At 39.1% G+C, this 42709-nt stretch carries 40 protein-coding genes, 1 tRNA gene, 2 rRNA genes, 1 other RNA gene and 1 other annotated feature; of the genes, 31 read left to right on the top strand and 13 right to left on the bottom strand.

The window, feature by feature from the left end:
• Positions 1–11: 11 nt before the first annotated feature.
• From rrf to asnB, 4 genes are all read left to right on the top strand, one after another.
• Positions 12–127, top strand: a 5S ribosomal RNA gene (rrf, locus tag B5473_RS02175).
• Between the two features lie 188 nt (positions 128–315).
• Positions 316–1782 carry an IMP dehydrogenase gene (gene guaB / locus B5473_RS02170; RefSeq protein WP_079523464.1) on the top strand — a complete coding sequence of 489 codons (1467 nt, stop codon included), beginning with the start codon at positions 316–318 and terminating at the stop codon, positions 1780–1782.
• 135 nt (positions 1783–1917) lie between these two features.
• Positions 1918–3255 carry a D-alanyl-D-alanine carboxypeptidase family protein gene (locus tag B5473_RS02165; protein WP_079523463.1) on the top strand — a complete coding sequence of 446 codons (1338 nt, stop codon included), beginning with the start codon at positions 1918–1920 and terminating at the stop codon, positions 3253–3255.
• Between the two features lie 127 nt (positions 3256–3382).
• Positions 3383–5209, top strand: coding sequence for an asparagine synthase (glutamine-hydrolyzing) (asnB, locus tag B5473_RS02160; RefSeq protein WP_079523462.1), 1827 nt, complete (start codon positions 3383–3385; stop codon positions 5207–5209).
• A gap of 44 nt (positions 5210–5253) precedes the next feature.
• Here the strand turns inward: asnB and B5473_RS02155 are convergent, their stop codons facing one another.
• Complete coding sequence (locus tag B5473_RS02155) at positions 5254–6657, bottom strand: MocR-like pyridoxine biosynthesis transcription factor PdxR (protein ID WP_176142000.1); 1404 nt, start codon at positions 6655–6657, stop codon at positions 5254–5256.
• 150 nt (positions 6658–6807) lie between these two features.
• Positions 6808–7021 (top strand) — a binding site (T-box leader).
• A gap of 100 nt (positions 7022–7121) precedes the next feature.
• Between B5473_RS02155 and serS the strand changes: the two genes are divergently transcribed.
• Positions 7122–8414, top strand: coding sequence for a serine--tRNA ligase (gene serS / locus B5473_RS02150; RefSeq protein ID WP_079523460.1), 1293 nt, complete (start codon positions 7122–7124; stop codon positions 8412–8414).
• A 169-nt stretch (positions 8415–8583) separates the two neighbouring features.
• On the opposite strand, the gene B5473_RS02145 is transcribed toward serS, so the two are convergent.
• On the bottom strand, positions 8584–9228 hold the full coding sequence (locus B5473_RS02145) for a GntR family transcriptional regulator (RefSeq protein WP_079523459.1): 645 nt from the start codon (positions 9226–9228) through the stop codon (positions 8584–8586).
• A gap of 84 nt (positions 9229–9312) precedes the next feature.
• On the opposite strand from B5473_RS02145, the gene B5473_RS02140 reads away from it, so the two are divergent.
• From B5473_RS02140 to B5473_RS02095, 10 genes are all read left to right on the top strand, one after another.
• Complete coding sequence (locus B5473_RS02140; protein ID WP_176141999.1) at positions 9313–9840, top strand: MaoC family dehydratase; 528 nt, start codon at positions 9313–9315, stop codon at positions 9838–9840.
• A gap of 4 nt (positions 9841–9844) precedes the next feature.
• On the top strand, positions 9845–10621 hold the full coding sequence (locus B5473_RS02135) for an enoyl-CoA hydratase/isomerase family protein (RefSeq protein ID WP_079523457.1): 777 nt from the start codon (positions 9845–9847) through the stop codon (positions 10619–10621).
• A gap of 11 nt (positions 10622–10632) precedes the next feature.
• Complete coding sequence (locus B5473_RS02130; protein WP_079523456.1) at positions 10633–11799, top strand: acyl-CoA dehydrogenase family protein; 1167 nt, start codon at positions 10633–10635, stop codon at positions 11797–11799.
• 10 nt (positions 11800–11809) lie between these two features.
• Positions 11810–12661: a hydroxymethylglutaryl-CoA lyase gene (locus tag B5473_RS02125; protein WP_079523455.1), complete on the top strand. Its 852-nt coding sequence runs from the start codon at positions 11810–11812 to the stop codon at positions 12659–12661.
• 12 nt (positions 12662–12673) lie between these two features.
• Positions 12674–13816: a CaiB/BaiF CoA transferase family protein gene (locus B5473_RS02120; RefSeq protein ID WP_079523454.1), complete on the top strand. Its 1143-nt coding sequence runs from the start codon at positions 12674–12676 to the stop codon at positions 13814–13816.
• Positions 13803–15167, top strand: coding sequence for an MmgE/PrpD family protein (locus B5473_RS02115; protein ID WP_079523453.1), 1365 nt, complete (start codon positions 13803–13805; stop codon positions 15165–15167). Before B5473_RS02120 ends, B5473_RS02115 begins: the two co-directional genes overlap by 14 nt.
• A 42-nt stretch (positions 15168–15209) precedes the next feature.
• On the top strand, positions 15210–16304 hold the full coding sequence (locus B5473_RS02110) for a zinc-binding dehydrogenase (protein ID WP_079523452.1): 1095 nt from the start codon (positions 15210–15212) through the stop codon (positions 16302–16304).
• A gap of 102 nt (positions 16305–16406) precedes the next feature.
• Entirely contained in the window at positions 16407–17240 is an 834-nt protein-coding gene (ahlS, locus tag B5473_RS02105; protein ID WP_079523451.1) for an AhlS family quorum-quenching N-acyl homoserine lactonase, read from the top strand.
• A 59-nt stretch (positions 17241–17299) separates the two neighbouring features.
• Complete coding sequence (locus tag B5473_RS02100) at positions 17300–18730, top strand: aldehyde dehydrogenase family protein (RefSeq protein ID WP_079523450.1); 1431 nt, start codon at positions 17300–17302, stop codon at positions 18728–18730.
• Positions 18731–18743: 13 nt separating this feature from the next.
• Complete coding sequence (locus tag B5473_RS02095; protein WP_079523449.1) at positions 18744–19871, top strand: zinc-dependent alcohol dehydrogenase family protein; 1128 nt, start codon at positions 18744–18746, stop codon at positions 19869–19871.
• A gap of 31 nt (positions 19872–19902) precedes the next feature.
• Here B5473_RS02095 and B5473_RS02090 read toward each other — a convergent pair whose 3' ends face one another.
• A complete protein-coding gene (locus tag B5473_RS02090; RefSeq protein WP_079523448.1) occupies positions 19903–20601 on the bottom strand; it encodes a TMEM164 family acyltransferase in 699 nt (232 codons plus the stop codon).
• Between the two features lie 10 nt (positions 20602–20611).
• Entirely contained in the window at positions 20612–21115 is a 504-nt protein-coding gene (gene tadA, locus B5473_RS02085) for a tRNA adenosine(34) deaminase TadA (RefSeq protein ID WP_079523447.1), read from the bottom strand.
• Between the two features lie 104 nt (positions 21116–21219).
• Here tadA and B5473_RS02080 point away from each other — a divergent pair, with 104 nt between their 5' ends.
• From B5473_RS02080 to B5473_RS02070, 3 genes are all read left to right on the top strand, one after another.
• On the top strand, positions 21220–22035 hold the full coding sequence (locus B5473_RS02080; RefSeq protein WP_079523446.1) for a hypothetical protein: 816 nt from the start codon (positions 21220–21222) through the stop codon (positions 22033–22035).
• A 109-nt stretch (positions 22036–22144) separates the two neighbouring features.
• Complete coding sequence (locus B5473_RS02075) at positions 22145–22783, top strand: deoxynucleoside kinase (RefSeq protein ID WP_079523445.1); 639 nt, start codon at positions 22145–22147, stop codon at positions 22781–22783.
• Positions 22780–23448, top strand: coding sequence for a deoxynucleoside kinase (locus B5473_RS02070; protein WP_079523444.1), 669 nt, complete (start codon positions 22780–22782; stop codon positions 23446–23448). Before B5473_RS02075 ends, B5473_RS02070 begins: the two co-directional genes overlap by 4 nt.
• 44 nt (positions 23449–23492) lie before the next feature.
• On the opposite strand, the gene B5473_RS02065 is transcribed toward B5473_RS02070, so the two are convergent.
• Positions 23493–23870, bottom strand: a complete 378-nt coding sequence (locus B5473_RS02065; RefSeq protein ID WP_079523443.1) for a sodium:proton antiporter — start codon at positions 23868–23870, stop codon at positions 23493–23495.
• Positions 23871–24027: 157 nt separating this feature from the next.
• Here B5473_RS02065 and B5473_RS02060 point away from each other — a divergent pair, with 157 nt between their 5' ends.
• Positions 24028–24648, top strand: a complete 621-nt coding sequence (locus tag B5473_RS02060; protein ID WP_079523442.1) for an RraA family protein — start codon at positions 24028–24030, stop codon at positions 24646–24648.
• Between the two features lie 45 nt (positions 24649–24693).
• On the opposite strand, the gene B5473_RS02055 is transcribed toward B5473_RS02060, so the two are convergent.
• From B5473_RS02055 to B5473_RS02020, 8 genes are all read right to left on the bottom strand, one after another.
• A complete protein-coding gene (locus B5473_RS02055; RefSeq protein ID WP_176142001.1) occupies positions 24694–25962 on the bottom strand; it encodes a cation:dicarboxylate symporter family transporter in 1269 nt (422 codons plus the stop codon).
• Positions 25963–26043: 81 nt separating this feature from the next.
• Positions 26044–26922 (bottom strand): response regulator, encoded by an 879-nt coding sequence (locus B5473_RS02050; RefSeq protein ID WP_079523440.1) that lies wholly within the window; start codon positions 26920–26922, stop codon positions 26044–26046.
• Positions 26922–28136: a sensor histidine kinase gene (locus B5473_RS02045; protein WP_254865220.1), complete on the bottom strand. Its 1215-nt coding sequence runs from the start codon at positions 28134–28136 to the stop codon at positions 26922–26924. Before B5473_RS02045 ends, B5473_RS02050 begins: the two co-directional genes overlap by 1 nt.
• A 213-nt stretch (positions 28137–28349) precedes the next feature.
• A tRNA-Ser gene (locus tag B5473_RS02040) sits at positions 28350–28442 on the bottom strand.
• 145 nt (positions 28443–28587) lie between these two features.
• Positions 28588–29439 carry an alpha/beta fold hydrolase gene (locus B5473_RS02035; protein ID WP_079523438.1) on the bottom strand — a complete coding sequence of 284 codons (852 nt, stop codon included), beginning with the start codon at positions 29437–29439 and terminating at the stop codon, positions 28588–28590.
• Between the two features lie 84 nt (positions 29440–29523).
• Positions 29524–30498: a catechol 2,3-dioxygenase gene (locus B5473_RS02030; RefSeq protein ID WP_008408626.1), complete on the bottom strand. Its 975-nt coding sequence runs from the start codon at positions 30496–30498 to the stop codon at positions 29524–29526.
• 60 nt (positions 30499–30558) lie between these two features.
• Positions 30559–31764 carry an acyl-CoA dehydrogenase family protein gene (locus B5473_RS02025; RefSeq protein ID WP_079523437.1) on the bottom strand — a complete coding sequence of 402 codons (1206 nt, stop codon included), beginning with the start codon at positions 31762–31764 and terminating at the stop codon, positions 30559–30561.
• Positions 31765–32062: 298 nt separating this feature from the next.
• Positions 32063–33889: a helix-turn-helix domain-containing protein gene (locus B5473_RS02020; RefSeq protein ID WP_079523436.1), complete on the bottom strand. Its 1827-nt coding sequence runs from the start codon at positions 33887–33889 to the stop codon at positions 32063–32065.
• A gap of 337 nt (positions 33890–34226) precedes the next feature.
• On the opposite strand from B5473_RS02020, the gene B5473_RS02015 reads away from it, so the two are divergent.
• From B5473_RS02015 to B5473_RS01960, 12 genes are all read left to right on the top strand, one after another.
• Positions 34227–35099 (top strand): acetaldehyde dehydrogenase (acetylating), encoded by an 873-nt coding sequence (locus tag B5473_RS02015; protein WP_079523435.1) that lies wholly within the window; start codon positions 34227–34229, stop codon positions 35097–35099.
• A 15-nt stretch (positions 35100–35114) separates the two neighbouring features.
• A complete protein-coding gene (dmpG, locus tag B5473_RS02010; RefSeq protein WP_079523434.1) occupies positions 35115–36116 on the top strand; it encodes a 4-hydroxy-2-oxovalerate aldolase in 1002 nt (333 codons plus the stop codon).
• Positions 36117–36176: 60 nt separating this feature from the next.
• On the top strand, positions 36177–36647 hold the full coding sequence (locus tag B5473_RS02005) for a flavin reductase family protein (RefSeq protein WP_008408636.1): 471 nt from the start codon (positions 36177–36179) through the stop codon (positions 36645–36647).
• A 43-nt stretch (positions 36648–36690) separates the two neighbouring features.
• Positions 36691–37503: an FAD synthetase family protein gene (locus tag B5473_RS02000; protein ID WP_079523433.1), complete on the top strand. Its 813-nt coding sequence runs from the start codon at positions 36691–36693 to the stop codon at positions 37501–37503.
• Positions 37504–37521: 18 nt separating this feature from the next.
• The gene (locus B5473_RS01995) at positions 37522–38310 is read left to right on the top strand and encodes a 2-keto-4-pentenoate hydratase (protein ID WP_008408638.1); all 789 of its coding nucleotides are present in this window, start codon (positions 37522–37524) and stop codon (positions 38308–38310) included.
• Between the two features lie 117 nt (positions 38311–38427).
• Positions 38428–38695, top strand: an RNA gene (gene ffs / locus B5473_RS01990) — signal recognition particle sRNA large type.
• 321 nt (positions 38696–39016) lie between these two features.
• Positions 39017–40768: a DNA polymerase III subunit gamma/tau gene (gene dnaX, locus B5473_RS01985; protein WP_079523432.1), complete on the top strand. Its 1752-nt coding sequence runs from the start codon at positions 39017–39019 to the stop codon at positions 40766–40768.
• A 25-nt stretch (positions 40769–40793) separates the two neighbouring features.
• Complete coding sequence (locus B5473_RS01980; RefSeq protein WP_008408640.1) at positions 40794–41108, top strand: YbaB/EbfC family nucleoid-associated protein; 315 nt, start codon at positions 40794–40796, stop codon at positions 41106–41108.
• Between the two features lie 70 nt (positions 41109–41178).
• Positions 41179–41775, top strand: coding sequence for a recombination mediator RecR (gene recR, locus B5473_RS01975; protein ID WP_079523431.1), 597 nt, complete (start codon positions 41179–41181; stop codon positions 41773–41775).
• Positions 41776–41791: 16 nt separating this feature from the next.
• Positions 41792–42007, top strand: a complete 216-nt coding sequence (locus B5473_RS01970) for a YaaL family protein (protein WP_079523430.1) — start codon at positions 41792–41794, stop codon at positions 42005–42007.
• 63 nt (positions 42008–42070) lie between these two features.
• Positions 42071–42340 (top strand): pro-sigmaK processing inhibitor BofA family protein, encoded by a 270-nt coding sequence (locus B5473_RS01965; RefSeq protein ID WP_079523429.1) that lies wholly within the window; start codon positions 42071–42073, stop codon positions 42338–42340.
• Between the two features lie 276 nt (positions 42341–42616).
• Positions 42617–42709: ribosomal RNA gene (locus B5473_RS01960) — 16S ribosomal RNA — on the top strand; the annotation flags it as partial.

The following is a 42709-nucleotide window of genomic DNA, read 5'->3' as shown; positions in this document are numbered from 1 at the left end:
GCCGATAATAGTGAAGTGATGATGGCAAAGAGGTCACACCCGTTCCCATACCGAACACGGAAGTTAAGCTCTTTAGCGCCGATGGTAGTTGGGGGCTTCCCCCTGTGAGAGTAGGACGTCGCTTCGCACATGTAAAACCCACTGAGAAATCAGTGGGTTTTTTGTTATAAAATACTTATTTTCCCACCTCAAGAAGAAAACTACAAATAATATAATATTCCGAATTATTTTATTTTTTAAAGAATCTTGACAGTGATGTCCCTCGGAGGTAACCTTACAATAATATTCTTTTATAAATAGGAGGCATTCTTAACAATGTGGGAAACAAAATTTGCTAAAGAAGGTTTAACATTTGATGATGTACTATTAGTACCAGGACACTCTGAGGTGTTACCGAAAGATGTTAATTTGTCTGTAAATCTAACTGACAGCATTAAGTTAAACATTCCGTTGATCTCTGCAGGTATGGATACTGTAACCGAATCGAAAATGGCAATTGCAATGGCTCGACAAGGTGGAATTGGTATTATTCATAAAAATATGAGTATTGATGAACAAGCAGAAGAAGTCGAGAAAGTAAAACGTTCTGAAAACGGCGTTATTACAAATCCTTTCTTCCTAACACCAGAACATCAAGTTTTCGATGCAGAGCATTTAATGGGCAAGTACCGCATTTCAGGTGTCCCTATTGTAAATAACATGGAAGATCAGAAGTTAGTTGGTATTATTACAAACCGTGATTTACGCTTCATTTCAGATTACTCATTAAAAATTGATGATGTAATGACAAAAGAGGATTTAATCATTGCTCCTGTAGGGACAACTTTAGAAGATGCTGAAAAAATCCTTCAGCAATATAAAATTGAAAAGTTACCGATTGTTGATGAAGCAGGAAAACTAACTGGCTTAATCACAATCAAAGATATCGAAAAAGTAATTGAGTTCCCAAATGCTGCAAAAGACAGCCACGGCCGTTTAGTAGTAGGAGCAGCGGTTGGTGTTTCTAAAGATACAATGATGCGTATTGCGAAGCTAGTGGAAGCGCAAGTGGACATCGTTGTAATTGATACAGCACATGGTCATTCTCAAGGCGTTTTAAATACAATTAAAGACATTCGTGCAGCTTACCCGAACTTGGATATTATTGCAGGGAATGTTGCAACAGCTGAAGGAACACGTGCATTATTCGAAGCTGGTGCCGATGTTGTAAAAGTAGGAATCGGTCCTGGTTCTATTTGTACAACTCGTGTTGTAGCTGGTGTTGGTGTACCACAAATTACAGCTGTTTACGATGCAGCATCAGTTGCCCGTGAATTAGGCAAAACAATTATCGCTGATGGCGGTATCAAGTATTCAGGAGATATCGTAAAAGCTTTAGCTGCAGGTGGACATACTGTAATGCTAGGTTCATTATTAGCAGGAACATCTGAATCTCCTGGTGAAACAGAAATTTTCCAAGGACGTCGCTTTAAAGTGTACCGTGGAATGGGTTCACTAGGTGCAATGGAAAAAGGCTCTAAAGACCGCTACTTCCAAGAAGATGCGAAAAAGCTAGTACCAGAAGGAATTGAAGGACGTTTACCATACAAAGGTCCTTTAGCAGATACAATTCACCAATTAGTTGGTGGTGTACGTGCCGGAATGGGTTACTGCGGTGCACCGGATTTAGAACATTTACGTGAAAAATCACAGTTCATTAAAATGTCGGGTGCAGGCTTACGTGAATCACATCCACATGATGTACAAATCACGAAAGAATCACCAAACTACTCTTTACAATAATTACTAGGAAACTTTCAAACGTTACTATCGTCAAATTGAAGATAGTAACGTTTTTTTATTAACAGAAGGTCACATACAACTACTTATGTATGATAAAATGACGTTAGACAAGAAAAAAAATTTGGAGGTAGCTTTGTGAAGAAGGTAAGAAAGCAAACGGTATTAAGCATTGTCTTAATCCCGATTTTAATACTTAGCATGCTGGCGATGACACCTGCTAAGACAAACGCAGCGACGGATTTAGGGTTAACGGTAGATGCAGCAATTTTAATTGACGCAGACACAGGAAAAATTTTGTATGAGCAAAACGCAGAGACAGCTTTAGGTATTGCAAGTATGACGAAAATGATGACAGAATATCTATTACTTGATGCAATCGAAGAAGGCTCAATTTCATGGGATCAACAATATAATGTATCAGAGTATACATATAAGGTTTCCCAAAACCGTTTATTGAGTAATGTACCGTTACGTGCTGATGGTACGTATACGATTAGAGAGTTGTATGAAGCAATGGCAATCTATTCTGCAAATGCTGCCACAATTGCAATTGCTGAAACAATTGCAGGTACAGAAAAAGAATTCCTGAAATTGATGGATAAAAAAGCAGAAGAACTTGGCTTGGAAAATTACAAGTTTGTAAACGTAACAGGTTTAAATAATGCTGATTTGCAAGGCATGCATCCAGAAGGTACTGGAGAAAAGGATGAAAACGTTATGCCTGCTCGTTCTGTAGCAAAATTAGCGTACAACTTATTAAAAGATCATCCTGACATGTTAGAAACAGCAAAAATACCTAAGAAAGTATTCCGTGAAGGAACTTCGGATGCAATTAGTATGTCCAACTGGAACTTCATGCTACCAGGCCTTGTATATGAATATGAAGGCGTAGACGGTTTAAAAACAGGTACAACTGATTTTGCTGGTCATACGTTTACAGGTACAGCTAAACGCGGTGATACACGTTTAATAGCTGTTGTTATGAAGGCAGTGGATTCAAATGGTGTAGGCTCTTATAAAGCGCGTTTTGATGCGACAGCGAAACTATTCGATTATGGATTTGGTCAATTTTCAAAAGTAGAACTTCTTCCAGGTAACTATGTATTTAAAGAGCAAAAAACAATTCCTGTTACTAAAGGGAAAGAGGACTCTGTCAAAATCGGTGTGAAAGAGCCGGTTTCTGTAATGGTTAAGACAAGCGAAAAAGACTCATACGTTCCGACATTGACATTGGACAAGAAAGAAATTGAAGCAGGAATCGAGAAAGACCAAGTAGTAGGACAGGCAGTACTTGCTCCTACAGAAGGTGTAGATTTCGGCTATATTGATGGCAATCCTATTGTAGCAGATGTTGTAACGACAGAATCGGTAGAACGTGCAGGGAAAATATCATTAATGTTCCAAGGTATCGGAAGCTTTTTCGGTAATTTATGGAATGGTGTGTTTGGATTTGCAAGTAATTTAATTAAATAATGAAGGGGTCATTCTATAAGTAAACACTTGTAGAATGGCTTTTTTTTCGTCTAAAGGAATTTTTTCGAATGGGACAATTTGTCGATAAACCATGCAAAACATACATTGATACATGGAGGGATTAATCATGTGTGGAATATCAGGTTGGATCGATTACTCGACTCACTTAGTAAATGAAGAATCAATGATAAAGAAAATGACGAGGACGCTTTTACACCGAGGTCCGGATAGTGAAGGATACTTTATAAGCAAACATGCTTTATTAGGCCATAAACGGCTTGCAATTATTGATTTAGTGACAGGTAATCAGCCGATGACTCGCGGGGAATTGACAATTGTATATAATGGGGAAGTTTACAATGCAAACGAGCTTCGTGAACAGCTTAAAAATTTGGGCCATTCCTTTTATACAACATCCGATACAGAAGTTATTTTAATGGCCTATGTTGAATGGAAAGAGCGCTGTATGGAGTACTTAAATGGAATATTTGCTTTTGCTGTATGGAATGAACAGGAGCAATCATTATTTTTATGTCGGGACCGGCTAGGGGTAAAGCCGCTGTTTTACTATGAGCTTCCGGATGGGCTATTGTTCAGTTCTGAAATAAAAGGGATACTGGCACATCCTGCTGTGAAGGCAGAAGTTGATGCGGAAGGGCTTGCTGCATTATTCAGTCTTGGCCCATCCCGTATTGTAGGGCATGCCATATTTAAAGGGATTAAGGAAGTTAAGCCCGCATACGCCATGATAGTGGGGAGCGGTTTCAGGAAAAGCTGGCAGTACTGGGACATTGAAAGTAAACAACATGAGCATTCAGAGGCAGAAACGATTGAAAATGTCCGTGAACTCGTAACAAATGCGATTATTCGTCAACTAATAAGCGATGTGCCGCTAAGTACAATGCTATCAGGCGGACTCGATTCAAGTATCATAACGGCAGTTGCTGCCCAACAACTCGCAAAAGAACAGAAAACATTGGCGACGTATTCCGTAGCATTTGAAGAAAATGACTTTCACTTCACAAAAAACTCGTTTCAAACGTCACAGGATGAATACTGGATCGGAAAAATGCAACAGGCGTTTCAGACAAAGCACCGACAAGTGACGCTGACTCAACAGGAATTAGTAGATGGTTTAGAACAGGCAATGCGTTTAAAAGACATGCCGAGTATGGCGGATATTGATAGCTCATTTTATTTATTCTGTAAAGAAATGAAAAAAGAACATACTGTGGCGCTATCAGGTGAATGTGCTGACGAAGTCTTTGGTGGTTATCCATGGTTTTATGAAGGAAAAAAAGAAACGCTTTTCCCGTGGCTTCGTTCTACAAAGGAACGTGAACAGTTATTTAAATCAGATTGGCAAAAACGCCTGCAGTTACCGCAGTTTATGCAAAGTACTTATGAAGAGGCAGTAAAGGGGATGCCGTCATTTATAGGGACAAAAGAAGAGCAGGAACGCCAGCAGCTGTTTTATTTAAATAACCAGTTCTTTATGCAGACGTTATTGGAAAGAAATGACCGGATGACGATGGGTGCAAGTATGGAAGTCCGTGTACCGTTTGCCGATCATACAATAATTGAATATGTCTGGAATATTCCTTGGGAAATGAAAAACAGCGGCGGAATGGAAAAGGGAATTTTACGAAAGGCATTTCAGGATATTTTACCGAAGGAAGTTGTGGAACGTAAGAAAAACCCTTATCCGAAAACGTATCATCCTAAATATACAGAACTCGTTCACAATCGGTTGGAGCAAATTTTACGGGAGAAGCACTCGGTTCTTCATGAATTGTTTGAGAAGGAGCAGTTAGAACGACTGCTTGCTACAAACGGTCAATCGTTTCAAATACCTTGGTTTGGTCAGTTAATGGCGGGACCACAACTCATCGCGTATTTTATACAATTACATGATTGGGTCGAACAATATCGCATCAATATTATTTCAACATAAAGAGGCGTTCCTATACGGAACGTCTCTTTAAAATTCCCTTTATATTAACTTTTTGAAATCCCCCAAATTGCCATTAGCTGATGGATATTCGGTTCAATATCTTGAAGTTGCAAATTACCAAACCCTAATAGAAATGTTCTTTTTGAGTAATGCTGCTCAGTTAAATAATAATTAGATAACGGTAAAATATGAATCCCATGCTTGCGCGCGAGCTGTTGTAGTTCCCGTTCAGATTTCTCATGACGGAATGCAACAAGAATGTTTGTACCGGCAGCATCTCCGGATATTGTTATTTGAGAGTAATGATTTGATAGCACTTCAATACATTTATCGTGTTTTTTACGGTAAATTTTACGCATCCGATTTAAATGTTTAGCAAAGTGTCCATCCTTCATAAAATTCGCTAAAATATGCTGTTCAAACCGAGGAACAGTAGAAGAGTAATAATTAAAGTGCTCCTGATAGCGTTGAACGAGTGTTGGCGGCAGGACGAAAAAAGCAACACGCAATGATGGCATCAATGATTTAGTAAAGGTGCTTAAATAAATGACCCGGTCATTTACATCAAGGCCTCTAAGTGCCGGAATTGGTTTTCCAATATAGCGAAATTCACTGTCATAATCATCTTCAATTATAAAACGATCCGGTGTTTTAGCTGCCCAATTTAATAATTGTGTCCGTCGATTAGCTGAAAGAACCGCACCAGTCGGGAATTGATGAGAAGGTGTTATGTAAACGACATTTGCATTGGATTTCTGTAATTGCTCCACCACAATTCCATCTGTATCAACAGAAATAGGAATTGCGAGCTGGTCTAACTGATGACGGGGAATAGGTGAATAACCCGGATTTTCAAAAGCTAGCTTTGAATCAGCATCTAAAATTTTTAAAATCATAGGCAGTAATTGCTCAGTACCGGAGCCAATGACGATTTGCTCTGGCTGGCATTCGATTCCGCGTGATTGATGTAAATAGTTCGCAATTTCAATACGCAATGCAAGCTCACCTTGGCGTTCCCCTGTCTGAAGTAAATGTTTGAATGGCTTATCAAGCACGTCTTTGGCGTATTTTCTCCAAATTGTAAAAGGAAAAGCTTCTTCATCAATTTTTGCAGAAGAGAAATCAATTTTATATTCCGTCGTTTCCGCTGTTTTTTTAATTTCATTGTTCGATATATCACTTTGGCGGTAAGGTAATGAATCGATCTCTTCAACAAAATAACCGACACGCGGTTTTGACATAATATAGCCTTCCGCCAGCAGTTGCGAATACGCAAGCTCGACGGTTGTTTGACTTATATTGAAAAATTCGGCAAGTTCTCTTTTGGAAGGTAGACGTACACCAACAGCCAGCTGGTTGTTAGTAATTGCATTTTTTATGCCGATATAAAGTTGTTCATATAGCGGAATTGTATGGTCCTTATGAAGTTGAAAGAAAAGCATCGTCATTTCCTCCTTATGTAACCTTAATGAAATTTCAATTTTATCTAATATTAATAGCGTCAGAAAAGTATAGCATGATGTAGAAAATTAGTGAATGTTTTCATCGGAACTTGCAAATGTATATGGTTTTATAGTACAGTATGGTTAAATTTATAAATGAATTCGATGATAGGAAGTAGTAGCAAGCACGTTTTTTTTAGAGAGTCAGCGGTCGGTGGAAGCTGATAAAAACACTTGTGAATCCGTCCTTGAGATGCTTTTTCCGAAATAACAGTAGGTGGAAGCCGGCTTACCAAAGTCGTTAATTGTTAAGAGGAATAGATTTTTCTATTCAATTAGGGTGGCAACGCGGGTAGCTCTCGTCCCTTTCATAGGGATTGAGGGCTTTTTTGTATTTACTCCGCTAATACATTAACGCGTTAAAGTGCTCAGGATCATCATTTCATAAATTTGAGGAGGAAAAATAAATTATGTTAGATATTAAACGCGTCCGTGATAATTTTGAAGAAGTAAAACGTATGCTTCTTACACGTAATGAGGATTTAGGAAATCTGGATAACTTTGAAAACTTAGATACAAAACGTCGTGAGTTAATCGCAAAAACAGAAGTATTGAAAGCAGAGCGCAATAAAGTGTCTGAACAAATTTCTGTAATGAAGCGCAACAAAGAAGATGCAACAGAAGTGATTGCACGTATGCGTGAAGTAGGCGATGAAATTAAAGCATTGGATGCTGAGTTAAACGCAATTGAAGATGAATTTAAAAATATGATGATGCGTTTGCCGAATATCCCGCATGAATCAGTACCTGTTGGCACAGAAGAAGATGACAACGTGGAAGAATACACTTGGGGCGATGTGCCGGCATTTGATTTTGAAACGAAGGCACACTGGGATATTGCAAAAGATTTAGATATCGTGGACTTTGAGCGCGGAGCTAAAGTTACGGGAAGCCGTTTCTTATTCTATAAAGGTTTAGGTGCACGTTTAGAGCGTGCTTTACTGAACTTCATGATGGATCTTCATTCAGATCAGCATGGCTATACAGAAATGCTGCCACCGCAAATCGTTAACCGCGATTCACTGACAGGTACAGGCCAATTACCGAAGTTTGAAGAAGATGTATTTAAATTAGTTCGTGAAGAAGATGAAATGGATTATTACTTGATTCCAACTGCGGAAGTTCCGGTAACAAACTACTACCGTGATGAAATTTTATCAGCAGATATGCTTCCTCAAGCTTTCTCTGCATTCAGCGCTAATTTCCGTTCAGAAGCAGGATCTGCTGGTCGTGATACACGTGGACTGATCCGTCAGCACCAGTTCAATAAAGTAGAATTAGTGCGCTTCGTTAAACCGGAAGAATCTTATGAGCAACTTGAAATTTTAACTGGTCATGCTGAAAAGGTATTACAGCTTTTAGGTTTACCATACCGTAAATTAAAAATGTGTACAGCAGATTTAGGATTCACAGCTGCGAAGAAGTACGATTTAGAAGTATGGATTCCTGCTCAAAACATGTACCGCGAAATTTCTTCATGTTCAAACTTCGAAGATTTCCAAGCGCGTCGTGCCAATATCCGTTTCCGTCGTGAAGCAGGTGCAAAACCGGAATTCGTTCACACGTTAAACGGTTCAGGTCTAGCAATTGGTCGTACAGTGGCAGCAATTCTGGAAAATTACCAACAAGAAGATGGTTCTGTTGTTATTCCGGAAGTGTTACGTCCATATATGGGTGGCCTAGAAGTCATTACTGTAAAATAATTAAATATAAATTAAAAAGTGTGTTGAATCAATAATTCCAACACACTTTTTTTCTTTTCTGCGCAAAAAACATTTCAGAAAATTTAGTAATTTGTTTTACAAAACGAGAATATTTTGTTATATTCGAGAAAATAGGATATTGGATACAATATTTTAAGATTAATAGAATTTATTGAATAAAGTTTTTAAGAACATCATATTTTGCACGTGTAATATGTTGTTCGAGCAATTGGCATGTAAGCTCAATATTATTGTTAGCCAAAGCTTCCACCATTAAATCGTGTTCATTAATGGAAGTGGCAATCTGGTTAGGTAAAAGATGTGGTGTTTGCTGAGGGAAACCGGTCCACAAATTTTCAATAATGCTATTTAATTTCCCCCAAGGACAATCTTTTATTAACAGATGATGAAATTGAATATTAAGTTGGACATATTCATCTGTATCATCCGTTTTCTTCATTTTCTCGTTTAGCTCACGCAATTGTATTACTAGTTGTGGTGACATTAATTTCAAACTTTCAGCAGCCGCCATCGGTTCAAATTTTGCTCGTAAAAAATAAATCTCTTCCAGTTCGTGTATTGTAAATTGTTTAACGACAGCCCCTTTATGCGGCTCAACTGTAACATAGCCTTCAGCAGCCAATTGTTTTATAGCTTCTCGGATTGGCATTCTGCTAACGTTTAATGTCTTCGCCAATTCATCCTGTACTAGGCGTTCACCTGGCTGCAGCTGACCTTTTATAATCGCTTCGCGCAGGATCCGGTAAATTTTCGAGGGCAATGTTTCGGCAGTTAAATCATGATCAAATTTCATAAAAACACCTCATTATGTGTTGTATTTTGGATCCAATATACAATATACAGAAAGACTATGCAAATTTTAAAGGGGGAAGTTGTCATGGAACAACAAATTCAAATTGGATGGCATGGACGGTTTTATGAAGACTTTGAAGTAGGCGATAAAATTGCACATGCGTTAGGCAGGACAGTTTCACAGACTGATAATAGCTGGTTTACTCAACTGACGCAAAATACAAATCCAATTCATTTTGATCATCATTATGCAAAGCAGACAGAGTTCCAAAAGCCGATTGTGAATTCCGCATTTACAATTGCTCTCGTAACTGGGCAATCTGTTTCAGATATTTCACAGAATGTAATGGCCAATCTTGGGTGGGATGAAGTACGGCTCCCGCACCCGGTTTTCGAAGGGGATACCATTTACTCCTATACAGAAATTTTATCGAAAAGAGAAAGTGCTAAACGAAATAATGTAGGAATTATCGAAGTGAAAACGACCGGCTACAATCAGAACGGGCAAATTGTCATTCACTTTAAGCGCACGATGATGATTTATAAAAAGGACTTTGCACCAAACATTATGAAGCCTTTGATCGACCAAGTAATCTCACAGAAAGGGAAGTGAACGAATGGAATATATTCAAGTTTCATATGAATATGAAGAGAAAATTGCGATTGTTACATTAAACCGACCGGAAATGCGACATGCATTTAACACGGAAATGGCAAAGCAGCTGTTAACTGTATTTCAGTCTTTCAATGAGCAGCCGGTACGCGTCGTTATTTTAACTTCCTCTACTGAAGATGCCTTTTGTTCAGGCGCGGATTTAAAAGAGCGTAAAGGAATGAGTGAGACCGAATGGACGGAACAGCATCATTTATTTGAACAAATGTTCCAGGCAGTAGCCAATTGCAGGCAACCTACCATAGCTGCGATCAATGGCTATACGCTTGCAGGAGGGTTTGAACTTGCTTTGAATACGGACTTAATCGTTGCCGGTAAAAATGCAAAAGTAGGGCTGACCGAGGTCACTCGAGGTATTATGCCGGGCGGAGGAGGAGCACGGTTACTGCCAAAACGTGTACCGCTCCATATTGCAAAGGAATGGCTGTTTACAGGGCGGATTGTTTCTGCAGAAGAAGCTCAGAACGCAGGGTTATTTAATCGAGTTGTCGAATCAGAAGAAGTAATGAGTACCACAATTGAGTTAGCCAAAAAGATTGCAGGCAATGCACCTTTAGGAGTTCAGGGCGTAAAAAAAGTAGCAGAAATCAGTTCATTGGAAGCATCTGAAGCATTCCGGATTGAAATAGAAACGTACAACGAGGTTATCGCTTCTGAGGATCGAATGGAAGGTATTTTAGCCTTCAACGAAAAAAGAAAACCTAATTTTATCGGACGGTAGGAGGATCTCATATGATGTTAACAGAGAATCTGGCATTTTTAGAAGAACTTCGTGAAGGTGTAAGAGCAGTTTGCAAACGTTTTGATGGTGATTATTGGCGGAAGCTTGATGAGATTGACGGATACCCGACCGAATTTGTGGAGGCTATTACTCAGGCAGGCTTTTTAGGGGCTTTAATTCCTGAACAGTATGGTGGTTCCGGTTTAGGAATACTGGAAGCATCCGTCATTTTAGAGGAGATTAACCGTTCAGGCGGGAACGCGGGTGCATGTCATGCACAAATGTATACGATGGGAACGATTTTACGGCATGGTTCTCCGGCACAAAAGGAAAAATATTTGCCGAAGATTGCGGATGGATCGCTTCGTTTACAAGCATTTGGGGTGACCGAACCTAATACTGGTACGGATACGACAAACTTAAAAACGTTTGCGAAACGTGAAGGCGACCATTATATCGTGAATGGTCAAAAGGTATTCATTTCCCGTGCAGAACATTCGGATTTAATGATTTTACTCGTGCGTACAACACCGAAGGACCAATGTGTTAAAAAGAGTGACGGCCTGTCCGTGCTAATTGTTGATTTGAATGAAGCAGTTGGAAATGGATTAGAAATACGACCAATTAAAACAATGATGAACCATGCGACAACGGAATTGTTTATCGACAATTTAAAGGTGCCTGTAGAAAATTTGATCGGTGAGGAAGGAATAGGATTCCGCTATATTTTAGACGGAATGAATGCCGAGCGGATTTTAATTGCTGCGGAATGTATCGGTGATGGCCGCTGGTTTATTGAACGGGCAACGAATTATGCAAAAGAACGTGTTGTTTTTGATCGTCCAATCGGTCAAAACCAAGGAATACAATTTCCGATTGCCCAGGCGCATATTCATATTGAAGCGGCAGACTTAATGCGCATAAAAGCTGCGGAACTTTATGATTGTCAGCAAGCATGCGGGGCAGAGGCCAATATGGCGAAGTTACTTGCAGCAGATGCATCATGGGAGGCAGCCAATGTAGCGATGCAAACATATGGTGGCTTTGGCTTTGCGGCAGAATATGATATTGAACGGAAATTTAAAGAGACACGTCTTTATCAAGTAGCTCCAATTTCAACGAACTTGATTTTATCATACGTCGGAGAACATATATTAAAACTTCCAAAATCTTATTGAGGTGAAAATCATGCACTTTCCAAAGCAAGTTGAAATTATTGAAGTAGGTCCACGCGACGGTTTACAAAATGAATCGCGCTTTGTACCAACAGAGGAAAAGAAACAGTTAATCAAGCAACTATATGAAGCGGGTTTTCAGCGTATTGAAACGGCTTCATTTGTCCATCCGAAAATTGTCCCGCAAATGGCTGATGCTCAGGAAATTACAGCATTTTGCAATGAATTGGGGATTGATTATATCGCTTTAACCCCAAATATGAAGGCGCTGGAACGTGCAATTGAAGCAGGTGTACCGCAGATTGCGGTATTCGTCGGGGCAAGCGAGACATTCAACCAAAAAAATATTAAGCGTTCCATTGAGGAATCTTTAGCGGAATGCAGCGAAATGTTCCGGCATGCAAAAGCTCAGCAAAAATTTATTCGCGGCTATGTGTCGATGTGTTTTAGTTGTCCGTATGAAGGGACCATTTCCTATGAGCAAGTAAAGCGGGTCGTAGCGCAATTTGTAAATGACGGAGCTGACGAGATTTCAATTGGTGATACGAATGGACAGGCAAATCCGCGCATCGTGTATGAACGGTTCAGCGCATTGAAAAGAGATTTCCCGGATACGACATTTGTGGCTCATTTCCATGATACAAACGGTTTTGCCTATGCAAATATAATGGCCGCATTAAATGCGGCAATTGAAAAGTTTGATAGTTCGATTGCTGGACTTGGCGGTTGTCCGTTTTCACCTGGAGCTACAGGTAATGTAGCAACAGAAAAAGTGGTGGAGTTGTTTGAAGCGATGGAAGTTAAAACAAATATCCTTCAGGAAAAATTAAAGGATGTGGCAAATTTCGCTTACAGCTTAGTTTAAGGAGGGCTGAAATTGAAACCATTGCAAGGGATACGTGTTCTTGATATGACAACAAATATTTCAGGACCGACATTAACAATGATTTTAGCCGATTTAGGAGCAGAAGTGATCAAAGTAGAAAAGCTGAGCGGTGACGAGGCCAGAAAGATGGAGCCAAAACTTCAGGAAGACGGCGTGTATTTTTTGAATATTAACAGGCAAAAAAAATCGGTCACCCTCAACATGAAAGAGGATTCAGACTGCGAAAAGTTAATGGAACTTATAAAAACAGCAGATGTCTTCGTGGAAAATTACCGGTTAGGTGTAGCACAAAAACTAGGGATTGATTATGAAGCGGTAAAGAAAATTAATCCCAAACTAATCTATTGTTCGCTCTCTGCATATGGCCAAAACGGTCCAAAGAAATCGTATCCGGGCTATGATGCCATTATGCAAGCGGAAACAGGCATTATGAGTATTACAGGAAGTACCGATTTAGCAAGGGTTCCAGTGTCTTTAATTGATCAGGGAAGCGCTATGTGGGGGGCAATTGGTGTTGTATCTGCCATTTTACAGCGCCACAAAACAGATGTGGGCAGCCTTGTTTCGACCTCTTTGTATGAGACAGGGGTATTTTGGGCGAACTATCATTTGCTTTCGACTAAGCTAACAGGTGAAAATCCCGAAAAACTCGGTTCCAATCATGGGGCATTTGCACCTTATGGGGCATTTCAAACTGCAGATGGTGCCATCATGATTGGCATATCGAACAATAAATTATTCGAAAAGCTTTGCGAAGTATTGCAAAAACGTGAATGGATTGAAGATGCCAGCTACCGTACAAATGAAGAACGTGTTAAAAACCGTTTGCAGCTTAGTAAGGAAATTGAACAAATTACAAAGGCAGAAAAAAGTGAGGCACTCATTCAAGCACTGGAAGCTGGAGGGGTACCAGTAGCCCAAGTGAAAACAATGAAAGATGTACTTGTAGATCCGCAGCAAATAGAAAATAAACTAATTGTGCGTCTGCCACATATACGCGATAAGGAAATGTACGCAACAAGAATTCCGCTAACGATTTCAAACTGTGATTTAACACCTACCGCCCCTGCACCATTGTTGGGAGAGCATAATGAAGAACTGTTAGGGAGGGATTATGTTCATGACATTAAGTGAGCAGTTGGCACAATATATTGTGGATGTGCGTTTTGACGATATACCGCAGGATGTTGTGCAGTTTACAAAGCTATGTATCGTCGACTATTATTCGTCTTTACTAAAAGGTCAGGAAGCTGAACCGGTTCGTATGATGGAACAAGTAGCACAGGTACTTGGCGGAGAAAAGCAGGCAACAGCAGTAACAGGATTGAAAACGAGCATAACAAATGCGGCGTTCATTAATGGTGGTGCAAGTCATGTCATAGAGCTCGATGATATTCATAAAGCATCCATTGTGCATGCGGCAACTGTTATTATGCCGGCAGCCATCGCAATAGCTGAATGGAAAAATTTATCCGGTAAACAATTGATTGAGGCTATTATTGTTGGTTATGAAGTGGCATTTCGCGTTGGAGAAACGGTGACGCCTTCCCATTATTACTACTTTCATAATACGGCAACTTGCGGTACATTCGGCGCGGCAGCAGCAGTGGCAAAGTTATTAGGATTATCCAAAGAACAAATTGTCCAAGCATTTGGTTCTGCCGGTACCCAAGCTGCGGGATTGTGGGAATTTATCGAGGATGGTGCCATGAGCAAGCAATTGCATCCTGGTAAAGCAGCGATGAATGGTATTTTAAGTGCCATGTTAGCACAGCAAGGTTTTACTGGAGCAAGCGCCATTTTGGAAGGACGCAGAGGTTTTTTTGAAGCGATGAGTGAGCAGTACGATGTAACACGTATGACCGAAAAATTAGGTCAGCAATATAAAATTACCGAAAATGCCTTCAAAGTCCATGCGTCTTGCCGTCATACACATGCCGCTATGGACTTGGCGGTTGAACTGCATAAAAAAGTAGAGAAGAATGGCATCGAATTTATAAAGTCAGTCGAAGTGGGAGCATATCAGGTGGCGCTGGATATTACCGATGCAAAAAATCCACAAACAATTTATGCTGCGAAATTCAGTATGCAGTTTTGCGTTGCTTTGGCATTATTGACCGGAGAAGGCGGATTTGATGCCTTTAATGCAGATACATTGCAGGATCCGGGTATTCGAAAGCTGATGGAAAAGCTGGTCGTGTCTGTAGATGAAGAGATTAACAGTCAATACCCGCAAGAATGGGGTGCAAAAATCCAAATTCATTGGCAGGATGGTTCAAGTGACGTTGTGCAAAGCAGATTTCCTAAAGGAGATCCGGAAAATGCATTAACCGAGCAAGACTTTATTAATAAGTTCAACAGTTTAGTGCCTTTAGAAGAGGCGCATAAAGAAAAAATTATCCATGATTTATTGCATTTAGAAACGATTCAAGTACAACAGTTAATCCGTACATTACATCCCGTACAGCATATTTCGATTGTGTAGCCAGCAATTCAATTTTCAGAAAAATGAAGGGTGAGTGAGCGCATGTGTGAGACGAAGGGAAAAGTTGCCGAAATGACATCCCCGCTGGAACTCGTTTTTAAGGAGTATCCATTGGTGGAGCCGGCACCAGGAGCGGTAATTGTAAAAATCATTCAAACGAATATATGCGGTTCCGAACTGCATATATGGAAAGGGCATCATCCGGTCATTCGCAGCGGTGCTTTAGGGCATGAAATGATCGGCGAAATCCATGCGTTAGGTGAAGGGGTCGAAACGGATTTCGCGGGTACTCCTGTAAAAGTCGGGGATCGAATTGTAAGTGCTTACTTTTTGACTTGCCGAAAATGCTCGCCTTGTCAGCATGGACAATTTAACTTATGTGAAAATGCCTATAAGTATTGGCGTTTACCGACAGAGGAAGCACCGCATTTCCATGGGACATTCGGTACGCATTATTATATTCATTCCGATCAGTATTTTTATAAAGTACCAGATAATATATCAAACAGTGTAGCAGCAAGTGCCAACTGTGCTTTATCCCAAGTGTATTTTGGACTGGAGCAAGGAAATGTTGTCTCTGGTGAAACGATTCTCATTCAAGGTGCTGGCGGACTTGGTTTAAATGCGATTGCTATCGCAAAAGAAAAACAGTTGAAGGTTATCGTCGTAGATGGTGTTGAAAGCCGTTTAGATCAGGCAAAGGCATTTGGAGCAGATGAAGTGATATTAATGTCGGATTTTCCTACTGTTGAACAACGCGTTGCCCAAATTATGCATCTTACGGGAAATCGCGGTGTGGATGTTGCCCTTGAAGTAGCAGGGGTTCCTCAGGCTTTTGCTGAAGGTGTGGAGTATATTCGTGCAGGCGGCCGTTACATTGTAATCGGCAATATTTCACCTGGACAAACGGTCGCATTTGATCCTGGTTATTTAACGCGGAAAGCAATTCAAATTATTCCGGTACTGCGCTATAACCCGTGGTATCTAAAAAAGGCTCTCGACTTCCTGGAGCGCAATATTGACCGTTACCCGTTTGAAACATTACTGGATGCTAGCTTTAGTTTTGAAGAGATTAAAAAAGCGTTGGATGAATCCGCAAAACGTACGGTTACACGTGCCACAATTATTCCGACTTAAAAATATAAACCTTTGAAAGGTGGTGACGGTGGATTTTCGCTTGCAATGCTGTAAGTAGTAGAAGTCTTGTAAAAAAATAAAAACATTATGGGAGGAATTACGATGTGTAATAAAAAAGTATACGTGCTTGATACAGGGACAATGAAAATGGATAAGAACTATATGATTGCCATGCACAATCCAGCAAGCATCAATAATCCGAATCCGCCAGCCGAGTTTGTCGAGTTTCCCGTTTATGCAGTACTGATTGACCACCCAGAAGGAAAAATTTTATTTGATACAGGCTGTAACCCGGAAGGAATGGGAGATGATGGGCGCTGGCCGGAAGGGGTTCAGCAGCTTTTCCCTGCTTTCCAAAGTGAAGAATGTTATTTGATCAACCGTCTTGAACAGTTAAAGGTTCGTCCGGAAGACATCAAATATGTCATTGCCTCACACTTGCATTTAGACCATGCAGGCTGCCTGGAATTATTCACAAATGCAGAAATCATTGTTCATGACACGGAATTGTCGAATGTAATGAAAACATTTGCGATGACGCGAAATATGGGCGCCTATATATGGGGCGATGTCATGGCCTGGATTCAAAAAGAACTGCGCTGGCGTACGATTAAACCACATGAGAAAGAAGTGCCTCTAGTAGAGGGCATTAAAATTTTGAACTTTGGTCCAGGGCATGCTTACGGTATGCTTGGCTTGCACATTGAACTTCCGGGTTACGGAAATGTTTTACTTGCTTCAGATGCACTATACACAGCAGAGAGCTACGGTCCACCAGTTAAACCACCAGGAATTTTGTATGATTCAGTAGGCTATAACTCTACTGTTGAAAGAATTCGAGAGTTTGCTACACGTAATGATTCGGAAATTTGGTTCGGACATGATTCCAATCAATTTAAATCCTTTATCAAATCGACAGAAGGCTATTACGAATAATAAATTGCACCCTAAGTAAGCCTTACTTAGGGTGTCATTGTCATAACGGAGGGAAGAATATGCAAAAAATAGGATCTGTACTCAATGGAGAGCACCGTCTTCAAGAAGAAAAGACTATGGATGTTTTGAATCCTTATAATCAGGAGACTATCGCAACAATTGCTTGTGCATCAATTGAAGATGTACATGAAGCAATCGAAGTCGCTCAGCATACATTTAACACAACGATGCGCAAAATGCCTGCACATGAACGCAGCCGCATCTTACGGAAAGCGTCATTGTTACTTGAAGAGCGGAGCGAGCAGTTTGCGAAAACGATTTCTTTGGAAGCGGGTAAACCGATAAATGAAGCACGAGGTGAAGTAGCACGAGCTATTCAAGTGCTGCTGTTTGCAAGTGAAGAAGCAAAGCGGTTGGCAGGAGATCAAATTCCAATGGACAGTGCAATTGGCGGGGAGCATCAAATTGGTATCGCAAAACGTGTCCCTTTAGGAGTTATTGCTGCCATTACACCATTTAATTTTCCGTTAAACTTAGCTTTGCATAAAATTGCTCCAGCCATTGCGGTTGGAAATACAGTCATTTTGAAACCGGCAGAGAAAACACCGCTGTCTTCCATTTTGCTGTATGAGTTATTGCAGGATGCGGGATTGCCAAAGGGAGTACTAAATATACTTCAAGGCCCTGGCACGGAATTAGTAGAACCATTGGTGAAGCATCCTTACGTTAAAAAGGTAACCTTTACAGGGAGCGGAAAAGTAGGCTGGCATATTCATGAACTTGCCGGGAAAAAGCCGGTAACGCTTGAGCTCGGTTCCAATGCACCGAACATTATTTTTGCGGATGCAAATTTAGAATACGCGGCTTCTACTATTACGATGTCTGGTTTTACATTTGCCGGTCAGGCATGTGTTTCCGCTCAGCGTATATATGTTGAGCAATCTGTTTATGACCAGTTTGCCCAATTGCTGCAGGAAAAAGTGGAAGCGCTAGTAATAGGAGATCCTGCTGAAGAACAAACACAGCTCGGACCTATGATTACAGAAGAAGCGGCAATCCGCGCAGCAAGCTGGATTGAAGAAGCTGTATCGCAAGGGGCAACAATTCGTACGGGTGGAAAGAGAATCGGTACATTGCTCGAGCCAACAATTTTGGAAAATGTCACAAAGTCGATGCAGGTCGTTTGTATGGAAGTGTTTGCCCCGATGGTTGCGCTCATACCGTTTACTGAGGAGGATGAAGTGCTGGCCGCTGCAAATGATTCGGAGTACGGATTACAGGCGGGTGTATTTACTTCGGATATTAATCGTGCACTTAAGTTCGCCGATGAGCTGGAAACTGGAGGCGTATGGATTAATGAATCTTCGGTACGACGCTTTGACCATATGCCATATGGCGGGATAAAAGAGAGCGGTACTGGAAAGGAAGGAATACGTTACGCAATTGAAGGGATGTCAGATTTAAAATTTATTGGTATTAAGCTAATTTAAGGAGGACATCATCATGAAAATTCGTTCTGCCATATTACGCTCATCCGGTGTAACAAAACCTTATGCGGAAAGTAAGCCAATTCATATTGAAGAAATAGAATTGGATGCACCCCAAGAAGGCGAAGTATTGATTCAGATTAAAGCGGCAAGTCTTTGCCATTCGGATCTATCTGTTATTAACGGTAGCCGTCCACGACCTTTACCAATGGCATTAGGTCATGAAGCAGCCGGTATCGTGAAGGAAGTAGGGCCTGGCGTTGTGAACTTTAAGCAAGGAGATAAAGTAATCTGCGTATTTGTGCCAAGTTGCGGGCATTGCGTACCTTGTGCAGAGGGTCGTCCGGCATTATGCGAACCGGGGGCAAAGGCAAATGGCGACGGAACTTTAATTGGAGGCGGAGTTCGTATACATGCAGGAACTGAAAAGATCGGTCATCACGTTGGGGTATCTGCCTTTTCTGAGTATGCAGTCGTATCGCAAAATTCCCTCGTAAAAGTGGAAGAGGATTTGCCGTTTGAAAAACTGGCGCTCTTTGGTTGCGCTGTTATTACAGGCGTAGGGGCTGTCGTAAATACAGCAAAAGTCCAGCTTGGGAAAACAGTAGCAGTCGTCGGTTTAGGTGGAATTGGTTTAAGTGCACTGCTCGGGGCTATCGCAGCAGGTGCCAGAGAAGTAATCGCCATCGATATTAATGAGAAGAAACTGCAGCAGGCAAAGGAATTGGGGGCAACAGCCGTCTTTAATTCAAAAGACGCAGATATAGTCGAACAAGTGAAGGCCTACACAAATGGCGGCGTTGATTATGCCTTTGAAACAGCGGGTGTTGTTCCTGCGATGGAAGTGGCATATGCCATTACAAAACGTGGTGGTACGACAACGACAACAGGCCTGCCACATCCGGAACATCAATTTTCGTTCCCTTATGTAACGTTAACAGCAGAAGAAAAAACGTTAAAAGGTTCTTACATTGGAAGCTGCGTGCCTTTAAGAGATATTCCGCATTATTTGCATATGATGAAATCAGGAAAATTACCGGTTGATCAGCTTTTATCAAATATTATTCCGCTTGATGAAATTAATGAAGGCTTTGATTTATTGGCAACAGGCGATAATTCCCGAATTATTATTAAAATGGATTAATGGAAAAAAACATAATAAAACGACGGCACATTTATTCGGTAATGTGTCGTCGTTTTTGTATGGCAAGAAGTACATAAAGCACGATCCAAATACTAACGATAACTCCTGCTAAATTGGCTAAATATCCAGTTGCCCCAAATGCATCATATAACCATTGAAGAGGCGTCCCTTTTACAGGGCGGTTTAGAAACATAAAATTTGTATGGAAATGGGCATTGTATATATAAACAGGCGGAACTGTGACTAGTAGAAATAATACAGAACGCCAAATATCCGTAAAAGCAGTCACCAGCTGCTTTTCAAAAATCAAAGCTGCCACAACTACAACGAGCAATGCATGAAAGATAAAGCTGTGAAAATGCAAAAAGCCGCCAACCGGATCAATTGTCCATCCGGGGAATAAAAGTGCAATCGCAGCTCCGGGCAATGTAAGCGTGTATAGTAATGTAGCTGTTGTCCGAGTTGGGAAATAGGCATGCCAGCCAATAATGAAAATGCCAAAACCGCATAAATGGAGCGGGGGACTCCAATATGAATATTGGTTTGTTACAAGTAAATAAAGCTGTTTTGCTACTTCTAAAAACAGCAACAGCCAGAAAACCGATTTTTGGAAAAGATGTTGCTTTTCATTAGAAGAATAATGATAAAAATATAATGAGATAGCTAAAAAAACGGCAATAAAAATAAGCCACATTATATGAATCGAATCAAAAATGGAAAATCCGTTCATTGCCCACACATTACTTTTCGAATTGTTGTTTTCTCGCTAATTTCTCTGCTTTTTTACGGTCGCGAAGCGCTTTGAAAAAGTCCGTTAAAATTTGTCCGCACTCTTCCGCCATAACCCCTTCCGTTACAGTACATTCATGATTAAAACGCGGATCATTGAGCAGGCGGTATAATGAGTCGACACATCCCGCCTTTATATCGCGGGCCCCATATACAACCCGTGGTACGCGCGACTGTAAAATAGCTCCTGCACACATCGGGCAAGGTTCAAGCGTGACGTACAAAGTAGTCTCTTCCAAACGCCAGCTGCCTATTTTGCTGCAAGCTTCTTGAATGGCCATGCTTTCTGCGTGTGTCAGTGCATTTTGGGTTGTTTCACGTAAATTATGTGCACGTGCAATAATTTCATCTTTATATACAATAACCGCGCCGATCGGTACTTCTCCAAGGGCAGCAGCTTTTTTCGCTTCTTCCAATGCTTCCTGCATATATTGGTGATCTTTATTTTCGAGCATTCATCTATCACTCCTTAAATCCTAGTTTAGCATGCTAATGAATAGTTGGGCGACTATAGAATAATTCATGCTATGATGAAAGAAAAGTTTGAAGGAGTACAGCGATGAAGTCATTTCAGACCGTGGAAGAAGTAAATGAGTATTTTGAAAAAGCATTGGCTGATCTGGATAAAGAGTATGAACAGAAATTGCTGACGATTGAGAAAAATGGACAACAAGTAACTATGACTTTGCAAAAGCAGTATGAACAGCAAAAATCAGCCATTGCACAGCAGCATGAACATGAAGAAAATAAACTTAATCAAAATCGCGAGCAAGCAATCGAAAAAATTGAAATGTTATTCGCCAATAAGGGGAAAGTTATATTGGAAAACTATAAAATCGCTCATGAAGAGGAAAAGAAAACCTATCAAGTCAATAAGATGGAACTTCTTGAGCAAAAACAAGCGGAAGAACGCAGGAAGTTTCAATTTTTCCATGAACAGCAGAAAGCGCTATTAACACAGATTGAACAAGCATCAGATCTGACAGAGGAAATGGAAGTGGCAGTTGATAATTTCCATCAGGAGCTAACAGACATCTTGATTAAATATAATCAGCAATTCGATGAAGCGGAACAGCTGTTTGAAGAAAGTTGTCACGGGCTGGAACAAAAGCGTGATGAGGCAATCGAAAATCTCATTGATAATGAAGCAGCATCACAAAGCCAGCTAGACGATCAGTTATTCGAAGCATTACAGGATCTGTCCGAAAAAACAGAGCAACACTATGAACAAATCGAACAAAGCTTTATGGAAAAAGAACAATCTCTTCAGGAAATGGTATTTGCCCAGCAAGAAAAAATAAATGATGATTATGATGAACAGCGTGAAAAGTTGTTTAAATTACAGGAGCAAGCGCTGGCACAATTTGATTACTAGAAATTGGCTATGCATGAATTCGTTAAAATAGAATTGTTTGCTTTGTTGTCTAAAGAACGTTGTGATAAAATTAAAAGCATTGACTATAAAAAGAGAAGGAGCACTTCTAATGTCTGTGCCATTTATAACAGTAGAAGGTCCGATTGGTGTTGGGAAGACCTCATTATCTAAGGCCGTATCACAAACGTTTGACTATCATTTATTAAAAGAGATTGTAGATGAAAATCCATTTCTCGGTAAGTTCTATGAAGATATTAGTGAGTGGAGCTTCCAAACGGAAATGTTTTTCCTGTGCAATCGCTATAAACAATTATCTGATATCCATGAAATTATTGAAGCACAAGGGCCAGTTGTGGCTGATTATCATATATTTAAAAATTTGATCTTTGCAAAGCGTACTTTAAAGCCTACCGAGTATGAAAAGTACGAGTCGATCTACCGAATTTTAACTGCTGATATGCCAAAGCCAAATATGGTCATTTATTTACATGCAAGCTTAGATACATTAATGAAACGAATCGCAATGCGCGGTCGTGAAATGGAAAAGAATATTTCCCGTGATTATATGGAACAACTTTCAAGCGATTATCATCAATTTATCGGACATTTTGAAAAGATGCATCCAGAAATTCCTGTCATCTCATTAAATGGAGATGAGCTTGATTTTGTGAAAAATGAAGAAGATTTAAAATACGTACTACGACTAGTAGAAGAAAAGTTACAACAAAGGAGTTTGCATCAGAAATGAACTTAAGAGAGAAGTACAATATTCCTGCTAATGCAGTGATTACAATTGCAGGAACAGTCGGTGTCGGAAAGTCAACAATGACAAAAGCTTTATCACATAGCTTAAACTTCCGTACATCCTATGAAAAGGTTGATACAAACCCTTATTTAGATAAATTCTATGATGATTTTGAAAAGTGGAGCTTCCATTTGCAAGTATATTTTCTTGCAGAACGTTTTAAAGAACAGAAGCGTATTTTTGAATATGGCGGGGGCTTTATACAGGACCGTTCTATTTACGAAGATACGGGTATTTTTGCGAAGATGCATTTTGACAAAGGTACAATGACACCAACAGATTATGAAACATATACAAATCTGTTTGATGCAATGGTTATGACACCGTATTTCCCGCATCCTGATTTGCTTGTATATTTGGAAGGTCCGATTGATGATGTAATTGGGCGTATACAGGAACGTGGACGCGAGATGGAGCAGCAAACGCCTCATTCGTACTGGGAAGAAATGCATGGACGCTATGAAGACTGGATTAACAACTTCAATGCATGTCCGGTACTGCGTATTGATATTAACGATTACGATTTAATGAAGAACCCTGCACAAGTAGAGGATGTCGTAGCACGTATCGGTTATATGCTAGAACAAACAAGCCATTTAAGAAAATAAAAAAGAGGACTGATTTTTCGTAGGATAGCGGAAATCAGTCTTTTTTATTTCATCCAAACGATAAGAAAAATAGGTGCCATGATGAGCAAAAAGACGAAGAAGCTCCATACTACTTGTTTACTTGTCGTCATATTTTTAGGTTTCATACTGATGGATTCGTAAAGCTCGTTCACTGCGCCCTGTTCTCTTTCATAAAGCATCCTCTGAAAAGAAGCGTAGTTATCTATATATGATGCCGGGTTTTCAAAATGAAAGCGAATCGCACGTATATCATCCGTAACATCTTTATCTTGATACATATACGTGATTGTAGGGGCAAGACCGCCTGTCAGCCGGGCAGTAACTTGTATATCGAAGGTCTTCATCTTATACGTTGTCTTCCCACTTTCATCTATTACCGTTTCAATGAGCGGGTTGTTCAATATAGTTCCCTCCTTTCCTGTAGTAGTAGTATTCCCAATATAAGTATATTTGTAACGATTTTAAAAAATATTGCAAAGAAAAAGTTGTATCGTTTATGCTTAAAGTAATTACAAATTTTTACGATTTGTAACATTATAGCGAAAAGGGGATGGGAATATGACTTTATCGGTGGTAGATCGCTTACGGGCATTGCCAACGACAGCGATTTCCGATGCAACAGGGGGACATACGAATGTAGCATCGGCAATTAAACCGCTTGCCGAACACTTTAAGATTGCCGGACAAGCGAGGACGGTACGCCTGCCGGACGGGGAAAATGGTGCGGTACTTGAAGCAATAAGCCAGGCTGAAAAAGGGGAAATTTTAGTCATCGATGCTAAAGGCAATACGAATCGTGCTGTAGCTGGGGATTTTGTTATGCAGCTTGCGCAAGGTGTCGGTGTTCAAGGTTTTGTCGTGGATGGGGTTATTCGCGATATAGCAGCTGCAAAAGAAATTGATTTTCCGGTATTTGCATTAGGTACAACAGTAGCAGCAGGTAATAAACATGGTGGCGGGACAGTAGGCATAGCCGTATCTGTAGGAAATGTGGCTGTTCAAACAGGTGATTATGTAGTTGGCGATAGTGATGGGGTTGTTATTATGCCTCAGAAGGATGTTGAACAGATTATTGAGGCTGCAGAAGCAAAGGTAGCAAAAGATGAAGAGCGGGCACATGAGGCATTACATAACGGGGAAGCATCAATCCGCGCTTATTTAGCAAAAGTAGTGAAATAAAAAATGGCGTAGTGAAGTTATCGTTCACTACGCCATTTTCTAATTTTATTTTAAGTTCGCAGCTTGGTATTCAGCAAATTGCTTCTCGTCGAAACGTTTTTCCCATTTCGCCATAACAAGTGCTGCCAATGTGTTACCTACTACGTTTACAGCTGTACGAGCCATATCTAAAATACGGTCAATACCTGCAATGAATGCTAAACCTTCCAGTGGAATACCTACAGAACCTAATGTTGCAAGAAGTACTACGAAAGATACCCCTGGAACACCCGCAATACCTTTAGATGTTACCATTAATACAAGCATTAATGTAATCTGTTCTATAATTGAAAGATCAATACCGTACATTTGCGCAATGAAGATTGCTGCAATCGCCTGGTAAAGAGTAGAACCGTCTAAGTTGAATGAATAACCTGTTGGGATTACGAATGATACGATATCTTTCGGTGCACCCATTTTTTCTGTTTTTAACATAATACGAGGTAATACTGTCTCTGATGAAGAAGTAGTGTAAGCCAGTAATAGCTCGTCTTTAATCATACGAATTAATTTAAAGATATTAATACCGAAAATACGGGCAGTAAGACCTAAAACAACAATTACGAAGAAAATCATTGTTGCATATACTAAAATCGCCAGTTTTCCTAATGGTATAAGGGACTCTACACCAAATTTGGAAACGGTTACACCTATAAGTGCAAATACCCCAATTGGTGCGAATTTCATTACTAAGTTTGTGACCCAGAACATGGCGTCTGCAGTACCTTGGAAGAATGCGAGCACTGGTTTTCCGCGATCACCAATTGCTGCTACACCTAAACCGAAAATTACAGAGAAGAAAATAATTGCTAGCATATCGCCTTCTGCCATTGCATTTACAATGTTTTTAGGAACGATGTCTACAATAATTTGGATTTTGCTTTTGTCTTCTTCAGCTTCCGTTGTTTCTACATAAGAAGAAATATCAGATTTCTCTAATGCATTCATATCAATACCAGCACCTGGTTGGAATAGGTTAGCTGCTAATAAACCAACAACAATCGCAACTGTTGTAATAACTTCGAAGTAAATAAGTGTTTTACCGCCAAGACGACCTAATTGTTTCATATCACCAGTTCCGGCAACACCAACAATCAGTGTCGAAATAATAATCGGTACTACGATCATCTTAATTAGGTTTAAGAAAATATCGCCAAGTGGCTGTAAGTAAGATTGTGCTGTTTCGTTACCAAAGAACACAGCTCCTACGATAACACCGAGTACAAGACCGATTAAAATTTGCGCGGCTAAACTAATTTTAAACTTTTTCAAAATATAGTTCCTCCTAAAAAATCAGATTCAGGACTAGCCTAAAACTAATTTTATTAGATACATACAAAATCCGACAAAATCCGACTAATCAACTTTACTAATAATTTCTGAATATAAAACTTGGATGAATTTTTTTATGTTTACTTTTGCTTTACGTTGCTCATTTTTCTCTATTTGATTCATTAAGTAGCGAATATCTGTCAAGTCAAAATAGCGTGGGGTATAATACTCAAATTCCGAGTTTGTATAATCAACAATGCCTAAATTCGCCAGGTTAATCATTGCAGCTAATATAGTTCGGCGTACACGTTGTTCAATTGCTTTACTTTCTTTTACAATTTCATCCGGCGTATTTTTCGTCAACATAGCAACACGTTCATACACTTCCTTTAATGGGGGAAGCGGTGCAATTTTATGCTTTTCGATTAATAGCTGTTCTATAATTTTGATGATATCTTCACTGCCGACTTCAGCAACAATTCCCATATCGTTTAAGATGGATTGGATATGTTCTCGTGCTGTCTTTTTTGTATGCGTCACATCTGTAATATCAAAGTTTGTCAGGGACTGACGAATAACTTGCAAAGAATTTCTTAATAAGTATTGCTCAGTTGTCTTTTTTAATACCATTTGTACTTCAACTTTGTTAATAGGCTTATGAATGAAAAATTCAATACCCTTTGAATAGCCTTCAGCGACCATTTCTTTATTAACAACTTGTGATATCATAACAAACTGTCCTTTAAATCCATTTTGTTGAAGGCGCTCAATTGTTTCAATTCCATCTAACTTCGGCATCAGTAAATCAATTAATACAAACTCCGGCTGCATCATTAAAATTTGGGGAATGGCATCCAGACCGTTTTTTGCTTCACCAATAACAGCTCCGAGTTCACAGTCATTAATAATATTACTGAGCATTACTCGGCTTGCCCGATCATCATCTACTATAAAATAGCGCATTAGTAATTCTCCTTTTGAATATTTTTTGTAGGAATTTGCACAACAAAACAAGTCGACGTATTACTTGTTACGTGAATATTTCCTTCAAGATTTTCAACGATTGTTTTTGTATGGGAAAGACCGATTCCTGTAGAACCTTGGCCCTGTTCATTAAATTTGGATGTATAGCCTGGATCAAAAATGATCGGTATAAGTTCCGAATCAATACCAACCCCATTATCTTCTACAATAAAAGAAGTCGTATCCTGCTCGACTACAACATTCAATGTAATAAATCCGCTTTCTTCAATTGCCTCCACAGCGTTAGCCATTAAATTATTTAAAATCGCAAATAGCGCAATATGATTCTTTGTTTGAAAATTATCCGGGCAAATCAGTGTAAAGGAAATCGATTTATTTAGATAGGCGGCATAATTTTCATTTGCTTCCACAATAAAACTTAGTAAATCAGACAATGGAAAGTCTGACGGGTAATTTCTCGTCGTAATTTTGGAAAGCCCGGCATGAATACGTTCATTATCCTTTTTAACTTCATGAATTTCCTGGGCAATATGTAAAGCATCAGAAGCTAGCTGCGCTTCATTTGTTTTTAGCTTTTTGTAAAGCTGGTAACTGTTTGCTGTAAGCTGCTCGATTTGGGTCATCGTTTTTTGAAGATACAACGCTTCTACATATAGCTCCGAGTGAATCGTCATGAGCTGTTTTAGCTGTTTCTTCTGTTCCGACATCGTAATCATGCTGTAAATGCCTACAACAAAATAGCTGCGTAATAATCCCACGAGGATGAACAGTAAAAAAGAAGTAAACGTTTCCTGATCGGAAACAAGAAGAATGTCCGTTAATACATGTTCGATCGTGTTCGATAATACTTCAAATGCTGTTGCCAATAAACCTAGCGTAAGCGGTTGTTTTTTTAACTCGTCCAGCGGGATTAGTTTGAAACATAGTGCAAAGACTATATAAAAAGCGCCTGCCGGCAAATGTTCAATAATTTGAGTAATGAAGCTTTGACCATAAATAAAAATATCAAGGATTGAACGACCGACAATAACGATTAGTGCAGTCAATAACCCAGTAGAGAAAATCGGTAATGGACGAATCAGTAAAGCGAAAAAGAAAATAATGCTTCCTAAACCGAACCGAAAAGGTCCTTCTTCAAAAGGAATTATTTTAATTTCGCCACCAATAGCCGTCAATAAGCCGACGAGTAGCATAAATAAGAAAAGTTTAGTTTTTTTTATATTTGACTGAGTCGATTCCAATTTTGATATACCGTCCTTTACAAACGTGACATAGTACTTAATTGTACAAGAAAGTTATCTATAAATACAAAAAAGTACTATTTCTAACGAATAGAAATAGTACTTTAAAGTGAATTTACATATAAAAAAACCGCTCAACTAATGTAGCGGATGAAAGTTCAAAAATGGAGGAGGTAGAGGGATTCGAACCCCCGCGCGGTGTTACCCGCCTGTCGGTTTTCAAGACCGATCCCTTCAGCCAGACTTGGGTATACCTCCAAAATATAAGATGTCTTTTCGACAAAGATTAATTTACCATGGAATGAGATTTACGTCAATAATTTTTTCGGGAAAATTATAAGCTGATTAAATAGAGAAAACGAGATATCCAAATTTATAGAGGATGTCTCGTTTTACTATTGATTTATTTTTTTGAGGCATAAACTTTATTCGATGAATTTTTTAAAAAGCTTAAAATATTTTCAATGAATGGTTCTGTTTTTTCGATTTGAGTCCAGTGCCCACATTCATTAAATACATGTAGTTGTGCGTGGGGGAGTAATTGAATTAATCGATAGCTTGTATCTTCGATTGGAATCACTTGGTCATTCAGGCCATGGAAAATTAATGTTTCAATCTCAATTTGCTTAATCTGCTCATCTTCTAAAGCCATTTCATCTAACATTTTTTGACGCGGTTCCGGGAACATTGCCGAGAACGCATCTCTTACATCAGGGCGCATGCTCGCTTCATAGCGCATGCGAACAAGTTCTTCATTATTTGCAGCTGCTTGATCGTACGAGAACAATTTAATAAGCTCTTTCATTGTTTCTAAACTTGGTTCATAGCCCCACACACGGTCTAGACCATCAGAAATTGGATGCTTTGTGCCAACACTACCCATTAAGATTAATTTTTTTACTAAATCTGGTCTGCGATATGCGATATGAAGAGACAATGCACCACCAAATGAATTACCAACTAAATAAACGGGTTCATCAGCAACCTTTTCAATAAAGCCAATTAAGTGCTCCACCCATAGCTCAATATTGTAATTATGGTCTGCTAATTTATCTGTTTCACCAAAACCGATAACATCCGGCGCTAAAACTCTATACGATTCACTAAGACGTGGGATAACTAAACGCCAGTTTGCAAGTGCAGACACACCAGGTCCTGATCCATGTATTAAAATGATTGTTTCTCTTCCAGTACCTTCTTCATGATAGTGTGTGTTAACACCATTGATATTTAAATAGTTTGAACTAATGTTCAATTCAGCCACTCCTTTTTTGTTAATTGTATTGAAAATTAATTAGAAAGAAGAAAACAAGTTCCATCTTTCTAATAAGTTATATTTCTAAGGTTTAACAAGTTCTCCAGATTTAATAGGAGTACCATATTGGAAGAATTCCTGCGGTAAGGTAGAACCATGCCAAATAATAGATTTTTCTAAATCTTTACCTTTCCATTCCACAGTTCTCCAAGAAGGATCAAAAATTTGATAGCCTGGGTCACCGAATAATTCTACACGGTTTCCACCTGGTTCCATTACATACAAGAATGCAGCTTGAGTTACGCCATGCTTACCTGGACCAGCTTCAATATTATAGCCAGCTTCAATTAATAGGTCTGCAACATCTGATAAATGCTGAGGGAATCCGTACCAATAGCAAATATGGTGCAGGCGACCTGATTCACCTAATGCATCGCCCATAATTGCAATGTCATGTACTAAATTACTTACACTTAACCATGCAGCTATGGAAGAATCGTCGTCCGCTACGATGCGTTCACGTAAGTTAAAACCAAGCACCTCTTTTAAGAACTCAACGTTTTTGTCAGTATCGCTTGCTAATAAGTTGATATGGTCTAAGCGACGAACCGGCACACCGCGATTTGGACGTTTTTGCGGGCGATTTAATAATGGTGTTTTTTGGTCTTCAGGGGCTTCATAATACTCAACATCCCATAGAAGCTCAATTTTATGACCGTCTGGAGTTGTAAATTGGTATGCACGACCGTGACCGACATCTCCTTCAATCCAACCAATCCCATATCCAGTTTTTTCGATTTCAGCTACACGGCGCTCTAATGCTTGAGCAGAAGTAGCTCTTAAAGCAATATGACCTAAACCAGCTTCATCATTTTCTGTAATGATTAACGTGTTATGGTAATGATCCTCGTAAGCACGCATATAAACTGAGTTACCTCGACGACCTACTTCATCCATACCAAGAATATTTTTGAAGAATTCTACTGATTCCTCTAATTTAGGGCTGTAAATTTCAAAGTGTGCAAGTTGTGCAACGTCAAACATAGGCTCTTTTGTCATATTAAAATCCTCCACTTTTCATAAGTTTATTTTTTTATAGTAAAATTCATAGTTTTGAATTTACCAAGTCGGATGTCCTTTGAATCCAAGAATTGCGCTTCCGTATCCGGCCATTGCATCTTCGTATTGATGTGTTGGGTGAGCAGCAACGGTAAGAATATCTCGAACAAATCTTTCTGTTCCATCACTCTTGTAGACTGAGTTACCACCAAGCGTGATTAAAATACGAGTGGCCATTTCTGCAGAAGTTTTTGCAATATAGCCGCGAATTGCAAATAACTGTTCACGTTCTTCCTCATCTAAAACGCGGATACCTTCATCCTGGTAACGGTGTAAGCGATCTGCATAATCTTTTGCTAAAGCTTTTAAAGCAGTTAGTTGTATATTTAATTCTGCAAGTGTCCGCTGTGCCGTACCTGCATTTTTTTCATTTGTATTATTGTTGAAAATACGAACACGATGTTCTGTTTTTTCTTTAAAGTTTCGTATTAAGCGTTCCACACCACCAATTGCTACATGTGAGAAACCAGCTAAGAAGAATGCAAGATAGGGAACATTGAAAATTTGGTAATCCGGTTCGTAATTACCGTCCGGTGCAGTTGCCCCATTCACTACTCGAGTTACCGGAAAAACATAATTTGCTGGAACGTAGACATTATCTAACTTTACAGCGTTACTGCCTGTTCCCCGTAAACCTAGGGAATCCCAGTTTTCAACAATTTCAAAATCTTTTTTATGGACAATAAACAGGCCAAATTCTGGTTCTGTCCCATCGTGCAATTGATGAATAGCGCCTAGTGCAACCCAGTCGCAGTAAGGAATGCCGCTGCAGAAGTTCCATGTTCCTGATATACGATATCCTTCACCATCATTTATGACCTTACCAATCGGAGCAAAAACATCGGCCATTAATTCCCCAGTGCCGAATAGCTCTTCCCGACCTTGTTTGTCTAAAAAAGCTGGCCAAGTTTCATGAATAATAGCAAAGTATGTTAACCATGCTGCTGAAACATTATAGTTCGCTACAGTTCGGATAATATCCCCAAATGTATAGTAGTCTAAATCTTGCCCACCATATGCTTTTGGTCTAAGTAACTTGTGGAAGCCGGCTTCTTTTACCTTTTCCATGACTTCATCCGGTAATTTTCTATCAAAATCAGTTTGATCTGCATATTTCTCTGCTAACTCACCTACTTCTTTTGCCTTTTGGAGTAGTTCTTCACGATTCAATGTCTTTTCAAGAAGTGCCAAAGAATTAATTGTCATATAAATCCTCCTTTTTGATTTGTAAGCGTTATCACAGCATCTTGTCGTACTGGTTATCTATTATTATAATTATCTGAATTTATTGAGATAGCTATTTAAAATACGGAAAAACGCCTTTTTTTAGAATATTTTGACTAAATACGTTTTATTGAGGTTGGGGGGATGAGTAATAATAGTTATTTAACGCTCTATTCATGCTGTTAATATTCTTTACTGATTTTTAAAACAAAGCCTTAGAAAGTAAAAAATGCTACTTTCTAAGGCTTTAAGAACTTTTAAATTAATGGTAAGGGGGACTTTAAAATATAATTTGGTTTTTAACTTTTAATACTTTTAATGCCATATAGACAGAGAAAAGGCGCTTTGTATCATCTAAGCCAATATTTAAAATTTCGCTGATTTTAGATAAGCGGTACCTTAATCCACTAATAGACATGGAAAGAGCTTTCGCGGTTTTATTGATATTAATGCCATTCTCAATATAGGTATAAATCGTTTTTGTTAAATCGTAATCTTTGTCTATCTCCAATAATTTACCTAATTGTTGCATTACAAAGCGATCGATTAGAACCTCGTCTTTAATTTGGAAAAGTACGCCTTCAATTTCCAGATCTTCATAGAAACAAATATGCTTTTCTGGGTTTTTTGCCTTTAACGCTGCCAATGTCTCGTTATATAAAATATTGATTTGGCTCAAATCTTCTATAACCGTACTTGCTCCTATATAAAATTCGTAACTTTTAAAACGACGTAAGCAGTATTTTAGTAACTGGTTTATAAATGTGTGGGGCACTGTATTTAACCTTTTAAATGTTGGATATTCAATTAAGATAATGAGTTTATCGGTCTTTTGCGAGACAAGGGCATTAATATTTCTTTCATTTAAAAATAGGATAATTTGTCTGATCAACTCTTCGTTTACTTCTATTTCATCACTAATATTAGAATGATTTAATGTTCTTTCTAATGTAAGCAACCAATACGATTCAGTAGGCGGAAAATTGAGGTAATGAGCAATTTTATAAATTTCATCTTGCTCTAATTTACCATCCAATACATCGCTTAAAAAACTTCGCTTTATATTCTGTTCCGTACCAATTTTAATATTTTCATTTAGTAAAATGACAGATGCTGTTAAAGCAGTTTTGTCGATAATCATGTATTCTAATTCCGTTGGTTTTTTCCCCGTCTGATATATAAATGAACAATAACCTTTAATTTGCTCTTCAAAATAAATAGGGGTTCTAAGTATTCCTAGTTCAGGTGTAATAGTTATAAATTCAGTAGTATCAATATCAATTTTTTCCAAATCAAAATCGATCATGACATCTGCTGATTTTATAATCACTTCATTCGTCTCGTTTTCAATGAATATTGGTAAACCGGTTGATTCATTTAATAGATTGACGATTTTTTGGAGCCCTTGCTTTGATAAAAGTGCATGGGTTAATTTTCGTTGAACTTCATTTGCTTGTTTTAAATAATCACGCTCTATTTTCAGTTTTGCTGTTATTTCGTCTAGCTCTTGAATTATGCTAGTTGACTGGTAATAGCTGTATTCGTGTTCTTGATGACCCCATTCTTCGAGAGGCATGCAAATTACTTTACATTGCTCATACCCCATTGCACGACACTCCACCTCTTTTACAAGAATGGTCTTTTCTAATACCGTGGATAAATAGCCACTTGCATAACCACATAGTGTATGGCAAATTGGACGATCACTTAAGTCCCCATCTGCCAAAAACTCATCGGCCTCAAAAGAATTCTCCCAAATAACGTCTATTTTTTTCAAATAATTCTTCTCATCATAATGAATGTCAGATACGCTTACTCGATCAACATAGCCGTGCAACATATGAAATTTTGTACCGCCTAAAATCAGTTCCAGCTCATCCTTGTAGTGGTATAACTTTGCTTTTCTAGCATCGCTAACACCACAATGCCAACCATATCGAACAAAAACGCCTTTCGAGCGATCTTCTCCTATAATTGAAAGTAGTTCTTTTTTTAATGCTGTTCTTGCAGTAGTTGGAATTGTTATCATTCGATCATAAAATGCTGTTAAAGCCTCATCTTTAGGTAAATGAAATACGTCATTTAAATTTTTTTGCTTTAAATTCATAATGATCCCCCTGGCTTAATTAAGTTTTTTAAACGATTTACGCTAAAAAAAATCAGAATTAGCTATTTAATGTGTGGATATTCTTTCTTTTCACTATGCTATCATTTATTTGTGAAGTTCTAAACGTTGAGTTTTTTGACCTAGGGGATTTATGAATTGAAAGTTTTAACCTGTAAAGTGTGGAAACTAATTTTCCAGAATTGTTTCCGTTTCAAATTTTTGAATATTTAAAATAATATCATCTATTAAAAGACAGGTAAATGCTACTTTCAACTTAAATTTGAGAGCGTTTACAAATGAAATGTCTTACTAGTTTTGACAAAAGGAGGATTAATGAATGTCAAATTTAAAAGTTGCTATTTTAGGCTCAGGCAATATCGGTACGGATTTAATGAAAAAAATAATGCGTTCATCCAACTTAGAATTAGTAGCAGTAATTGGTATTGATCCAGAATCAGATGGTTTACGCAAAGCGCATGAAGCTGGATTTCAAACCTTTCACACAGGGCTAGATGGATTTTTGGATGCCGGTGTGAAAGTTGATGCTGTATTCGATGCGACAAGCGCCTATACACATATAAAGCATGCTGAACAATTACGGGCACGTAACATCCGTGCCATTGACTTAACTCCTGCAGCAATTGGTCCGCTAATTGTTCCTACTGTTAACCTTCATGCTCATCCAAATGCAGACAATGTAAATATGGTGACATGTGGAGGGCAAGCGACAATACCGATTATTCATGCAGTTTCCAAATTATATAATGTCGAGTATGCCGAAATCGTGGCAACTATTGCAAGTAAAAGTGCGGGTCCTGCAACTCGTGCAAACATCGATGAATTTATAGCGACAACTTCGCGGGCAATCGAGCTTGTAGGTGGTGCTAAGAAAGGAAGAACCGTTCTGATTTTAAACCCTGCGGAACCGCCGATTATGATGAATGACACCATTCATTTATTAGTGGATCGACCTGTAGAGGAAGATACTCTTTATGAAGCGCTAGTTCAAGCGGAACAAGCCGTTCAGCAGTATGTTCCCGGCTATCGTCTTAAGTCTCGACCATTTGTGGAGGGGAATCGAATTTCAGTATTTTTAGAAGTTGCGGGTGCTGCAGACTACCTACCTGCTTTTGCTGGAAACTTAGATATTATTACAGCGGCATCGATTAAAATTGCCGAGGAATGGGCGAAGTCAAAAGCATTATTATAACGGGAGGGATTACTGATGAAACGAGATGTCATACTAACAGAGGTCGCTTTACGAGATGGCAGTCATGCGATGCGTCACCAATTCACAGAAGCCCAGGTGCGTGCTGCAGTTGCTGGTTTAGATGCAGCAAATATACCTTATATCGAAGTTGCACATGGTGATGGATTAGGTGGCTCAACGATTCAATATGGCCGCTCTTTAAAAGATGAATTCAAATTAATTGAAGCGGCAGTAGAAACAGCAAAGCATGCAAAAATTGCGGTGTTATCATTACCTGGTATTGCAACGAAGCCGGATATTAAGCGAGCAGCCGATTTAGGTGTTTCGATGGTACGTGTAGCAACACATGTCACAGAGGCGGATGTATCTTTAAAACATCTTGCTTATGCGAAAGAGTTAGGCTTGGAAACAGTGGGGTTTTTAATGATGTCGCATATGGCAGAGTCAAGGGAAATTGTAGAACAGGCAAAAATTATGGTAAATGGCGGAGCAGATGTCATATATATTGTAGATTCTGCGGGTGCTTTATTACCAAATCAAGTAATGGATCGCGTACAGGCGTTAAAACAGGAAATTGCTGTCCCGATAGGATTCCACGCGCATAATAATTTATCTTTAGCTGTTGCAAATTCATTGGCAGCAATTGAAGCCGGTGCTGAACGTATAGATGGTAGCATTCGTTGCTTAGGTGCGGGTGCCGGTAATACGCAAACAGAAGTTTTTGTTAGCGTACTAGATAAAATGGCCATTCAAACTGGGGTGGATCTTTATAAAATAATGGATGTTGCAGAGGAAATCATTGCGCCTATTTTACCGCAACCACAAGAGATTACGAGAGGCAGTCTTGTACTTGGTTATGCTGGAGTGTATTCAAGTTTCTTATTACATGCCCAAAAAGCAGCTGAAAAGTTCGGTGTTGATTCACGGGATATTTTAATGGAAATCGGTAGACGGAAAGCTGTAGGTGGACAGGAAGATATGATTTTGGAAGTTGCAGCAGAGTTACAGAAAGCTTAATTAGAAGTTGGAAATTATATTCAAATATACAATCTTAAATTTAAATGAGGAGGTTATAAAATGGATGATCGTTTATTTAGAGATGCAATGGGGAAGTTTGCGACAGGTGTTACAGTAATTCTAACGGAAACAGAGGGTGAGCCACATGGTATGACAGCTAATGCTTTCATGTCTGTCTCACTTACACCGAAATTAGTTGTTATTTCAATTAAGGAAAATGCACGTATGCTTGCTAAGATTCAAGATTCAAAGAAATTTTCTGTTAACATTTTGGCAGAAAATCAAGAAGATATTTCAAAAATCTTTGCTGGGCAAATTAAAGACCAGCAAGTTTCATTTGAACGTTTAGCAGATGTTCCTGTTATTCCAGGAGCATTAGCACAAGTTTCGTGCGAGGTATCAGCTGAGTATATTGAAGGTGATCATACATTATTTATCGGTAAGGTAAATGATATTACGATTACAGATGGCGATCCATTGCTATACTTTGCAGGTAAATATCGTAATTTAAGTACATTAGTAGAGGCTTAATCTATTAAAAATAAACTTAGATTGTAGAAAGGTAGGTTGTTGGATGAAGACGCATTTTATTAATAGTCAAAATTTGCACTTGATTCAAAAACAGGCAACTTCTTGCGTAATGGCACTCGGTTATTTTGATGGGATCCACCTTGGACATCAGCAAGTGATAAAGACAGCTCGTGAAGAAGCGAATAAGCGCGGACTACCATTAGCAGTAATGAGTTTTCGTCCACATCCTATCAATGTTTTATCTAAGGGGCAAAGCATAGTACCGCACTTATCAACTCCTTGTGAAAAAGAAAAACGGCTTAAACAGCTTGGTGTTGATTTATTTTATCTGGTGGATTTTACATTGGCGTTTGCTGCGCTCACATCTAGTCAATTTGTAGAAGATTATTTAATGAAACTTGATGTTGTCCATGCAGTAGCAGGATTTGATTTTTCCTACGGTGTGAAGGGTGTAGCTAAACTCTCGCAAATAGTGGCTGATTCCAATGGGGAAATCACGGTTACGAAAGTAGAATGCATTGATTATGATGGTGAAAAAATCAGCTCAAGTGCGATTCGTCAACGTTTACTTGCGGCCGCTGTTCATGAAATCCCACACTTCTTAGGAGATCACTTTAATTCCAAGGTGCATTGGGACGGTAATAAATTTCAGCAAATTGAAAAGACAATGTTGCCATCTGCAGGTATTTATAAAGTAATTTTAGAACTGCCGAATAAACAATTAAGAACATATATTTCAATTGATGCAGCAGGTCAAATCCAACGAATGGAACGGCAAAGACGTCTGCCAAAGGGGATTTTTTCTATTCACTGGTTGCAGCAAGTTGAAAAAGCGGTTCCATCAAAAGCAATTTAAATGAAAGGAGTAGTGAATATGACAGAGGGATTGATGTCAAAAGCTATAGAATTATTAGATAGGGCTTATGAAAAGCATACATCCGTTTCAGAACCTCTTTCTATATTAAACCCTATGATGACAATTGATGAGGCTTATGCCATTCAGATTCAAAGAGTTGAAGCAGCTACAAGCAAGGGTGAAGTGATTTCAGGGAAAAAAATTGGCTTAACATCTTTAGCAATGCAAAATTTACTAGGAGTGGACCAGCCAGACTATGGGCACCTTTTTCACTCAATGGAAGTTCCGAATGAAGGCATCGTTTCACTTAGTAAACTGTTTCAACCAAAAATTGAGGGTGAAATTGCCTTTGTACTAAAAAAAGATTTAGTAGGACCAAATGTTACAGTTGAGGATGTTTTAGATGCGACAGATTATGTAATAGCGGCCATTGAAATTGTAGATAGCCGAATTAAAGATTGGAAAATAAGTCTTGTAGATACAGTAGCGGATAATGCATCATGCGGATTATATGTACTAGGGTCAAAGAAAGTTAATGTGAACGATATTGATTTAAAAGCAATTCATATGGAACTTATAAAAAACGATGAATTAATTAATGAAGGAAAAGGGACGGATGTATTAGGGAATCCGGCATTCTGTGTTGCTTGGTTAGCGAATAAATTACATGAATACAACGTTACATTAAAATCTGGGGAAGTCATTTTATCTGGGGCTTTATCTGCTGCTGTTGTAGCAGAGCCTGGTGACAAATTTACAGCATCATTTAATACGCTTGGTGAAGTGAAAGTCCAATTTATCAAGTGAAAGTAATAATGTGAAATATTTAAAGGACATTCTAGAGTATAGTTCTGCTAGCGTTGGGAAAATTTAATTGAAGCAATTCATTGCAATTTGATAGCTTGCTTAGTATACTAATACTTGCCGTGCTAGATGGGGAGGTAGCGGTGCCCTGTAACTTGCAATCCGCTCTAGCAAGATTGAATTCCTTTTCTGAGGCTGTCCGTATTGTTTGGTCTGCCTTTTGCACGTAGTGTTGACGGTTGGGTCCTGCGCAATAAGTACCCATGAACCATGTCAGGTCCGGAAGGAAGCAGCATTAAGTGGTATCACTTATGTGCCGCGGGGGAGCCTAACCCGAGCTGGCGACAAGAGTAACGCTTATGTGCGGCAGTCGAAGAAAGGTGCACGGTATTAAATTACCATTTCAAACGCATCCATCATTTATTGGTGGGTGCGTTTTTTATATGAAAAAGAGAGTTTATCTTCATTCGGGGCATTTAAAAAGCCGCCGAATGAAGATAAGTCCCTGGAGATTTTTTAATGGAATAGAGTCAGCGTAATAACGTCGCATCGTGCGACAACTGCTGACTGACCCGCATCCTGTGGGTCTGAAAAAACTGGACTTAAATACGCCGAGGCATAATTTATTCATCTCATTTCAAAAGAGTTTGTACATACTTTATGCTATACTGAATGTATGTATTTTTAAATGGAAGGGAGAGGGGAAAGGTTGACATATCAAGCGTTTTATCGTGTTTATAGACCTCAGTCATTCAGAGAAATGTCAGGTCAGACACATGTAAAGAGGACCCTTCAAAATGCTCTCCTCGCAAGCAAGACAACACATGCCTATTTATTTTCCGGTCCTCGAGGAACAGGGAAAACGAGTACTGCAAAAATATTCGCAAAAGCATTGAACTGTGAAAATGCCCCGGCAAGTGAGCCATGCAATGAATGCCCTACATGTTTAAGTATTACTGAAGGTTCACATACGGATGTAATAGAATTTGATGCTGCTTCCAATTCAAGAGTGGAAGAAATGCGCGATATTATCGAAAAAGTCCGTTTTGCCCCGGCTAATGCTCGCTTTAAAGTGTACATTATAGATGAGGTGCATATGCTTTCTACGAGCGCATTCAATGCATTATTAAAAACACTTGAAGAGCCACCTGAGCATGCGGTGTTTATTTTAGCGACAACAGAGCCTCACAAACTACCAGCTACAATTATTTCCCGCTGTCAGAGATTTGATTTTAAACGACTTTCTTCTATAGATATAGTAGAGCGTATGAAGGTTGTATTGGAAGATATCGGTATGGGCTATGATGAGCAGGCATTAAAGGCAATTGCTCAAGCTGCAGCAGGAGGTATGCGTGATGCACTTAGTTTACTTGATCAGGTTGTTTCATTTAGTAATGAACACGTTCAATTGGACGATGTGCTTCTTGTAACAGGTTCTGTAAGCCAGGATGCGTTTTACGATATTGCGATTTCCCTACAGGAAAAGGATGTTGCCCAAGTATTAGGCAATGTCGAAAACTTAATTGCGGATGGGAAAGAACCATTACGCCTTGCGGAAGACTTTATTACTTTCTTCCGGGATCTGCTTCTATTAAAGACAGATGGTACGTTAGAGGAATTATTGGAGTTTATTTCACCTGAAGAAAAGTTTTTGTCATTAGCAGGACAGTTTGAAGCTAATACACTTTACGGTTTTATCGATATTTTGGCGAAGACCCAGCAAGAAATGCGCTTTTCGCATCATACGAAAATATATTTAGAAACGGCCCTTTTAAAAATGGCCCAATATAAAGCTTCACCACAAGCGACGGCAGCAGTCGATCCAGCTATTGAAGGTAAGGTAGCTTCACTTGAAAGCCGGTTAGGGCAACTGTCTCAACAGCTTCAAAGTGGTGGAGGGGGAGCACCTGTTCAACAAAAAGAACAGGCCCGCCAGCGTGTACGTCCACAAGGAAATCAGTATAATGCTCCAACTGGCCGTATTCAGGAAGTATTAAAGACTGCAACAAAATCTGACCTGCAAAAAGTGAAATCTGCTTGGGCGGGTGGTTTGGCAAGCTTGCAAAAATCACATGCAGCTTTATTGGCAGATGCAGAGCCTGTAGCCGCAAATGCAAGTGCTTTTGTGATAAAATTCAAGTATGATATACATTGTCAAATGGTAGCTGACAACAATGCACTTGTTTCATTGTTTACACAGCAGATTGCTTCAGAAATAGGGATTCAATATGAGCTTTTATGTATCCCGGAGCCAGCTTGGATTCGTTTGCGTGAAAACTTTATAAATGAAAATGGCTTAAATCAAAAAAAATCACTATCGGATGAAGTGAATGCGGTGGAGGATTTAATAGAGGAGCCCCCTTTCCTTGACGATGTTCAAGTAATGGAAGCGCAAGATCCGCTCATTACAGAAGCCGAAAAACGTTTTGGAAAAGACTTTGTTGAGGTTATCGAAGAATAAATACACATTTTAAGGAGGAAATAAGATGCGTGGTATGGGTAATATGCAAGGCATGATGAAAAAAATGCAAAAAATGCAAAAAGAAATGATGGAAGCACAAGAGGCTTTAAATGCACAGTTATTTGAAGGTGCAGCAGGTGGCGGTATGGTGAAAGTAGTAATGAATGGCCAACGTCAAATGCTTGAAGTAAATTTAGATGAATCTGTAGTAGATCCGGAAGATATCGAAATGCTACAAGATTTAATCGTTATTGCAACAAACGAAGCATTGAAAAAAGTTGAAGAGACAACAAATTCTACAATGGGCAAATTCACACAAGGAATGAACCTTCCTTTCTAAGTTGAATCAAGTAGAACGTAGCGCACATCTCAAATATTGGGATGTGCCTTTTTAAAGAAGGGGGAAAAGAATGCATTATCCAGAGCCGATATCTCGATTAATAGACAGTTTCATGAAGCTGCCGGGCATTGGTCCAAAAACAGCTGCTCGACTGGCATTTCACGTATTAACAATGAAAGAAGATACTGTATCGACATTTGCAAAAGCGCTTGTTGATGCAAAACGTAACTTACTCTATTGCTCTCAATGTGGTCATATAACTGATATCGATCCTTGTCATATTTGTTCAGATAAACAACGTGATGTATCAACAATTTGTGTTGTACAGGATCCGAAAGACGTAATAGCTATGGAGAAGATGCGTGATTATCAAGGTCTTTATCATGTATTACACGGTGCAATATCACCGATGGACGGTATAGGACCTGAAGATATTAATGTAGCTTCGTTATTGGGGCGCTTGCATGACGAGCGTGTACAAGAGTTAATTTTAGCGACGAACCCGACAATAGAAGGGGAAGCGACAGCAATGTATATTTCCCGCCTTGTTAAACCATCAGGAATTCGCACTACACGTATCGCACACGGATTACCTGTTGGCGGAGATTTAGAATATGCGGATGAAGTAACATTATCAAAAGCGCTGGAAGGTCGACGCGAGTTGTAATATAGGAGGAAGCCCCATGTTATTTTCTCGGAAAGGGAAACTCAAAAAAGAATTTGATGAGAAACTAGTTTCTTCTATTAAAGAGACAAAAGAAGCTTTACAAAGTGCGAAGGTAATTGAAGAATTGACCGACGACTATAACTTAAATGTAATTGCTGAACGAAAAAGAGCCGAAAGCATACATTATTACTTATATAAAGAAGCACGTGTACGTCGTGTACTAATTAAATAATCTTTTAGAAATAAGAAGCGAAGCAGTTGCATATGTTACCACTAAATAAAAAAGGATGGTGCTATGCAATACATAGTTTTAGCTATGGTCTGTTTTGTTGTCTTGTTTCTTTTTTTATTAAACAAAAACGCAAGGGGTAAAGTGTGGGAGTACTTTGCCTGGTTCTGGTTTAAAATTGCAGTTGTTATCGTTGTACTGTTTTTAGGGAACTTAATGATCGGGGCAGCAGGGCTTCTTTTTTATGTGCCAATCAATTTCTTTTCAGTCCTTACAATAGCAATCTTAGGCATTCCCGGTATGATGTGTGTAACGTTGCTAATATTATTTAAATAAAAATAATAAAAACTATTGCTAAGTGAATAATATCGTGATATATTATTATAAGTCGCAACGACGACAACGAATATCGGAAAAACATTTTAAAATAAATGTTGACATAACATTCGAAGAATGATAAGATATAAAAGTTGTCACTTAAACGACGCAATGAACCTTGAAAACTGAACAAGCAACGTTAATGAAAACAAGCTTCTTAAATGAAGCAAACAATAGATTCCAACTTCTAACGAAGTTGGATCGCTAGCAAAGCAAATGAGCTTTCAAACTACTTTTATGGAGAGTTTGATCCTGGCTCAGGACGAACGCTGGCGGCGTGCCTAATACATGCAAGTCGAGCGGAAATTTTATTGGTGCTTGCACCTT

This window comes from Solibacillus isronensis (assembly GCF_900168685.1).
Classification (GTDB): domain Bacteria; phylum Bacillota; class Bacilli; order Bacillales_A; family Planococcaceae; genus Solibacillus; species Solibacillus isronensis_A.
The sequence above is the reverse complement of the archived record's forward strand: the minus strand, read 5'-3'. Positions and strand labels throughout refer to the sequence as shown.

Bases quoted from the DNA above. Each gene is read 5' to 3' on its own strand.
- guaB (WP_079523464.1), top strand. From the start codon at position 316: ATGTGGGAAACAAAATTTGCTAAAGAAGGTTTAACATTTGATGATGTA.
- asnB (WP_079523462.1), top strand. From the start codon at position 3,383: ATGTGTGGAATATCAGGTTGGATCGATTACTCGACTCACTTAGTAAAT.
- B5473_RS02155 (WP_176142000.1), bottom strand. From the start codon at position 6,657: ATGACGATGCTTTTCTTTCAACTTCATAAGGACCATACAATTCCGCTA.
- serS (WP_079523460.1), top strand. From the start codon at position 7,122: ATGTTAGATATTAAACGCGTCCGTGATAATTTTGAAGAAGTAAAACGT.
- B5473_RS02145 (WP_079523459.1), bottom strand. From the start codon at position 9,228: ATGAAATTTGATCATGATTTAACTGCCGAAACATTGCCCTCGAAAATT.
- B5473_RS02140 (WP_176141999.1), top strand. From the start codon at position 9,313: ATGGAACAACAAATTCAAATTGGATGGCATGGACGGTTTTATGAAGAC.
- B5473_RS02135 (WP_079523457.1), top strand. From the start codon at position 9,845: ATGGAATATATTCAAGTTTCATATGAATATGAAGAGAAAATTGCGATT.
- B5473_RS02130 (WP_079523456.1), top strand. From the start codon at position 10,633: ATGATGTTAACAGAGAATCTGGCATTTTTAGAAGAACTTCGTGAAGGT.
- B5473_RS02125 (WP_079523455.1), top strand. From the start codon at position 11,810: ATGCACTTTCCAAAGCAAGTTGAAATTATTGAAGTAGGTCCACGCGAC.
- B5473_RS02115 (WP_079523453.1), top strand. From the start codon at position 13,803: ATGACATTAAGTGAGCAGTTGGCACAATATATTGTGGATGTGCGTTTT.
- B5473_RS02110 (WP_079523452.1), top strand. From the start codon at position 15,210: ATGTGTGAGACGAAGGGAAAAGTTGCCGAAATGACATCCCCGCTGGAA.
- ahlS (WP_079523451.1), top strand. From the start codon at position 16,407: ATGTGTAATAAAAAAGTATACGTGCTTGATACAGGGACAATGAAAATG.
- B5473_RS02100 (WP_079523450.1), top strand. From the start codon at position 17,300: ATGCAAAAAATAGGATCTGTACTCAATGGAGAGCACCGTCTTCAAGAA.
- B5473_RS02095 (WP_079523449.1), top strand. From the start codon at position 18,744: ATGAAAATTCGTTCTGCCATATTACGCTCATCCGGTGTAACAAAACCT.
- B5473_RS02090 (WP_079523448.1), bottom strand. From the start codon at position 20,601: ATGAACGGATTTTCCATTTTTGATTCGATTCATATAATGTGGCTTATT.
- tadA (WP_079523447.1), bottom strand. From the start codon at position 21,115: ATGCTCGAAAATAAAGATCACCAATATATGCAGGAAGCATTGGAAGAA.
- B5473_RS02080 (WP_079523446.1), top strand. From the start codon at position 21,220: ATGAAGTCATTTCAGACCGTGGAAGAAGTAAATGAGTATTTTGAAAAA.
- B5473_RS02075 (WP_079523445.1), top strand. From the start codon at position 22,145: ATGTCTGTGCCATTTATAACAGTAGAAGGTCCGATTGGTGTTGGGAAG.
- B5473_RS02070 (WP_079523444.1), top strand. From the start codon at position 22,780: ATGAACTTAAGAGAGAAGTACAATATTCCTGCTAATGCAGTGATTACA.
- B5473_RS02060 (WP_079523442.1), top strand. From the start codon at position 24,028: ATGACTTTATCGGTGGTAGATCGCTTACGGGCATTGCCAACGACAGCG.
- B5473_RS02050 (WP_079523440.1), bottom strand. From the start codon at position 26,922: ATGCGCTATTTTATAGTAGATGATGATCGGGCAAGCCGAGTAATGCTC.
- B5473_RS02045 (WP_254865220.1), bottom strand. From the start codon at position 28,136: ATGCTACTCGTCGGCTTATTGACGGCTATTGGTGGCGAAATTAAAATA.
- B5473_RS02030 (WP_008408626.1), bottom strand. From the start codon at position 30,498: ATGACAAAAGAGCCTATGTTTGACGTTGCACAACTTGCACACTTTGAA.
- B5473_RS02025 (WP_079523437.1), bottom strand. From the start codon at position 31,764: ATGACAATTAATTCTTTGGCACTTCTTGAAAAGACATTGAATCGTGAA.
- B5473_RS02020 (WP_079523436.1), bottom strand. From the start codon at position 33,889: ATGAATTTAAAGCAAAAAAATTTAAATGACGTATTTCATTTACCTAAA.
- B5473_RS02015 (WP_079523435.1), top strand. From the start codon at position 34,227: ATGTCAAATTTAAAAGTTGCTATTTTAGGCTCAGGCAATATCGGTACG.
- dmpG (WP_079523434.1), top strand. From the start codon at position 35,115: ATGAAACGAGATGTCATACTAACAGAGGTCGCTTTACGAGATGGCAGT.
- B5473_RS02005 (WP_008408636.1), top strand. From the start codon at position 36,177: ATGGATGATCGTTTATTTAGAGATGCAATGGGGAAGTTTGCGACAGGT.
- B5473_RS02000 (WP_079523433.1), top strand. From the start codon at position 36,691: ATGAAGACGCATTTTATTAATAGTCAAAATTTGCACTTGATTCAAAAA.
- B5473_RS01995 (WP_008408638.1), top strand. From the start codon at position 37,522: ATGACAGAGGGATTGATGTCAAAAGCTATAGAATTATTAGATAGGGCT.
- B5473_RS01980 (WP_008408640.1), top strand. From the start codon at position 40,794: ATGCGTGGTATGGGTAATATGCAAGGCATGATGAAAAAAATGCAAAAA.
- recR (WP_079523431.1), top strand. From the start codon at position 41,179: ATGCATTATCCAGAGCCGATATCTCGATTAATAGACAGTTTCATGAAG.
- B5473_RS01970 (WP_079523430.1), top strand. From the start codon at position 41,792: ATGTTATTTTCTCGGAAAGGGAAACTCAAAAAAGAATTTGATGAGAAA.
- B5473_RS01965 (WP_079523429.1), top strand. From the start codon at position 42,071: ATGCAATACATAGTTTTAGCTATGGTCTGTTTTGTTGTCTTGTTTCTT.